The 57,671-nt window shown below is 71.4% G+C and carries 47 protein-coding genes, 1 tRNA gene and 1 pseudogene (1 of these 49 running past the window's edge); 34 read left to right on the top strand and 15 right to left on the bottom strand.

Annotated features, from left to right (window positions below; translation table 11 throughout):
• The 3 genes from ACZ4Z5_RS22610 to ACZ4Z5_RS22600 form a co-directional block, all read left to right on the top strand.
• Nucleotides 1-182, top strand: partial view of a TetR family transcriptional regulator gene (locus tag ACZ4Z5_RS22610; protein ID WP_468265491.1) — the final stretch only. 538 nt of this gene lie to the left of the window's left edge; 182 of the gene's 720 nt are visible here — the last part of the coding sequence; its start codon lies off the left edge, out of view; it ends in the stop codon at nucleotides 180-182.
• Between the two features lie 175 nt (nucleotides 183-357).
• Nucleotides 358-660 (top strand): heavy-metal-associated domain-containing protein, encoded by a 303-nt coding sequence (locus ACZ4Z5_RS22605; protein WP_468265489.1) that lies wholly within the window; start codon nucleotides 358-360, stop codon nucleotides 658-660.
• Between the two features lie 101 nt (nucleotides 661-761).
• Complete coding sequence (locus tag ACZ4Z5_RS22600; protein WP_468265487.1) at nucleotides 762-3,467, top strand: heavy metal translocating P-type ATPase; 2,706 nt, start codon at nucleotides 762-764, stop codon at nucleotides 3,465-3,467.
• A 381-nt stretch (nucleotides 3,468-3,848) separates the two neighbouring features.
• Here ACZ4Z5_RS22600 and ACZ4Z5_RS22595 read toward each other — a convergent pair whose 3' ends face one another.
• Together ACZ4Z5_RS22595 and recD2 are read right to left on the bottom strand one after the other, a co-directional pair.
• Complete coding sequence (locus tag ACZ4Z5_RS22595; protein WP_468265485.1) at nucleotides 3,849-5,138, bottom strand: citrate synthase; 1,290 nt, start codon at nucleotides 5,136-5,138, stop codon at nucleotides 3,849-3,851.
• A 166-nt stretch (nucleotides 5,139-5,304) separates the two neighbouring features.
• Complete coding sequence (gene recD2 / locus ACZ4Z5_RS22590) at nucleotides 5,305-7,545, bottom strand: SF1B family DNA helicase RecD2 (protein WP_468265483.1); 2,241 nt, start codon at nucleotides 7,543-7,545, stop codon at nucleotides 5,305-5,307.
• Nucleotides 7,546-7,984: 439 nt separating this feature from the next.
• On the opposite strand from recD2, the gene ACZ4Z5_RS22585 reads away from it, so the two are divergent.
• Both ACZ4Z5_RS22585 and ACZ4Z5_RS22580 read left to right on the top strand, forming a co-directional pair.
• A complete protein-coding gene (locus ACZ4Z5_RS22585) occupies nucleotides 7,985-9,058 on the top strand; it encodes a LacI family DNA-binding transcriptional regulator (RefSeq protein WP_468265481.1) in 1,074 nt (357 codons plus the stop codon).
• A gap of 60 nt (nucleotides 9,059-9,118) precedes the next feature.
• Nucleotides 9,119-9,901: pseudogene (locus tag ACZ4Z5_RS22580) on the top strand (sugar phosphate isomerase/epimerase family protein); the annotation flags it as partial.
• Here ACZ4Z5_RS22580 and ACZ4Z5_RS22575 read toward each other — a convergent pair.
• Complete coding sequence (locus ACZ4Z5_RS22575) at nucleotides 9,795-10,751, bottom strand: EamA family transporter (protein ID WP_468265479.1); 957 nt, start codon at nucleotides 10,749-10,751, stop codon at nucleotides 9,795-9,797. The pseudogene ACZ4Z5_RS22580 and the gene ACZ4Z5_RS22575 overlap by 107 nt on opposite strands.
• 173 nt (nucleotides 10,752-10,924) lie before the next feature.
• Between ACZ4Z5_RS22575 and ACZ4Z5_RS22570 the strand changes: the two genes are divergently transcribed.
• Nucleotides 10,925-11,830, top strand: a complete 906-nt coding sequence (locus ACZ4Z5_RS22570; RefSeq protein ID WP_468265477.1) for a LysR family transcriptional regulator — start codon at nucleotides 10,925-10,927, stop codon at nucleotides 11,828-11,830.
• Between the two features lie 497 nt (nucleotides 11,831-12,327).
• A complete protein-coding gene (locus tag ACZ4Z5_RS22565; protein WP_468265662.1) occupies nucleotides 12,328-14,079 on the top strand; it encodes a glycoside hydrolase family 3 protein in 1,752 nt (583 codons plus the stop codon).
• Between the two features lie 190 nt (nucleotides 14,080-14,269).
• Here the strand turns inward: ACZ4Z5_RS22565 and ACZ4Z5_RS22560 are convergent, their stop codons facing one another.
• From ACZ4Z5_RS22560 to speB, 7 genes are all read right to left on the bottom strand, one after another.
• On the bottom strand, nucleotides 14,270-15,703 hold the full coding sequence (locus ACZ4Z5_RS22560; protein WP_468265475.1) for a S28 family serine protease: 1,434 nt from the start codon (nucleotides 15,701-15,703) through the stop codon (nucleotides 14,270-14,272).
• 83 nt (nucleotides 15,704-15,786) lie between these two features.
• Nucleotides 15,787-16,179 (bottom strand): hypothetical protein, encoded by a 393-nt coding sequence (locus ACZ4Z5_RS22555; protein ID WP_468265473.1) that lies wholly within the window; start codon nucleotides 16,177-16,179, stop codon nucleotides 15,787-15,789.
• Nucleotides 16,180-16,252: 73 nt separating this feature from the next.
• Nucleotides 16,253-16,621 carry a hypothetical protein gene (locus ACZ4Z5_RS22550; RefSeq protein ID WP_468265471.1) on the bottom strand — a complete coding sequence of 123 codons (369 nt, stop codon included), beginning with the start codon at nucleotides 16,619-16,621 and terminating at the stop codon, nucleotides 16,253-16,255.
• Nucleotides 16,622-16,738: 117 nt separating this feature from the next.
• Entirely contained in the window at nucleotides 16,739-20,518 is a 3,780-nt protein-coding gene (locus tag ACZ4Z5_RS22545) for an ABC transporter ATP-binding protein (protein WP_468265469.1), read from the bottom strand.
• 121 nt (nucleotides 20,519-20,639) lie between these two features.
• Nucleotides 20,640-21,752, bottom strand: a complete 1,113-nt coding sequence (locus tag ACZ4Z5_RS22540) for a serine hydrolase (RefSeq protein WP_468265467.1) — start codon at nucleotides 21,750-21,752, stop codon at nucleotides 20,640-20,642.
• Nucleotides 21,753-22,049: 297 nt separating this feature from the next.
• Entirely contained in the window at nucleotides 22,050-23,732 is a 1,683-nt protein-coding gene (locus tag ACZ4Z5_RS22535) for a thiamine pyrophosphate-binding protein (protein WP_468265465.1), read from the bottom strand.
• A gap of 315 nt (nucleotides 23,733-24,047) precedes the next feature.
• A complete protein-coding gene (gene speB, locus ACZ4Z5_RS22530) occupies nucleotides 24,048-25,061 on the bottom strand; it encodes an agmatinase (RefSeq protein WP_468265463.1) in 1,014 nt (337 codons plus the stop codon).
• A gap of 319 nt (nucleotides 25,062-25,380) precedes the next feature.
• On the opposite strand from speB, the gene ACZ4Z5_RS22525 reads away from it, so the two are divergent.
• The gene (locus tag ACZ4Z5_RS22525) at nucleotides 25,381-26,925 is read left to right on the top strand and encodes a PucR family transcriptional regulator ligand-binding domain-containing protein (RefSeq protein WP_468265461.1); all 1,545 of its coding nucleotides are present in this window, start codon (nucleotides 25,381-25,383) and stop codon (nucleotides 26,923-26,925) included.
• A gap of 97 nt (nucleotides 26,926-27,022) precedes the next feature.
• Here the strand turns inward: ACZ4Z5_RS22525 and bla are convergent, their stop codons facing one another.
• A complete protein-coding gene (bla, locus tag ACZ4Z5_RS22520) occupies nucleotides 27,023-27,934 on the bottom strand; it encodes a class A beta-lactamase (RefSeq protein ID WP_468265459.1) in 912 nt (303 codons plus the stop codon).
• Nucleotides 27,935-28,269: 335 nt separating this feature from the next.
• Between bla and ACZ4Z5_RS22515 the strand changes: the two genes are divergently transcribed.
• The 3 genes from ACZ4Z5_RS22515 (at nucleotide 28,270) to ACZ4Z5_RS22505 (ending at nucleotide 31,647) form a co-directional block, all read left to right on the top strand.
• A complete protein-coding gene (locus ACZ4Z5_RS22515; protein ID WP_468265457.1) occupies nucleotides 28,270-29,427 on the top strand; it encodes an acyl-CoA dehydrogenase family protein in 1,158 nt (385 codons plus the stop codon).
• Between the two features lie 24 nt (nucleotides 29,428-29,451).
• Nucleotides 29,452-30,342 carry an acyl-CoA thioesterase II gene (gene tesB, locus ACZ4Z5_RS22510; protein WP_468265455.1) on the top strand — a complete coding sequence of 297 codons (891 nt, stop codon included), beginning with the start codon at nucleotides 29,452-29,454 and terminating at the stop codon, nucleotides 30,340-30,342.
• Nucleotides 30,343-30,471: 129 nt separating this feature from the next.
• Nucleotides 30,472-31,647, top strand: coding sequence for a carboxylate-amine ligase (locus ACZ4Z5_RS22505; protein ID WP_468265453.1), 1,176 nt, complete (start codon nucleotides 30,472-30,474; stop codon nucleotides 31,645-31,647).
• 186 nt (nucleotides 31,648-31,833) lie between these two features.
• Here the strand turns inward: ACZ4Z5_RS22505 and ACZ4Z5_RS22500 are convergent, their stop codons facing one another.
• Together ACZ4Z5_RS22500 and ACZ4Z5_RS22495 are read right to left on the bottom strand one after the other, a co-directional pair.
• Nucleotides 31,834-32,616 (bottom strand): phosphatase, encoded by a 783-nt coding sequence (locus tag ACZ4Z5_RS22500; protein ID WP_468265451.1) that lies wholly within the window; start codon nucleotides 32,614-32,616, stop codon nucleotides 31,834-31,836.
• Between the two features lie 91 nt (nucleotides 32,617-32,707).
• Entirely contained in the window at nucleotides 32,708-33,334 is a 627-nt protein-coding gene (locus tag ACZ4Z5_RS22495; RefSeq protein WP_468265449.1) for an SACE_7040 family transcriptional regulator, read from the bottom strand.
• Between the two features lie 97 nt (nucleotides 33,335-33,431).
• On the opposite strand from ACZ4Z5_RS22495, the gene ACZ4Z5_RS22490 reads away from it, so the two are divergent.
• The 13 genes from ACZ4Z5_RS22490 (at nucleotide 33,432) to glmS (ending at nucleotide 49,633) form a co-directional block, all read left to right on the top strand.
• The gene (locus ACZ4Z5_RS22490; protein WP_468265447.1) at nucleotides 33,432-35,063 is read left to right on the top strand and encodes a carboxyl transferase domain-containing protein; all 1,632 of its coding nucleotides are present in this window, start codon (nucleotides 33,432-33,434) and stop codon (nucleotides 35,061-35,063) included.
• A 29-nt stretch (nucleotides 35,064-35,092) separates the two neighbouring features.
• The gene (locus tag ACZ4Z5_RS22485; protein ID WP_468265660.1) at nucleotides 35,093-37,108 is read left to right on the top strand and encodes an acetyl/propionyl/methylcrotonyl-CoA carboxylase subunit alpha; all 2,016 of its coding nucleotides are present in this window, start codon (nucleotides 35,093-35,095) and stop codon (nucleotides 37,106-37,108) included.
• A complete protein-coding gene (locus ACZ4Z5_RS22480; protein WP_468265445.1) occupies nucleotides 37,105-38,043 on the top strand; it encodes a hydroxymethylglutaryl-CoA lyase in 939 nt (312 codons plus the stop codon). The genes ACZ4Z5_RS22485 and ACZ4Z5_RS22480 overlap by 4 nt, the downstream gene beginning before the upstream one ends.
• Before the next feature lie 3 nt (nucleotides 38,044-38,046).
• Complete coding sequence (locus ACZ4Z5_RS22475; protein WP_468265443.1) at nucleotides 38,047-39,207, top strand: acyl-CoA dehydrogenase family protein; 1,161 nt, start codon at nucleotides 38,047-38,049, stop codon at nucleotides 39,205-39,207.
• 111 nt (nucleotides 39,208-39,318) lie between these two features.
• Nucleotides 39,319-40,356: an ABC transporter substrate-binding protein gene (locus tag ACZ4Z5_RS22470; RefSeq protein ID WP_468265441.1), complete on the top strand. Its 1,038-nt coding sequence runs from the start codon at nucleotides 39,319-39,321 to the stop codon at nucleotides 40,354-40,356.
• A 2-nt stretch (nucleotides 40,357-40,358) separates the two neighbouring features.
• Nucleotides 40,359-41,195 (top strand): siderophore-interacting protein, encoded by an 837-nt coding sequence (locus tag ACZ4Z5_RS22465; protein ID WP_468265439.1) that lies wholly within the window; start codon nucleotides 40,359-40,361, stop codon nucleotides 41,193-41,195.
• Between the two features lie 101 nt (nucleotides 41,196-41,296).
• On the top strand, nucleotides 41,297-42,739 hold the full coding sequence (locus ACZ4Z5_RS22460) for a pyridoxal phosphate-dependent decarboxylase family protein (protein ID WP_468265437.1): 1,443 nt from the start codon (nucleotides 41,297-41,299) through the stop codon (nucleotides 42,737-42,739).
• Nucleotides 42,696-44,015: a lysine N(6)-hydroxylase/L-ornithine N(5)-oxygenase family protein gene (locus ACZ4Z5_RS22455; protein ID WP_468265435.1), complete on the top strand. Its 1,320-nt coding sequence runs from the start codon at nucleotides 42,696-42,698 to the stop codon at nucleotides 44,013-44,015. The genes ACZ4Z5_RS22460 and ACZ4Z5_RS22455 overlap by 44 nt, the downstream gene beginning before the upstream one ends.
• Entirely contained in the window at nucleotides 44,012-44,590 is a 579-nt protein-coding gene (locus ACZ4Z5_RS22450) for a GNAT family N-acetyltransferase (RefSeq protein WP_468265433.1), read from the top strand. Before ACZ4Z5_RS22455 ends, ACZ4Z5_RS22450 begins: the two co-directional genes overlap by 4 nt.
• Nucleotides 44,587-46,386 (top strand): IucA/IucC family protein, encoded by a 1,800-nt coding sequence (locus ACZ4Z5_RS22445; RefSeq protein WP_468265431.1) that lies wholly within the window; start codon nucleotides 44,587-44,589, stop codon nucleotides 46,384-46,386. Before ACZ4Z5_RS22450 ends, ACZ4Z5_RS22445 begins: the two co-directional genes overlap by 4 nt.
• Before the next feature lie 166 nt (nucleotides 46,387-46,552).
• Complete coding sequence (locus tag ACZ4Z5_RS22440; RefSeq protein WP_468265429.1) at nucleotides 46,553-47,419, top strand: DUF4429 domain-containing protein; 867 nt, start codon at nucleotides 46,553-46,555, stop codon at nucleotides 47,417-47,419.
• A gap of 70 nt (nucleotides 47,420-47,489) precedes the next feature.
• Nucleotides 47,490-47,768, top strand: a complete 279-nt coding sequence (locus ACZ4Z5_RS22435) for a hypothetical protein (RefSeq protein WP_468265427.1) — start codon at nucleotides 47,490-47,492, stop codon at nucleotides 47,766-47,768.
• Between the two features lie 47 nt (nucleotides 47,769-47,815).
• Nucleotides 47,816-49,633, top strand: a complete 1,818-nt coding sequence (glmS, locus tag ACZ4Z5_RS22430) for a glutamine--fructose-6-phosphate transaminase (isomerizing) (RefSeq protein WP_468265425.1) — start codon at nucleotides 47,816-47,818, stop codon at nucleotides 49,631-49,633.
• A gap of 135 nt (nucleotides 49,634-49,768) precedes the next feature.
• Here the strand turns inward: glmS and ACZ4Z5_RS22425 are convergent, their stop codons facing one another.
• A complete protein-coding gene (locus ACZ4Z5_RS22425) occupies nucleotides 49,769-50,341 on the bottom strand; it encodes a GPR1/FUN34/YaaH family transporter (RefSeq protein WP_468265423.1) in 573 nt (190 codons plus the stop codon).
• Between the two features lie 170 nt (nucleotides 50,342-50,511).
• Nucleotides 50,512-51,033 carry a universal stress protein gene (locus ACZ4Z5_RS22420; RefSeq protein ID WP_468265421.1) on the bottom strand — a complete coding sequence of 174 codons (522 nt, stop codon included), beginning with the start codon at nucleotides 51,031-51,033 and terminating at the stop codon, nucleotides 50,512-50,514.
• 829 nt (nucleotides 51,034-51,862) lie between these two features.
• Between ACZ4Z5_RS22420 and ACZ4Z5_RS22415 the strand changes: the two genes are divergently transcribed.
• From ACZ4Z5_RS22415 to ACZ4Z5_RS22370, 10 genes are all read left to right on the top strand, one after another.
• Entirely contained in the window at nucleotides 51,863-53,071 is a 1,209-nt protein-coding gene (locus ACZ4Z5_RS22415; RefSeq protein ID WP_468265419.1) for a helix-turn-helix domain-containing protein, read from the top strand.
• An 85-nt stretch (nucleotides 53,072-53,156) separates the two neighbouring features.
• On the top strand, nucleotides 53,157-53,759 hold the full coding sequence (orn, locus tag ACZ4Z5_RS22410; RefSeq protein WP_468265417.1) for an oligoribonuclease: 603 nt from the start codon (nucleotides 53,157-53,159) through the stop codon (nucleotides 53,757-53,759).
• A gap of 105 nt (nucleotides 53,760-53,864) precedes the next feature.
• Nucleotides 53,865-53,937 (top strand) — tRNA-His (locus ACZ4Z5_RS22405).
• A 239-nt stretch (nucleotides 53,938-54,176) separates the two neighbouring features.
• The gene (locus tag ACZ4Z5_RS22400; protein WP_468265658.1) at nucleotides 54,177-54,485 is read left to right on the top strand and encodes a holin; all 309 of its coding nucleotides are present in this window, start codon (nucleotides 54,177-54,179) and stop codon (nucleotides 54,483-54,485) included.
• 136 nt (nucleotides 54,486-54,621) lie between these two features.
• Entirely contained in the window at nucleotides 54,622-54,831 is a 210-nt protein-coding gene (locus ACZ4Z5_RS22395) for a hypothetical protein (RefSeq protein WP_468265415.1), read from the top strand.
• A 1-nt stretch (nucleotide 54,832) separates the two neighbouring features.
• On the top strand, nucleotides 54,833-55,363 hold the full coding sequence (locus ACZ4Z5_RS22390) for a DUF6879 family protein (protein ID WP_468265413.1): 531 nt from the start codon (nucleotides 54,833-54,835) through the stop codon (nucleotides 55,361-55,363).
• The gene (locus tag ACZ4Z5_RS22385) at nucleotides 55,360-56,199 is read left to right on the top strand and encodes a helix-turn-helix domain-containing protein (protein WP_468265411.1); all 840 of its coding nucleotides are present in this window, start codon (nucleotides 55,360-55,362) and stop codon (nucleotides 56,197-56,199) included. Before ACZ4Z5_RS22390 ends, ACZ4Z5_RS22385 begins: the two co-directional genes overlap by 4 nt.
• Nucleotides 56,200-56,286: 87 nt before the next feature.
• The gene (locus ACZ4Z5_RS22380) at nucleotides 56,287-56,730 is read left to right on the top strand and encodes a hypothetical protein (protein WP_468265409.1); all 444 of its coding nucleotides are present in this window, start codon (nucleotides 56,287-56,289) and stop codon (nucleotides 56,728-56,730) included.
• 187 nt (nucleotides 56,731-56,917) lie between these two features.
• Entirely contained in the window at nucleotides 56,918-57,079 is a 162-nt protein-coding gene (locus ACZ4Z5_RS22375) for a hypothetical protein (RefSeq protein ID WP_468265407.1), read from the top strand.
• Nucleotides 57,080-57,244: 165 nt separating this feature from the next.
• Nucleotides 57,245-57,671 (top strand): glycine-rich domain-containing protein (locus ACZ4Z5_RS22370; RefSeq protein WP_468265405.1); only part of this gene is annotated, 427 nt, incomplete at its 3' end.

Here is a 57,671-nt window from a genome sequence, read left to right as displayed (position 1 = left end):
GGCTGCCCGAGGCCACGACCGAGGAGCGCGGCCGCATCGCGAATATGACGTTCGCCCTTTTCAAGGCGGGCCTGGACCTCATCGTCGGCCACGAGGGCGCGGAGCGGGAGGCCTACATCGCCGAACTGAAGGCGGCCATGTGCCGGTACCTCGACCCCCTCATCGGAGCCCGGCACGGCTGACGCGCACCGGGCGCCGAGTCACCCTCACTCCCACGGGATACCCCTAGGGGGTACAGTGGCATGTGCCGGGGGAACTCCCGGCACCCCGGGGAGCCCCCGGCGCCCGGAGAACGCTGCGGCACGCCAGACGCCAGGCCCGTGCCAGACCGCCAGGCTCGTGAACGAGGAGATACACATGACCGCCGAGACCGAGACCGTCACGACCGGCTCCTGCTGCTCGCCCGCCGGCTCCTGCCACGGCGGGGCGACGGACGTGCAGCTGGGCGCCGTCACCACCGTCTACCAGGTCACCGGCATGACCTGCGGCCACTGCGAGGGCGCCATCACCGCCGAGCTCTCCGGGCTGTCCGGGGTCACCTCGGTGCAGGCCGTGGCCGCGACCGGCCGGGTGACCGTCGTCTCGGACTCCCCGCTGGACGAGGACGCGGTGCGCGCCGCGGTGGACGAGGCCGGCTACGAGCTCGTCGGCACTGTCTGACCGGCGCGGGGAACCGACACCTCCGCAGTACCCCGCCACCGGGCCGTACCGCCGGCCGATACCGGTCCGTACGGCCCGGCTCCCCCTTCTGGAGCCGGAACATGACCACCAGCACAGCGCCCGGTCCCGCGACGGAACCGACCAGCCGGGTCGAGTTCGCCATCGGTGGAATGACCTGTGCCGCCTGCGCGGCACGCGTCGAGAAGAAGCTCAACCGCATGGACGGCGTGACCGCCACGGTGAACTTCGCCACCGAGAAGGCACGGATCGACTTCGCCGACGGCACCTCCGTGGCCGACCTCGTCACGACCGTGGAGAAGACGGGATACACCGCCCGGCTCCTGACCGCCCCGGCGCCCCCTCCGGCCGCGCCCGAGCCGCGTGTGCACGCCACCGGGGCCCCCGCCGGCCTGCCGGCCGCCACGGCTGCGACTCCGGCCGCCGGCTCGGCCCCGTCCACGGAACGATCGGCCTCGCTGCCTGCAGGACGACCCACGGCGACGCCCGCTCCCTCCGCCACGGTCACGGCGGCGGCAGTCGGGGCCGCCACCCCGGCCCCGGACACCCCGGCGACACCCGCGACCCCGGGCCCCGGGACCGCGAACGCGTACCACCCCGCCACCCCCTCGACACCACCGCCGCCGTCCGACGCCCCGGTATCGCCCGCCGCCATCCCGGACCCCGCGACCGACGACCCGCACCCCGGCGCACCCTCCATCGCGTCCGCGCACCCCTCCGCCTCGGCAGCGACCGCACCACCACCCATCCCCCGCGGCGACGTCGCAGCAAGCCCCACCGGGACCGCGACCACCGGCCCCGAGTCCGGCACGGGCGTCGTCGACCCGCTGGTCGCGCTCCGGCAGCGGCTCGTCATATCGGCCGCCCTCGCGCTGCCCGTGATCGCCATGGCGATGGTCCCCACGTTCCAGTTCGACAACTGGCAGTGGCTCTCGCTGACCCTCGCCGCACCGGTCGCCGTCTGGGGCGCCCTGCCCTTCCACCGGGCCGCCTGGACCAATCTGCGCCACGGTGCGGCCACCATGGACACCCTGGTGTCGATCGGCACGCTCGCCGCCTTCGGCTGGTCGCTGTGGGCGCTGTTCCTCGGGCACGCCGGGATGCCCGGCATGCGCCACGGCTTCTCCCTGACCGTCTCCCGTGCCGACAGCGCCTCGGCGATCTATCTCGAAGTGGCCGCCGGCGTGGTGACGTTCCTCCTGCTCGGCCGCTACCTGGAGACCCGTTCCCGGCGGCGGGCGGGAGCCGCGTTGCGAGCCCTGATGGAACTCGGCGCCAAGGACGTCGCCGTTCTGCGCGACGGCGCCGAGGTCCGCGTCCCGGTCGCCGAACTGGCCGTCGGCGACCGGTTCGTCGTCAGGCCCGGCGAGAAGATCGCCACGGACGGCAAGGTCGTCGAGGGGACCTCGGCGGTGGACGCGTCCATGCTGACCGGCGAGTCGGTGCCCGTGGACGTGACCACGGGCGACCCGGTCACCGGGGCTACCGTGAACACCTCCGGGCGGCTCGTCGTCGAGGCCACCCGGGTGGGCTCCGACACCCAGCTCGCCCGGATGGCACGGCTGGTCGAGGAGGCGCAGAACGGAAAGGCGGCCGCGCAGCGGCTCGCCGACCGGACGGCGGCCGTGTTCGTGCCCGTCGTCCTGCTCATCGCATTCGGCACGCTCGTCACCTGGCTGCTGCTCACCGGTGACACGAGCGCCGCGTTCACCGCCGCCGTGGCCGTGCTGATCATCGCCTGCCCGTGCGCTCTCGGGCTGGCCACCCCCACCGCGCTGATGGTGGGCACCGGGCGCGGCGCCCAGCTCGGCATCCTGATCAAGGGCCCCGAGGTGCTGGAGACCACCCGCCGCGTGGACACGATCGTCCTCGACAAAACCGGAACGGTCACCACCGGCCGCATGGCCCTGCACACGGTCCACGCGGCCGACGGGGAGGACACCGGGCGCGTCCTGCGCCTCGCGGGTGCCCTGGAGCACGCCTCGGAGCACCCGGTCGCCCGGGCGGTCGCCACCGCTGCCGAAGAGGCGGTGGGGGCCCTGCCGGCGCCCGGCGCGTTCACGAACGTGCCGGGGCTCGGCGTTCGCGGCACGGTCGACGGCCACGCCGTGCTGGTCGGCCGGCGCCGGCTGCTGGACGACGCGGGGGTGGCACTCCCGGACCGCCTGTCCGCCGCGCTGTCGGACGCGGAGGTCCGGGGCCGTACGGCGGTCGTCGTGGCCTGGGACGACGCCGCACGGGCCGTGCTGGAGGTGGGCGACGCGGTCAAGGAGACCAGCCCGGAGGCGGTCCGGCGGCTGCGTGCCCTGGGACTGTCACCGGTGCTGCTGACCGGTGACAACCGTGCGGTGGCCGAGTCGGTCGCCCGCGAGGTCGGCATCGACGAGGTGCGGGCGGAGGTGCTGCCGGAGGACAAGGTCGCCGTGATCGAGGAGCTCCAGGCGGCGGGCCGCACGGTCGCCATGGTCGGCGACGGGGTCAACGACGCCGCCGCCCTGGCCCGGGCCGACCTCGGCCTCGCCATGGGCACCGGCACGGACGCCGCGATCGAGGCGGGCGACCTGACACTCGTGCGGGGCGACCTGCGGGTCGCGGCCGACGCCATCCGGCTGTCGCGCCGCACACTGGCGGTCATCAGGGGCAACCTGTTCTGGGCCTTCGGATACAACGTGGCCGCCCTGCCGCTCGCCGCCGCCGGATTCCTCAATCCGATGATCGCCGGATTCGCCATGGCTTTTTCGTCGGTTCTTGTGGTGTCCAACAGCCTTCGGCTGCGATCCTTCACATAGCCCTCACAAAGAGAGCTAGATCACAGCGATTCCGGGGTAACCATCGCGGGGTCCTGGGAGTCTTAGAGGGCGATGCCACGGACGTCTTGGGGGACGTCCACGGAATGTCTTGGGGGACGTTCCAGGCAAGCGTTGGCCGGGGCACGTGCACCGGGGAGCTTTGAGCGGCCCTCCCGTCCCGTACGTACCCCGGCAGACCGCACGGAGCATGCGCTCAGCAGACGCCCGGCCCGGATCCCGTGGGGGGAATCCGCGCTCGGGGTATGGGAAGCGCCCCGTCCGTCGACCCGTGGGGGGATCGGCGGCGGGGCGCTTTCGCTTCCTGGGACCGCACGGCCCCCGAGCCGGGGGGCTCGGGGGCCGTGCGGTCGGAGACGTGTCTCAGCGGGCCTCGACCGGCACGAAGTCGCGCTCGACGACACCGGTGTAGATCTGGCGCGGGCGGCCGATGCGGGAACCCGGCTCCTTGATCATCTCGTGCCACTGGGCGATCCAGCCGGGCAGCCGGCCGAGCGCGAACAGCACGGTGAACATCTCGGTCGGGAAGCCCATCGCCCGGTAGATGAGACCGGTGTAGAAGTCCACGTTGGGGTAGAGCTTGCGCTCGACGAAGTAGTCGTCGGAGAGCGCGTGCTCCTCCAGCTTCAGGGCGATGTCCAGCAGCTCGTCGGACTTGCCGAGCGCCGAGAGGACGTCGTGCGCAGCCGCCTTGATGATCTTCGCCCGCGGGTCGAAGTTCTTGTAGACGCGGTGGCCGAAGCCCATCAGGCGGACGCCGTCCTCCTTGTTCTTCACCTTGCGGATGAAGGTGTCGACGTCGCCGCCGCTCGCCGCGATGCCCTCGAGCATCTCCAGCACCGACTGGTTGGCACCGCCGTGCAGGGGGCCCCACAGAGCGCTGATGCCGGCGGAGATCGAGGCGAACATGTTCGCCTGGGAGGAACCCACCAGGCGGACCGTGGAGGTGGAACAGTTCTGCTCGTGGTCCGCGTGCAGGATCAGCAGCTTGTCGAGCGCGGCGACCACGACCGGGTCCGGCTCGTACTCCTGCGCCGGCACGGAGAAGGTCATCCGCAGGAAGTTCTCGACGTAGCCGAGGTCGTTCCGCGGGTACACGAACGGGTGGCCGATCGACTTCTTGTAGGCGTACGAAGCGATCGTCGGCAGCTTGGCGAGCAGACGGATCGTGGAAAGGTGCCGCTGATTGTCGTCGAACGGGTTGTGGCTGTCCTGGTAGAACGTCGACAGCGCGCTCACCACAGACGACAGCATCGCCATCGGGTGGGCGTCACGCGGGAAGCCGTCGAAGAACCGCTTGACGTCCTCGTGCAGCAGGGTGTGCTGGGTGACCTCGTTCTTGAACGCGGCCAGCTCGTCGACGGTGGGCAGCTCGCCGTTGATGAGCAGGAAGGCCACCTCGAGGAAGGTGGAGCGCTCGGCCAGCTGCTCGATCGGGTATCCGCGGTAGCGCAGGATGCCCTGCTCGCCGTCGAGGTAGGTGATCGCGGATTTGTAGGCGGCGGTGTTGCCGTACCCACTGTCCAGGGTCACCAGACCGGTCTGGGATCGGAGCTTCCCGATGTCGAAGCCCTTGTCACCGACGGTGCTGTCGATCACCGGGTAGGTGTACTCGCCGTCGCCGTACCGCAGTACTACAGAGTTGTCGCTCACGTCTTCCCTCACCGACGTAGTGCCTCATCTTCGAGGTGCCCTGACTGTCTCTACCATCCCCCATTTGGCTCAGGAGAGTGCACTCGGGGTCGGCCATTAGACCTATTGACGGCACTCAGTGCCGTCAACCTGCACATCCTGCCCCCCTTCGCCCTGATTCCGGAAGTCAGCCGGTGTTCACCGGGATGTTTCCCCCCGATACGTCCCCCGACAACCGATATGCGAGGGCGGTGCAGCGCCGGCCCGCCGAGACCGTCCGCACGGCCTGCCCGATGGCCTTCCGTGATCCGACGAGCACTACGAGCTTTTTTGCGCGCGTCACCGCGGTGTACAGGAGATTCCGCTGGAGCATCATCCAGGCGCCGGTAGTGACAGGGATCACCACCGCGGGATACTCGCTGCCCTGCGAGCGGTGGATGGTCACCGCGTAGGCATGGGCCAGTTCGTCCAGTTCGTCGAAGTCGTACGGCACTTCCTCGTCCTCGTCGGTGAGGACCGTCAGCCGCTGCTCGTCGAGGTCGAGCGAGGTGACGACGCCGACGGTGCCGTTGAAGACGCCGTTCTCGCCCTTGTCGTAGTTGTTGCGGATCTGGGTGACCTTGTCGCCCACCCGGAAGACCCTGCCGCCGACGCGTTTCTCGGGCCGGTCGGGCCGGGCCGGCGTGACGGCCTGCTGCAACAGCCCGTTGAGATTGCCCGCTCCGGCCGGTCCGCGATGCATGGGAACGAGCACCTGGACGTCCCGGCGCGGGTCGAGCCCGAACCGCGCCGGCAGCCTCCGCGCGGCGACGTCCACGGCCAGCCGGCCCGCCTCCTCGGTGTCGTCCTCGACGAACAGGAAGAAGTCGTCCAGCCCCTGGGTGACGGGCGGCACACCGGAGTTGATGCGGTGCGCGTTGGTGACCACACCGGATTGCTGGGCCTGCCGGAAGATCCTCGTGAGCCGCACGGACGGCACGGGCCCGCCCTCCGCCAGCAGATCCCGCAGCACCTCCCCGGCACCGACCGACGGCAACTGGTCCACGTCCCCCACCAGCAGCAGATGCGCACCGGGCGCCACGGCCTTCACCAGTTTGTTGGCCAGCAGCAGGTCCAGCATCGACGCCTCGTCCACCACCACCAGATCGGCGTCCAGCGGCCGGTCCCGGTCGTACGCGGCGTCGCCGCCCGGCTTGAGCTCCAGCAGCCGGTGCACCGTGGACGCCTCGGCGCCCGTCAGCTCCGCCAGCCGCTTCGCGGCCCGGCCGGTGGGCGCGGCCAGCACCACCTTCGCCTTCTTGGCGCGGGCGAGCTCCACGACGGACCGCACGGTGAAGGACTTGCCGCAGCCGGGCCCGCCGGTCAGCACGGCCACCTTGGCGGTCAGCGCGAGCCTGACCGCCGCCTCCTGCTCGGGCGCCAGCTGCGCGCCCGTACGGTCGGCCAGCCAGGCCAGCGCCTTGTCCCAGGGCACGTCCCGGAAGGCCGGCATCCGGTCCTCGTCGGTCCGCAGCAGACGGCGAAGCTGCGCGGCGAGCGAGATCTCCGCGCGGTGGAACGGCACCAGGTAGACCGCGGTGACGGACTCCCCAGCGCCCTCCGGGCCGGGGACGCGCTCCCGCACCACCCCTTCGTCGGCGGCGAGTTCGGCCAGGCAGTCGATGACCAGACCGGTATCGACCTGGAGCAGCTTCACCGAGTCGGCGATCAGCCGCTCCTCGGGGAGGAAGCAGTGTCCCTGGTCGGTGGACTGCGACAGCGCGTACTGGAGCCCGGCCTTGACCCGGTCCGGGCTGTCGTGCGGGATGCCGACGGCGCGGGCGATCCGGTCCGCGGTGAGGAAGCCGATGCCCCATACGTCGGCGGCCAGCCGGTACGGCTCGTTCTTCACGACGGAGATCGAGGCGTCGCCGTACTGCTTGTAGATGCGCACGGCGATGGACGTGGACACCCCCACGCCCTGGAGGAAGACCATCACTTCCTTGATGGCCTTCTGTTCCTCCCATGCGGCGCCGATGAGCCTGGTCCTCTTGGGGCCGAGCCCCGGCACTTCGACGAGCCTCTTCGGCTCCCGCTCGATGATGTCCAGCGTGTCCAGGCCGAAGTGGCCGACGATCCGCTCGGCTATCCGCGGGCCGATGCCCTTGATCAGCCCGGAGCCCAGATAGCGGCGGATGCCCTGGATGGTGGCGGGCAGCAGCGTCGTGTAGTTCTCCACCGTGAACTGCTTGCCGTACTGAGGATGGGAACCCCAGCGGCCCTCCATCCGCAGCGACTCCCCCGGCTGGGCGCCCAGCAGCGATCCGACCACGGTGAGGAGGTCGCCACCGCCCCGGCCCGTGTCGACGCGGGCGACGGTGTATCCGTTCTCCTCGTTGGCGTAGGTGATCCGCTCCAGGACCCCTTCGACCACTGCCAGATTCGACATGGTCCGACGCTACCGCCCGGCTCGGACACCGGGACGGGCCTGTGGACGAACGGGCGGGCGCACCGGAGATGCGGCTGCGGGGACGAGATCAGTGGACGCATCAAGGGGGCCCGGTCCTCGACCGAGCCCCCTGGATTGGGTCCCCACCCCGCCAGAGCTTCCCGATCCCCCCAGATCCCCTCCCGGAAGCTCCGACGTCAAGTACGACTCGCTTCGGCCCCGGAGGGTTGCACGACATCGGAAGGATTTTTTTCCGGGCCCGCCGGGCGCATCCGTCCGGGCCCGCCCGGCCCTGCTCGCGGAGCGTGAGATCGCCTTGTTATACGCACGGCAAGCGTTTTCCGCGATATGTGCCGCTAGCCTGCGCTCAAACCATCCGGTCGGGAACGGGACCGGAAATAGCTCCGGACGACGCCGGAAGAAAGCTGCCGGAGGAAAGATGACAGTGACGCTGGCCGACGTGGCGGCTCGCGCCCGGGTGTCGCCCGCCACGGTGTCGCGGGTACTGAACGGCAACTATCCGGTGGCCGCGGCGACCCGGGAGCGGGTGCTCCGGGCGGTCGACGAGCTGGACTACGTGCTCAACGGCCCGGCGAGCTCCCTCGCGGCAGCGACCTCCGATCTGGTCGGCATCGTTGTCGACGACGTCGCCGACCCCTTCTTCGGGATACTCACCGGGGCCGCGCAGTCCGAGATCGGCGGCCAGGAGGGCACCGGCCGGGCGGGCGGCGAGAAGCTGTCCGTCGTCTGCGCCACCGGCGGTTCCCCGGAGCGCGAGCTGACGTACCTCACACTCCTCCAGCGCCAGCGCGCCGCCGCCGTGGTCCTCGTCGGCGGTACCACCGAGGAACCGGCGCACACCGAGGCGATGAGCGCCAAGCTGGTGAAGCTGGCGGCGGCCGGCACCCGTGTGGTGCTGTGCGGACGGCCGCCCCTGCCGGACGGACCGCCGGACGCGGCGGTGCTCACGTTCGACAACCGGGGCGGCGCCCGGCGGCTGACGGAACACCTGGTGGCCCTCGGCCACCGCACGATCGGGTACATCGCCGGCCCGGCCGGTCACACCACCACCCGGGACCGGCTGGCGGGCCATCTGTCCGCGCTCGAAACCGCGGGCACGGGCGGGGGTCCGGGCGCCGCCGCCCGTCTCGTGGTGCACAGCCCGTACGACCGGCGGTCCGGCTACGACGCAACGCTCGAACTGCTGCGCCGCGCGCCCGAGCTGACGGCGGTGATCGCCGCGAACGACTCCCTCGCCCTGGGGGCGAGCGCGGCGCTGCGCGACCGGGGGCTGCGGATACCGGACGACGTGTCCGTGGCCGGTTTCGACGACCTGCCGTTCAGCGTGGACGCGTCCCCCGCCCTCACCACCGTGCGGCTGCCGCTGGCCGAGGCGGGGGCACGGGCCGGGCGGCTGGCCATGGGGCGGGAGGCAGTTCCTCCGGGAGGCATCGCCACCGTGCACGGCGAGCTGGTGGTCCGCGCTTCGACGGCCCCGCGGCGGGGCAGGTAGAACGGGGCGTACGGCGACGCCGGATGAACGGCGACGCGGCAGAAGGAGAGGCCCCGCACGATGAGGTTCGCGTTCTCGACCCTGGGCGTGCCCGGGATGCCCGTACCGGAAGTGGCCCGGCTCGCCGCCGAGACGGGGTACCAGGGTGTGGAGCTGCGGGCGGCACCCGAGGAGCCGGTCCACCGGCTGATCGGGATACGGGAACGGGCCGCCGTCGTGGAGGAGTTCCGCCGGGCGGGCGTGGAGATCCTCGCCGTGGCCGGCTATGTGCGGGTGGCCGCGCCCCAGGGGGACGAGGACGAGGAGGAGGAACTCCGGCAGGAGTTCGAGGAGACCCTGTGGCTCGCCCGGGACCTCCGTGCCCCCTACGTCAGGGTGTTCCCCGGCGCGGGCGACCAGGACACGGAGACCGCGGAGGCGATCGCGCGGCGCAGGCTCGGCGCGGTGGCGCCGCTGGCCGCACAGCTCGGGGTGCGGATCCTGCTGGAGACGCACGACTCGCACCGCAGCGGCGCCGAGGCGGCGCGGATCGTGGGGCCGGTGGGCCACGGCCATGTGGGGGTGGTGTGGGACGTCGTGAATCCGTGGCTGCGGGGAGAGGCGCCGGAGGCGACGCACGCCGTGCTCGCCCCGCATCTCGGCTATGTACAGGTGAAGGACGTCGCCTCGGCCGAGGATCTGGCGCCGCTGCCGCTCGGTGAGGGCGTGGTGCCGCTCGGCGCGTGTCTGACGACGCTCAGCCCGGGGAGCTGGCTGAGCTGGGAGTACGAGAAGCACTGGTATCCCGGGGCGCCGGAACTGCCGGATCTGCTGGTACCGGGCCGGGAGCACCTGGAGCGGCTGCTCGCGCGAGGGAGGTGAGCGCGACTCCGCCGACGAGCAGGGCGGCGGCGCACCAGCGCAGCGGGCTCACCGGTTCGCCGAGCAGCAGCGCGGCCGAGGACATCCCGAACACCGGGACGAGCAGGGTGAAGGGCGCGACCGAGGAAGCCTGGTGGTGGCGCAGCAGGAAGCCCCAGGCACCGAATCCGAAGACGGTGGATATCCAGGCGACGTAGACGACGGCTCCGGCGCCGCTCCAGTCGAGGGCGGCGAGGGCCCGGAGGTCCCGTTCCGGTCCTTCGAGGACCAGGGACAGGGCGAGGAGCGGCAGGATCGGTACGACGCTGACCCAGACCATGAAGTTGAGGGCGTCGGGCGGGGCGGCCCTGCGGGTGAGGACGTTGGAGACGCCCCAGCAGGCCGCGGCGGCGACCACGAGTCCGAAGCCGAGGACGGGGCCGTCGAGTCCCTTGTCGACCGCTGCGACGCCGACGCCCGCCAGTGCGACCGCCATGCCCAGGGTGCGTATGCGCCCGGGCCGTTCGCCGAGGGCGACGAAGGCGACCACGGCGGTGAAGACGGCCTGGACCTGCAGGACGAGGGAGGACAGCCCGGCCGGCATCCCGGCGTCCATGCCGATGAAGAGGAGTCCGAACTTGGCCACTCCGAGGGCGAGCCCGACACCGACGATCCACTTCCAGGCGACCTTCGGCCGGCCGACGAGGAACACGGCGGGGAGCGCCGCGACCAGGAAGCGCAGTGCGGAGAAGAGCAGTGGCGGGAAGTGCCCGAGGCCGACCTCGACCACGACGAAGTTGACGCCCCAGACGGCGGCGACGACCACGGCGAGTGCGATGTGTGGGAGACGCATGCCGTGATGATCCTCGGCGCCGAGTGTGTAGCACCAGCACCGATTTCTGTAGGGTGCGCTTAAGCATTGCTCACGTATCGCGTGGCATTGCATCGCATTGCATCGCATCGCGCAGCGCACAGGTGTCGCTCGCGCACGACGCACGCATGGTTCGTGGACAGGGGGTTGGTCGGGTGCTCGATCTGGGTCGGCTGCGCGCCCTGCACGCGGTGTCCGTGCACGGTTCGATCGCGGGTGCCGCGGCGGCACTGGGCTATACGCCGTCCGCCGTGTCTCAGCAGATCTCCAAGCTGGAACGGGAGACCCGGACGACGCTCCTGGAGCGGCGCGGACGGGGTGTCGCGCTGACCGAGGAGGCGGAGCATCTGGCCGCCACGGCCCAGCAGTTGCTGGCGATCGTGGAGCGTGCGGAGACCGCGCTGGAGGAGTCCCGGGGAATGCCGTCGGGGCGGCTGTCGATCGCGGTGTTCGCGTCCGCGGCCCGCGGACTGCTGCCCGGTGTGCTCGCGGAACTGGCGGAGCTGCACCCCGGACTGGACACCCGCCTGTCGGAGGTCGATCCGCACCTGTCGGTCGATCTGGTGGCCAAGGGGGTCGTCGACCTCGCGGTGGCGCACGACTGGGACATCGCGCCGCTTCCCGTGCCGGAAGGCGTGGACCAGGCGGTGATAGGTGACGATCCGTGCGACGTCCTGGTGCCGGCCGGTCATCCGCTGGCCGCACGGGAGGTCGTACGGCGGGAGGACCTGTCCCGTGAGCGGTGGATCAGCCAGCCGCCGGGAACGGTGTGCCACGACTGGCTGACGCGGACGCTGCGCTCCGCCGGGTACGAGCCGCGGATCGCACACCAGGCCGCGGAGAACCACACGCAGGTCGCCCTGGTGGCGGCCGGGCTCGGTGTGGCGCTGGTGCCGCGGCTGGGGCGCGGCCCCCTGCCCGCCGGGGTCGCAGCGGTCCGGCTGGACACCGTACCGGTGCGGCGGCTGTACGCCCTGTGGCGCCACGGGGCCGCGCGCAGGCCCGCGATCACGGAGACCGTCCGGGTCCTGCGCTCGCACTGGCCACCGACGTCGCACTGATCGGGGACGGTCCGCCGTCGGCCCTCGGGCTGCCGTCCCTTCGGCCCTTCCGGCTCCGTCGGCTTCCCGCATCCTCCGGTGACAACTCCCCCGTCTGCACCCACGCGGGCGGCCCGGTCGCCCGCAGACGCCGCACCCGCCCTGCGGGTACCGGACCCTCTACGCCCCGGCACACCGCACCCCGACCGCACCCTCGCCTCCGCCTGCCGCCCCAGACCTCCAGGCGCCCGCCCCCGCCACCCCGCCGCACGGCAGCCGGCCACGCACCCACGCGGGCGGCGCGGGCCGTCCCCGCCGTCCTTCGGCGCGGCGGCCCTTGACCGGTAATTACTTTCCGGATATCCGTGGCTTCTTGGAAGTTTTCTTCAGCTCCCCCTCTACGCAGCGTGCCGCACGGCAGCACGACGGAAGGAGCTCACGTGCGTCATCTCCACGCCTCCAGACGGGCCGTCCTGGCCACGGCCGCCGCCGCGGCGGCCGGTGCGGCGACGACCGCGATGGCCGGGCCGGACGCCCGCGCCGCCTCCCAGCCCTGGGAACCCGCACGGCTCATGGACCGGATGAGCCTGGAGGAGAAGGTCGGCCAGCTCTTCGTGATGCGGGTCTACGGGCATTCCGCGACCGACCCCGACCAGGCCGACGTCGATGCCAACCTCAAGGAGATCGGTGTCCGCAACGCCGCCGAGCTGGTCGCGAAGTACCACGTAGGCGGCATCATCTACTTCGCGTGGACGCACAACACCCGTGATCCGCACCAGATCGCCGCGCTCTCCAACGGCATCCAGCAGGCGGGCCTGGCGCAGTCCACACCGCTCCCGCTGCTGATCTCCGTAGACCAGGAGCACGGGGCGGTGGCCCGGATCGGTGCCCCTGCCACGCTGCTGCCCGGAGCGATGGCCCTCGGGGCCTGCGGCTCGCGGCCGTACGCCCGCTCGGCGGCCCGGATCGCGGCACGGGAGCTGGCCGCGACGGGCATCCGGCAGAACTACGCCCCGGTCGCCGACGTCAACGTCAACCCGGCCAATCCCGTGATCGGTGTGCGTTCCTTCGGCGCCGATCCCGTGGCCGTGGCCGGACTGGTGGCCGCGCAGGTGACGGGCTACCGGCGGGGCGGCGTCGCCGCGACCGCCAAGCACTTCCCCGGCCACGGCGACACCGCGGTCGACAGCCACTACGGGCTTCCCCTGATCACCCATACGGCCGAGGAATGGGAGAGACTCGACGCACCGCCGTTCCGGGCCGCCGTGGCCGCCGGCGTCGACTCGATCATGACCGCGCACATCGTGGTCCCGTCCCTCGACCCGAGCGAGGACCCTGCGACCCTGTCGCGGCCGATCCTCACCGGCATCCTGCGCGAGAAGCTCGGCTACGACGGCGTGGTGGTGACGGACTCGCTGACCATGGCGGGCGTGCGGCAGAAGTACGGCGACGACCGGGTCCCGGTCCTCGCCCTGCTGGCCGGCTGCGACCAGCTGCTCAACCCGCCCGAGCTGGACGTCGCGTGGAACGCGGTGCTGCGGGCCGTCAGGACGGGCGAGATCCCCGAGGAGCGGATCGACGAATCCATTCTGCGGATCCTGCGGCTCAAGGCGCGGCTCGGCCTCTTCCACGACCCCTACGTCACGGACGAGGACGTGGACGGCACGGTCGGCGTCCCGCACCATCGCGCCGCGGCCGACCGGATCGCCGGAGCCACCACGACCCTCCTCCTCAACGAGGACGGCTTCCTCCCCCTCAGCCGCAGGAAGCAGCCGAACCTGCTGGTCGTCGGCGCGGAGCCGTCCTCCCCGACCGGCACCACGGGCCCGCCCGTCGCCGTCCTGGCCCGGGCGCTCGCCGAACTGGGCTTCACCACCACCGCCCTGCCCACCGGCACCACGCCCACCCCCCAGCGGATCGACGCCGCGGTGGCGGCCGCACCGGGCAAGGACGCGGTGGTCGTGGCCACGTACAACGTGACGGCGGCCAGTGCGCAGCGCACCCTGGTGTCCCGGCTCGTCGCGACGGGCGTGCCCGTCGTCACCGTGGTCGTCCGCAACCCGTACGACATCGCGCACCTCACCGGCCACCGCGCCTCCCTCGCCACCTACTGCTGGACGGACGTGGAGCTCCGCGCCGCCGCACGGGTGATCGCGGGCCGGACCGCCCCGCGCGGACGCCTGCCGGTCCCGGTGCAGCGTGCCGACGACCCGTCGCAGGTGCTGTATCCGCTGGGGTTCGGGCTGGGATACGGGCTGAGCCACGCCTAGGGGGGTATCGCCGGGACACCCGGTCGGCGGCCTCCGCGACGCCGCGGTCACTCCGTCCCGGCCGGCGTCGGGACGCTGACGACGGCGCCGCGGAGTCCCGGACAGCGGCGCGCCCGAAAGCCGATACGCCCGAAAAGCCGTGCGCCCGCCGTCCTGGGACGGCGGGCGCACGGGAGGGACCGGGCGGGGCCTACGGCCGCAGGGTCGGTTCGCGCTCGATGTCGAACCGGTCGAGTTTGCGGTCGTACCTTGCCAGCGGCTTGGCCTTGGCCGGGTCCTGCTGGACGGCGGCCGGGGCGACGCCCGCCCACTCCAGGATGCGGGCGGTGGCCTTCGTCTTCTCGGCCTCCACGAGCCCGGAGACGCGAGCGCCGTGGTTGGCGCCGGGGGCGGTGAAGACGTAGCTGTCGCGAGCGGCCTTGCCGAGGCGGAACGGCTCGGCGCCCCACGGGTCGTTCTGCCCGTACACGAAGAGCATCCGGTGCGCGTTGTGGCGCACCCAGGTGTCGACGTCCCGCATGACGTACGGCTTGAACTTCATCGCGATGTCGCGGGGCACGAAGTTCCGGGGCGGCTGGTAGCCGTACCGGGTCAGGCCGTTCAGGTGGGGCAGGCGGATGGTGGGCGCGCCCAGCTCCGTGCCGGCCTGGTAGTAGTACGGGGTGTACGGCTCAAGGCCCTGGTCGGTGTAGAAGGACCAGCCGGAGATCTTCTCGATCGTGTCGAAGAGCTCCTGGTCGGAGGCGGTGGCCGCGTCCGGGATGTCCGCGCAGTCGGCTTCCAGGCTGTACTGCCAGAAGCCCCAGACGAAGTCCAGGACGACGGCTTCGAAGGCGTGGTCGAGACTGCCGATGGTGTGGAAGGTGTGGCTGCCGTCGGCGGCGTACTGCTGGTACTTCGCGGACAGCGCCTCACGGCGGACCAGGGCCTCGCGCTGGACGGCGTTCAGCCGGTCGCGGCACTCCTTGGTGCCGACCTTCTCGAAGAACGCGTCGTAGGCCGAGTCCTCCTTGTTCACCACGTCGTTGGGCGCGACGTAGGCGACGACACCGTCCATGTCCCGGGGGTAGAAGCGCTCGTAGTACGTGGCGGTCATGCCGCCCTTGGAGCCGCCGGTGGAGATCCACTTCTTGTCGTAGATCTTCTTCAGGGCCGTGAAGATCCGGTGCTGGTCACTGGCGGCCTGCCAGATGTCCAGCTTGGACCAGTCGGCCGGGGCCGGCCGGGACGGGGTGAAGAATCGGTACTCCATGGAGACCTGGTTGCCGTCGACGATCTGGGTCGGCTCGCGGCGGCTGGGGGTGGTGGAGACGTGGTAGCCACCGGTGTAGAAGACCGTGGGCCGGCTGATGTCCTTGTGCAGCAGGGTGATCCGCTGCTGGAAGGTGCCCTTCCACGGACGCCGGTGGTCGACCGGCTGGGTGTACTCGAGCACGAAGAAGCGGTAGCCGGTGTACGGCTTCTCCTCGACGAGGTTCATCCCCGGGATCGCGAGGATGCGTTCCTTGATGTCGGTTTCGGCGGTCCGGTCCGCGGCCGTTGCCGCTCCGGCCGATGCTCCGGCGGCTGACACCGTGCCTATGAGCACGACGAGCGACAGCAGCCATCTGAGCGTCCTGCGCATTCACCCTCCCCTGTGGTCACAGCGAACGCCGTGAACCTAGCGGGGGCAACACCCGTGCCGCCAGAGGCTGTTGGTAAATGGGATCAGCAGAGGATCCAGCCGGTGGTCGCCCGCCGGGCGCCGATCGCCCCTTCGGCACGCACGCACCGGTTGACCGCGTGGACGGTCACCGGGCCCGCCTGCCGGGCGAACCGGCCGCTGTCCACGGCGGGCAGACCGCCGCGCGCCTGGAGGGACACCAGCATGTGCTGGCGGACACCCGGGAGTTTGGACACGGTGACGGCGCACGCATAGCGGCGGGTCTTGTAGACCCGGACCTCACCGGCCCTGAACGACACCGTCTTCACGTTCCGGCCCGAACACGTCGAAGCGGCCGCGGCGCTGTGCGTACCCGGCCCCGCCACGGTCAGGGCCGCCGTCGTCGTCAGCAGGGCCAGCCCCAGCGCCAGCCGTCGGCCCCATGCGCGGTCGAACATGCGTACCTCCTCACGCCCCATGAGCGTACGTGCGTACGGACGCGGTATCGGGGCCGGGTGGTTGCGCCGTACGTCAGCCGAAGCTCAGCACCACGAACACGAGCAGGGCCTCGGCGAAGAGCTGCACCGCAAGAGCGCAGGTTCGGATCCGGTGGGCGGTCCGGCCCACTCCGGGGACGGCCAGCGCGACCGCACAGGCCAGGAAGGCGAGCGCCGCGCCACTGGGGAACAGCCAGCCGGGCAGTGAGGCGCAGCTGTCGTCGGCATACGTGATGCACCGGCTGCCGCGGGCGGACGCCAGGACCACGACCATGGAGACGATCAGCGCGGGAAAGGCCAGCAGCCCGTAGAGCACCGCCCGCAGACGCATCCGGGTGACACGGTCGACGGCCTCCGCGTCCCCCCGTGCGTGCGGCGTCGGGACGGGCCGGGTCTTCTTCATCCCCCCATCCCACCCGACCGGGCGGGCGCCCCGGATCCGCGCGGGTACTCAGATCCGGCCGCGCGCGTACTCAGTCGCCGGGGCATCGCAGTCCGCCGAAGCGGCCGGCGTCGGCGCTCAGTTCGCCCGCGCCGGCTCCGGCTCGCCGATGAAGGAGCGCCACAGTCCGGCGTAGCGGCCGTCCAGGGCGAGGAGTTCCTCGTGGGTGCCGTCCTCGGCGACACGGCCGTCGGCCATGACGATCACCCGGTCGGCGCGGGCCGCGGTGGTCAGACGGTGGGCGACGACGAGGGTGGTGCGACGGCCCGCCAGGCGGTCGGTGGCCTGGTTGACCTGGGCCTCGGTGGCGAGGTCCAGGGCGGCCGTCGCCTCGTCGAGGAGCAGCACGTCCGGGTCGACCAGCTCGGCGCGGGCGAGCGCGATCAGCTGGCGCTGGCCGGCGGACAGGTTCCGGCCGCGTTCGGCGACCTCGTGGAGGTAGCCGCCGTCGAGCGTGGCGATCATGTCGTGGGCGCCGACCGCCCTGGCCGCGGCCTCGACCTCCGCATCGGTGGCGTCGGGGCGGCCGTAGGCGATCGCGTCCCGGACCGTGCCGGCGAAGAGGTATGCCTCCTGCGGCACGACGCCGAGCCGGTGCCGGTAGCCCGCGAGGTCGAGGTCTCGCAGGTCGATGCCGTCGGCCGTGACCCGGCCCTCGGTGGGGTCGTAGAAGCGGGCGACCAGTTTGACCAGGGTGGACTTTCCGGCACCGGTCTCGCCGACGAAGGCCACCGTCTGGCCGGCGGGGATGCGCAGGTCGATGCCGGTCAGCGCGGCGCCGCCCGCGGTGTCGTCCGCGGCGCCATTCGCGGTGTCGTCCGCGGCGCCGCCCGCGGTGTCCGAGCCGCCGTAGTGGAAGCCGACGTTCTCGAAGGCGATCTCGCCCCGCAGCGCGGGAACGTCCAGCGGCCGTTCCGGCTGCGCCGTGGAGGTGGGCTCCCGGAGCAGCTCCTGCACCCGCTTCAGCGATACCGTCGCCTGCTGGTAGCCGTCGAAGACCTGCGACAGCTGCTGCACGGGGGCGAAGAACAGGTCGATGTAGAGCAGGTAGGCGACCAGCGCACCGGTGGTCAGGGTGCCGGCCTCCACCCGGCCGGCGCCGACGACCAGGACCGCGGCCGTGGCCACCGAGGCCAGCAGCTGCACGAACGGGAAGTACACCGAGATCAGCCACTGTCCGCGGACCCGGGCGGCCCGGTACTCGGCGCTGCGTTCGGTGAACCGCTCGCCGCCGTCCCGCTCCCGGCCGAACGCCTGGAGGATCCGCAGCCCGGAGACCGACTCCTGGAGGTCGGCGTTGACGACACTGATCCGCTCACGGGCCAGCTCGTAGGCCTTCACCGACTGCTTGCGGAAGAAGTACGTGCCGACGATCAGCACGGGCAGTGTCGAGAAGACGAGCAGCGCGAGTTCGACGTCGATGACGACGAGCGCCACCATGATCCCGAAGAAGGTGACGACCGACACGAACGCCGTGACCAGACCGGTCTGGAGGAAGGTCGACAGCGCGTCCACATCGGTGGTCATCCGGGTCATGATCCGGCCGGTGAGCTCGCGCTCGTAGTAGTCGAGGCCGAGCCGCTGGAGCTGGGCGAAGATCTTCAGCCGCAGCGCGTACAGCACCCGCTCGCCCGTGCGCCCGGTCATCCGGGTCTCGCCGGTCTGCGCCGCCCACTGCACCAGCACCGTCAGCAGGGCCACCCCGGACGCCGCCCAGACGGCCCCGAGCGCCATCCGCTCCACGCCGTCGTCGATGCCGTGCCGGATCAGGACCGGCAGCAGCAGGCCCATTCCGGCGTCCACGGCGACCAGCAGCAGGCTGATCAGCAGCGGCAGGCGGAAGCCGCGCAGCAGCCGGCGCAGACCGTACGAGTCCTCGGGGGTGACCGCCCGCGCCTCGTCGACCTGCGGCGTGTCGGTGGCCGGGGGCAGGGCCTCCACCTGGGCGAGCAGTTCCGGGGTGGCGGGCATGCCGGCCAGATCGGTGCGCAGGGGCTCGTCGTCGCGCACCCACAGCTGGGGGGTGATGCCGCGCTCGGCGTCGAACTCGGCGTCCAGCTCCTCCTTGACCGTACGGTCCTCCTCGGGCCCGGCCTGCGGGAGGAGATGGCCGGGCGAGACGCCGCCGAGCTCGTCGGGGTCGGTGAGCAGGCGCCGGTAGAGCGCGGAGCGGCGCTCCAGCTCCTCGTGGGTGCCGATGTCGGAGAGCCGGCCGTCGTCGAGGACGGCGATCCGGTCGGCGAGGCCCAAGGTGGAGCGGCGGTGCGCGATGAGCAGGGTGGTGCGGCCCGCCATCACACCCCGGAGCGCTTCGTGGATCTCGTGCTCGACCCGCGCGTCGACGGCGGAGGTGGCGTCGTCCAGGAGCAGCAGCCGGGGGTCGGTGAGGATGGCCCGGGCCAGCGCGATGCGCTGGCGCTGGCCCCCGGAGAGGGTGAGGCCGTGCTCGCCGACCTTGGTGTCGTAGCCGTCGGGCAGCTCGGCGATGAAACGATCCGCCTGGGCGGCCCGGGCGGCGGTCTCGGTCTCCTCCTGGGTGGCGTCCGGTTTGCCGAAGGCGATGTTGGCGCGGACGGTGTCGGAGAACAGGAAGCTGTCCTCCGGGACGAGGCCGATGGCGCCGCGCAGGGATGCCAGGGTCAGTTCGCGTACGTCGTGGCCGCCGACGAGCACGGCGCCGTGGGTGACGTCGTAGAACCGGGGCAGCAGCAGGGACACGGTCGACTTGCCGCTGCCGGAGGCGCCCACGACGGCGACGGTCTCGCCGGGGCGGATCTCCAGGGAGAAGCCGTCCAGGACGGGGCGGCCGTCCTCGTAGGCGAAGGAGACGTCGTCGAACTCGACGGTGGCGGGGGCGTCGGCGGGCAGCTCCTTGGTGCCGTCCTCGATGTACGGCTCGGTGTCGATGAGCTCCAGGACGCGCTCCACGCCGGCCCGGGCCTGCTGGCCGACGGTGAGGACCATGGCGAGCATGCGGACCGGGCCGACCAGCTGTGCCAGGTAGGTGGAGAAGGCGACGAAGGTGCCGAGGGTGATCTGGCCACGGGTCGCGAGCCAGCCGCCGAGGGCCAGCATGGCGACCTGTCCGAGTGCGGGCACGGCCTGCAGGGCGGGCGTGTAGCGGGCGTTCAGCCGGACGGCGCGCAACCGGCCGGCGAACAGGCGGCGGCCGACGTCCCGGAGTTTGGCGGTCTCCTGCTCCTCCTGCCCGAATCCCTTGACGACCCGCACGCCGGACACGGCTCCGTCGACGACGCCCGCGACTGCGGCGGCCTGGCCCTGGGCGTACCAGGTGGCCGGGAAGAGCCGTTTCCTGCTGTGCCGTGCGATGTACCAGAGGGCCGGGGCGACGGCGAGGGCGACGACGGTCAGCAGCGGCGAGAGCCACGCCATGATCACGAGCGAGATCAGGAAGAGCAGGATGTTGCCGATGGTCATCGGCAACATGAAGAGCAGGCTCTGGATGAGCTGGAGGTCGCTGGTGGCGCGTCCCACGACCTGGCCGGTGGAGAGCTCGTCCTGGCGGCGCCCGTCGAGCCGGGAGACGGTCCCGTACATCTCGGTACGGAGGTCGTGCTGGACGTCGAGGGCGAGGCGTCCGCCGTAGTAGCGGCGTATGTACGTCAGGACGTACACGGCGACCGCGGCGGCTATCAGCAGGCCTGTCCATGTGGCGAGCGACCGTGTGGGGTCGGAGATCGCATCGTCGATGATCACTTTGACGATCAGGGGGGCGACGGCCATCACGGCCATGCCCGCGAGGGACGAGCCGAGTGCGAGGACGACCTCGCGCCGGTACCGCCAGGCGTACCCGGTCAGCCTCCGCGCCCATCCGTGCTGCACTGTGTCCGCCGCCACCGGTGCCTCCCCGTCGTCCTGCTCTACCGGAAGGCACCAACGCGGCCACGGGCGGATTTCATCCCGCCGCGACAAATACCGGGCTCCGGTCGGAGCCCGGTACTGCGCTGGTCCTAGGCCCTTACGGAGCCGGGGACCCGACGGGCTCGGACGGGGTGGACGCCATGACCGAAGGGGTCGCGGACGCCGGGGCCGACGGCGTCGTGGCCGCGGGGGCCGAAGGGGCGGTCGACGCGGCCGCCGGGCCGGTCGGAGCCGTCCCCGGCACGGTGGACGCCGGGACCGGGCCGGTCGCCGGACGCTCCGGCGTGGCCGGGATGACCTCGTGCGGGACGGTCGGCGGCTGGAACGGCGCCTGCATGCCGGACGCGGAACCGTTGAGCGCCTTGTGGACGGCCCGGGCGACGAGCTGGATGGTGTCCACGCCGTACTGCATCGTCTTGTTGTTCTGGGTCAGCACGGAGATCGAGTACTGGTGCCCGTTACCGGTGAAGGCGGCGATGCTGTGGACGCGCCAGTCCAGCGACACGGACCGCTGCAGCCAGCCGTTCTTGACGTGGATCCGGGCGGTCGACGGGGCTCCGGCCGGGGCACCCCAGCGCTGGTTGCTCACGACCTTGTTCATCAGGTCGAGGGCGTAGGCGCGGGAGGCGTCCGTCAGCACCGCATTGGGCTTCATCAGCAGGTTGAGCAGGTTCTTCTGGTCACGGGCGCTGATCTGGGTGAGGCCCCACAGACCGCCGCTGCCCGGGATGGTGCGGGTCAGCCTCCCCGCGGTGAGGAACGCCTGGACCTTGGTCACGCCGAGCTGGTTCCACAGCGCGGTGGTGGACGCGTTGTCCGACTGGGTGATCATCGCGTAGGCGCGCTGCTTCTCGGTGGTGGTGAGCGCGCGGCGGTTCTTCTGGGCGTCGTACAGCAGCGCGCCGAGCACGCTCACCTTGACCACGCTCGCGGAGTCGAAGCGCCGGTCCGCCTGGAGCTCGCAGCTGGTGCCGGTGGTGTGGTCCTGGACCAGGAAGGCTATGTGCGAGGTCCGGCCCTTCATCGCGGCGTTGATGTCCGCGGTCAGCTTGGTGGCCAGTCCCGCCTTCGCGGACGTGCAGAGCACCTCCGGCCCGCGGGCCTGTGCCGTGAAGGCGCCCATGGCCAGGGGCACGGCCACTCCCGTGGCCAGCCCCGCCCCGAGTATCACGCGTACGGCACGCTTGCGGGACCTGCGGTGTTGCGTCATGGAGGCTTCCCCATCCCTGAAAGTCTGCGTGCGCCCTCGGCGCACGCAGAGCTTGACTCTTGAGCGGCCGAAAGGTTGCTCGGAAAACGAACATTTCTCTGTGGTATCCGCCACACAGGGCGCTGCCCGCCGTCGGCGACCGGCGACGAGGACCGACGACGGGCAGTGGGCAGCAGGTCGGCCAGGGACGGAAGGCGGGAGGCAGCGGCGCGGGCGGATTCAGAGGTGGGGCGGCGTCAGAGGTGCCCGCCTCGGTGTCTGAGGTCCGGCGCGGTGTCAGAGATGCCCGTCGCGGCGTCAGAGGTGCGTCGGGGCGAACATCCTCAGCAGGGCCGGCAGCACGACCACGGACGGACCGGGCGTGGTGAGGGCCTTCCGCAGGTCCTCCCGCAGCGACTCGGGGCTGGTACGGACCGCCGGCACGCCGAAGGACCCGGCGAGGGCCACGAAGTCCGGCCGGTGCAGCTCGGTGGCCGTGGCCTCGCCGAACGCGTCCGTCATGTACTCGCGCAGGATGCCGTAGCCGCCGTCGTCCACGATGAGCCAGGTGACGTCGAGGCCGTACTGGCGGGCCGTCGCGAGCTCGGCGATCGAGTACATCGCGCCGCCGTCGCCGGACACGGCCAGGACCGGGCGGGACGGGTCGGCCACGGCGGCGCCCAGCGCGGCCGGGAAGGCGTAGCCGAGACCGCCGGCGCCCTGCGCCGAGTGCATGGTGTTGGGCCGGCGGGCGTCGAACGCCGACCAGGCCCAGTAGCCGAGGATCGTCATGTCCCAGAAGCTGGGCGAGGCGTCCGGGAGGGCCGCGCGCACCGAGGCGAGCACCTGCTGTTCCAGCGTCAGGCCCTGGGCGCCGATCCGTTCCCGGACCTTCGCCAGCACGGTGCGGACGCGTTCGGCGGCACCGGGGTCGCGGCGCTCGGGCACGGTCTCCAGCAGCGCCGACAGGGCGAGCCGGGCGTCCGCGTGGATGCCGAGGGCCGGATGGTTGGACTCCAGCTTGCCGAGGTCGGCCTCGATCTGGACGATCCGGCCGCGCGGCGCGAACGTGTGGTAGTTCGAGGAGAGCTCACCGAGCCCGGAGCCGACCACCAGCAGGACGTCGGCGTCCTCCAGGAAATCGGTGGTGTGCCGGTCCTCCAGCCAGGACTGCAGGGACAGCGGGTGCTCCCAGGGGAACGCGCCCTTGCCGCCGAAGGTGGTGACGACCGGCAGGTCGAGCCTCTCGGCCAGGGCGAGCAGCTTGCCCGAGGCGTCGGAGCGGACGACACCGCCGCCCGCGACGACCGCGGGCCGCTCGGCGTTCGCCAGCAGGTGCACCGCCAGGGCCGTCAGTTCGGGGCGCGGCAGGAGGTCGTGCGGGGTGGTGTCCGGGGCGGTCACCTCGGGCAGGCAGGTCTCGGCGAGCAGGACGTCCTGCGGGATCTCCACCCAGACGGGTCCGTGCGGGGCGGTCAGTGCGGACTCCCACGCCTCGGCGATCGCGGAGGGGATCTGCGAGGCACTGCGGACGGTGTGCACGGATTTCACCACGCCGCGGAACGATGCCTGCTGGTCGCGGAGCTCGTGGAGATAGCCGTGCCGTCCGCCGCCGAGCCCCGCGGTCGGGATCTGGCTGGAGACGGCCAGTACGGGCGCGGACGCGGCGGCCGCCTCCTGGAGTGCGGCGAGCGAGGTGAGCGCGCCGGGTCCGGTGGAGACGAGCAGCGGCGCGGCCTCTCCGGTGATCCGGCCGTAGGCGTCGGCGGCGAAGCCGGCGTTGTTCTCGACGCGCAGGCCGACGTACGTCAGGTCCGACCGCCGCAGGGCGTCGAACATGCCGAGGGCGTGCTGACCCGGGAGGCCGAAGACCGTGGTGGCGCCGAGGCCCCGCAGCGTCTCGACGACGAGGTCACCGCCGTTCCGGCCCGCCGGGGGGTTCAGCGCGGCGGCGGTCTGCGCCGCGGTGGGGCGCAGCACCAGGTCGTGGTCGTGGGTCACGTACTGTCCTCTCGGTCGTATCCCGGTCCGGTCGTATCACGGCCCTCGCCGCCGTTGCGGGGTGTCTCACGAGAGGCGTCCCACCGTGGGGCGTTCCGCCGAGTGGCGTCCCACCGTGGGGCGTCCCACCGTGGGGCGTTCCGCCGAGTGGCGTCCGCCGGGAAGTCCCCCTCCGACGCCCGAGCGAGTCCCGGCCGACGTCCGTACGAGCCCCCGCCGACGTCCGTGAAGGGGCGTCTCATGGGCGCCCCTTCACGGACGTCCCACGCGGGTGTCCGCCGCCGGGCTACCGGACCGGCAGCCCGGCGGCACGGATCACTTGGCGTCCTGGCCGGTGCCGGTGGCGCGTCCGGCCGCGATCTGACGGGACATGATCGTGGTCAGCTCGTAGGCGGTGTGGGAGGCCGCGACGGAGGTGATCTCCGCGTGGTCGTAGGCCGGGGCGACCTCGACGACGTCCGCCGACACCAGGTTGCAGGAGGACAGGCCGCGGATGATCTCCAGCAGCTCGCGGGAGGTCATGCCGCCGGCCTCCGGGGTGCCGGTGCCGGGCGCGTGAGCGGGGTCGAGCACGTCGATGTCGATCGAGATGTACAGCGGCCGGTCGCCGATGCGCTGGCGCAGCTGGTCGGCGATCTCGTCGGCGCCGCGGCGGTAGACGTCGGCGGAGGTGACGATGCCGAAGCCCATCTTGGCGTCGTCGTCCAGGTCCTGCTTGCCGTACAGCGGGCCGCGGGTGCCCACGTGGGACAGCGCCTCGGTGTCGAGGATGCCCTCCTCGACGGCCCGGCGGAACGGGGTGCCGTGGGTGTACTCGGCGCCGAAGTAGGTGTCCCAGGTGTCGAGGTGCGCGTCGAAGTGGAGGAGCGCGACGGGGCCGTGCTTCTTGGCGACGGAGCGGAGCAGCGGCAGCGCGATGGTGTGGTCACCGCCGAGGGTCATCAGGCGGGCGCCGGTGCCGAGCAGGTCGTCGGCCGCGGCCTCGACGCTCTCGACCGCCTCGTTGATGTTGAAGGGGTTGACGGCGATGTCGCCGGCGTCCGCGACCTGCGCGAGGGCGAACGGGGAGGCGTCCTGCGCGGGGTTGTACGGACGCAGCAGGCGGGACGCCTCGCGGATGGCGTTGCCGCCGAAGCGGGCGCCGGGGCGGTAGGAGACGCCGGAGTCGAAGGGCACGCCGACCACTGCGACATCGGCAGCGCCGACCTCGTCGAGGCGCGGCAGCCGGGCGAAGGTGGCCGGTCCCGCGTACCGGGGGATCCGGGAGGAGTCGACGGGGCCGCGGGGCTGCCGGTCGCCGCCGTTCGCGAAGGTGCTGTTGCTGCTCATGCCGATTCCTCCGGGGAGACGTGTTGCTCGTGCTGCCCGCTCGGTCGTGACGAGCAGCTGTGGTGCTGGGCGGTGCGGTGCGGTCCGTCGGCCAGGGTCACGTCCCGGGTCACGGTCCCGGGTCACGTCCCGGTGGCGCGGTCCCGGGCTCACGGTCGCCCGGTCGCCCGGTCGGGCGGTGGTGGCGGCCCGGCTCCGATGCCACGAGGACACCGGTCCTGCCCGCAGCCGTCGAAATCCGACGATAGGTCGCGGGAAGCCGATCCTGAAGTGTACTTTTCCTACATTCCTCATCCCGAGAATGGATGGATCGTCCACCATGCAGGACCCCACGGTCCCACCGACACCGCCGATCCCGCTGAGCGCCCTGATCGCCCGTGAGGACCTCGGGCTGCGCAGGATCGCCGGCCCCGACGAGCCGGACACCGCGGTGCACTGGGTGCACACCTCCGAGATGGCGGATCCCTATCCCTATCTGCTGGGCGGGGAGCTGCTGCTCTCCGCCGGCGTGCAGCTGAAGGACACGGACCCGGACACCTATGTGCGCCGGGTCGTCGAGGCCGGCGCGGCGGCTCTCGGTTTCGGCCTGGCGCCGGTGTACGAGGCGGTGCCGTCCGGACTGGTCGAGGCGTGCGACCGGCACGGGCTGCCGCTGATCGAGGTCGCTCCGAGGACTCCGTTCACAGCGATCGCCCGTGCCGTGTGGGGACTGATGTCCGAGGCGCGGCACCACGAACTGCGCCGGGTCACCCAGGCCCAGCAAGCCCTGGCGTCCGCGGCGGCCCGGCCGGACCCGGTGCCCGCGGTGCTGCGCGCGCTCGCGTCCCGGCTCGGCGGACGGGCCGCCCTGTACGCGCCCGACGGCCGGGAGGTCGCCGCCGCGGGCACCGCCGCCGCACCGGCCGTGGAAACGGCGCTCGCCGCGCTCGTCCGGGTCGTCCGGCCGGAACCGCCCGGGCCGCCGGGCCCGGCCGGATCCCCCGCGGGCGGTGAGCCCGGCGTCCGGGACACCACCGGAGGGTCCGCGGGCACGCGCTCGGCCCCGGTGCCGTCCTCCGCGACCGACACCGCGGCCGGTTCCCAGCTGGCCGTGTACGGCCTGGGCGGCGGCGACGGCCTGGTCCTCGGCGTGGCGACGCCTGCCCGTGGCCCCGGCGACCACACCATCGCCGGTGTGGCGGTCGTCCTGCTGTCCCTGCTGACCGCCCCGCACCAGGGCGCCGCAGACAGTACGGGCCGCTCCGCGCTGGTGCGGCTGCTGCTGGGGGCCTCCCCGGACGACGTCGCGCCGATGCTGGCCGCCGGGCCCTGGACCGTGGTGCACGCCCGGCGCCGGCCGGGTCCAGAAGCGGACCGGTTCGCCGCGCCGACGCTCGGCGCGGCACTGGGCAGCACGCTCGTCGACGCGACGGAGGACACCGTCCGGGTCCTGGTCACGGGCGACCGGGCGATCACGGCGCAGCCGGGATGGTGGCTGGGGGTCTCCCCGCCGGTCCCGTCGGCCGACCTGGCCTCGGCGGACGCACGGGCCGCCCGGGCGGTGCGCCACGCGGAGGCGACGCGCACCCCCCTGGTACGGCACGAGGACGCGGGCCTCGGCGGTCTCGTCTCCCCCGGGGACGCCCGCGCCCACGCCCGCACCCGCCTCGCCCCGCTGACCGGCACCCCCGCACTCGTCGAGACCCTGCGGACCTGGCTGTCCCTGCACGGCAGCTGGGACCGCACCGCCGCGGCCCTGGGCGTCCACCGCAACACGGTCCGCCAGCGCATCACCCGCTGTGCGGCACTGCTGGACGCGGACCTCGACGACCCGGACGTACGGATGGAACTGTGGTTCGCGCTGCGCTGGCTGGACGCGGGGTGACCTTCCGGGGCGTGGCCGCGAGGCGGGCGTCGGCCGCGCGACCCCGGCCGTACCCGCACCCGCACGAGTGGCGCTGGTACGGCCGGGTGACGCTGTCTCAGCCGAGTGCCGACGCCAGGATCTCGGCGGTCCTCGCGACCAGGGAGTTGTCGGCCGCGGCGTCGGGGGTGTGCTTGGTCGTCAGGACGGCCATGACGATCGGGGGCCGCCCCGGGGGCCAGGTGATGCCCACGTCGTTGTTGGTCCCGTAGTCGCCGCCGCCCGTCTTGTCGGCGAGTGTCCACTCCGGGGGCAGGCCCTTGCGGAAGCGTTCGACGCTGGTGGTGTTGCCCAGCAGCCAGCCCGTGAGGCGTTCCCGGTCCCGGGGTTCGAGGACATGGCCGAGCACGAGTCGCGCATAGGTCTTCCCGATGGCACCGGGAGTGGTCGTGTCGGTCTCGCGCCACGGTTCGGCCGTGTTCAGCTGGGGCTCCCAGCGGTCGAGCCGGGTGGTGCGGTCACCGATCGAGCGGCAGAAGCGGGTGACGGCGGTGGGGCCGCCCAGCTCGCGGAGCAGCAGGTTGGCGGCCGCGTTGTCGCTGTAGCGGATGGTGGCGTCGCACAGCTCCTCGACGGTCATGCCCGTGGCCAGGTTCTTCTTCGTGATCGGAGCGTGGCCCACGTCCTTGACGTCCGCCTCGGTGTAGTGGATGCGCCGGGCGAGGAACTCGCCGTTCCGGTCGAGGTCCCGCAGGACGGCCGCCGCGGCGAGCGTCTTGAACACCGAGCACATCGGGAAGCTCTCGTCGGCCCGGTGCCGGACCGTCCTGCCCGTCGCGAGGTCGAGCGCGAACACGCCGAGGCGCGCGGAGTGCTCCTTCTCCAGTTCGGCCAGCCGCGCGGAGAGCGCGTCCCGGCCGGGTGCCTTCGCGTATGCGGTCCCTCCGGCCGCCGCCGAGGCGGCCAGCGCCGTTCCGGCACCGAGGGCCAGTACGGCGCGGCGGGACGGGCGCGCCCTTAACGTCTCCACGATCGTCGTTCCTCTCTTCTTCTCTCTGCGGTCAGGACCCTGTCCTGCGACCAGGACTCCTGCTGCCGGCACTCCTACGATCAGGACTCCGCGACCAGTACCCCGGCGATCGGGACTCCTGCGGTCAGGAATCCCGCGCTGAGGACGCCTGTGATCGGGGCTCCTGCGACGTTGATCAACACGCCATCGCCCGGGCGTTCGGTTCCATCTGCAACGAGTGGGGGTGTGCGACGTGCTCATCCTCACTCTGGACAGCCGTCCCAACCGCCGGGTAACTTCTGCCTGAGCAAGCGCTTAGCCAGTTCATGCCCAAGCACTCACGAAGGAGGCGTCCGGTGCGCCGTACCGTTTACAACGAGGACCACGAGGCGTTCCGGGAGACCATCCGCGCCTTCATCGAGGCCGAGGTCGTGCCCGTCTACGACGAGTGGTTCGCGGCCGGCCAGGCGCCGCGCGACTTCTACTACAAGCTCGGCGAGCTGGGCGTCTTCGGCATCAACGTCCCCGAGGAGTTCGGCGGCGCCGGCCTGGACACCCACAAGTTCGAGGCCGTGCTCTACGAGGAGACCTCGCGCGCGGGCGTGAACTTCGGCGGCTCCGGCGTGCACGTGCTGCTCGCCCTGCCGTACCTCAAGATGCTCGCCACCGACGAGCAGAAGAAGCGCTACCTGCCGAAGTTCGTCTCCGGCGAGGAGATGTGGGCGCTCGCGATGACCGAGCCGGGCACCGGCTCCGACGTCGCCGGCATGAAGACCACGGCCAGGCTCTCCGAGGACGGCACCCACTACGTCCTCAACGGCGCCAAGACCTTCATCACCGGTGGTGTGCACGCCGACCGCGTGATCGTGTGCGCCCGCACGTCCGCCCCGCGCGAGGACGACCGCCGCTTCGGCATCTCCCTGTTCGCGGTGGACACCAAGTCCGAGGGCTACTCCATCGGCCGCAAGCTGGACAAGCTCGGCCTGCGCACCTCCGACACCGCCGAACTGGCCTTCGTCGACGTCAAGGTCCCCGTCGAGGACCTGCTCGGCGAGGAGAACAAGGGCTTCTTCTACCTCGGCCGCAACCTTCCCTCCGAGCGCTGGGGCATCGCGTTCGGCGCGTACGCCCAGGCCAAGGCCGCCGTCCGGTTCGCCCAGCAGTACGTGCAGGAGCGCACGATCTTCGGCAAGACGGTCGCGTCCTTCCAGAACACCAAGTTCGAGCTGGCCGCCTGCCAGGCCGAGGTGGACGCCGCCGAGGCCGTCGCCGACCGCGCCCTGGAGGCCCTCGACGCGGGTGAGCTCACCCCCGCCGAGGCCGCGTCCGCGAAGCTGTTCTGCACCGAGGTCGCGCACCGCGTCATCGACCGCTGCCTCCAGCTGCACGGCGGCTACGGCTACATGAACGAGTACCCGATCGCCCGCCTCTACGCCGACAACCGGGTCAACCGGATCTACGGCGGCACCAGCGAGGTCATGAAGTCCATCATCGCCAAGGACATGGGTCTGTAAGGCCGAGATCCGCCAAGGTTCCCCGTGAATCCCGCACTTCGGTCCCTGCTCGATCTGCTCGACCTGGAGCAGATCGAGCAGGACATCTTCCGCGGCCAGAGCCGCTCCGCCATCGTGCCCCGCGTCTTCGGCGGCCAGGTCGCCGCCCAGGCCCTGGTCGCCGCGGGGCGCACCGTGCCCGACGGCCGCGTCGCGCACTCCCTGCACGCGTACTTCCTGCGCATGGGCGACCCCGGCTCGCCCATCGTCTACTCGGTCGACCGCATCCGTGACGGCCGTTCCTTCACCACCCGCCGGGTGGTCGCCGTCCAGTACGGCCAGCCGATCTTCCATCTCTCGGCGTCGTTCCAGACGTACGAGGAGGGCTTGGACCACCAGGCGGACATGCCGCCCGCCCCGGACCCGGAATCCCTCCCGACCACGGCCGAGCTGCTCCCCCGGCACGCCCACGCCTTCTACGACCAGGAGGTCGCGGACCGGCTGCTGCAGTCGCGCGAGGCGGTGGACCTGCGCTACGTCGACGACCCGCCGTACGCCACGGCCGGGCAGCTCCGCGAGCCCCGCTCCCAGGTGTGGTTCCGCACCAACGGCAAGCTCGCCGACGACCCGATGCTGCACATCTGCCTGGCCACCTACGTCTCCGACATGACGCTCCTGGACTCGGTGCTGCTGGCACACGGCCGCGGAGGCTGGACGACCGGCGACGTGGTCGGCGCGAGCCTCGACCACGCCATGTGGTTCCACCGGCCGTTCCGGGCCGACGAGTGGCTGCTCTACGACCAGGAGTCGCCCTCCGCCTCCGGCGGCCGGGGCCTCGGGCAGGCCCGTATCTACACCCAGGACGGGCAGCTGGCGATCTCCGTCATCCAGGAGGGCGTGGTCCGCGTCCCGCACGGCGGCCGCACCGGCTCCTGACGGCGCACCTCCGGCGACGCGCCGGCGGGCTCCGGAAATGCCTCATTAGCGCCTGCCGGTGCCGCCCGGCCCCTCCCTATCGTCGGATCCGCACGGGCAGGTGCGGGGTGTGCGGACGCTGGAGGCGGCATGCGCGGATCTCACGTCGGTACGGGCGGCACCGCGGCCTGGACGGGGCTGCGGGAGCTCACCATGGGCGTGGAGGAGGAGTTCCTCCTCGCGGACCCGGTGAGCCGCGAGCCCCTGCTGGTCGCCGAGGCGGTCCTGAGGGACGCCGGCCGGCTGACCGGCACCGGGCACGTGACGGCCGAACTGACCCAGGCTCAGATGGAATCGGTCAGCGCGGTGTGCTCCGACGCCGGACAGCTGCGCGCGGAGGTCGTCCGGCTGAGAACCGGCCTCGCGCGCGCCGCGCAGGACCGCGGCTGCCTGCTGGTGGCCTGCGGGACGGCACCGCTCGGCAACCCCGGACCGCCCCCCGTCCTCGACAAACCCCGCTACCACCGGATCGCCGCCCGGTACGGACCGCTGCTGGACCAGCTGTGCGCGAACGCCTGCCATGTGCACATCGGCGTGGCCGATCCCGACGAGGCCGTGCAGGTCGTCAACCACCTCCGGCCGTGGACACCGCTGCTGCTCGCCCTGACCGCCAACTCGCCGTACTGCAACGGCCGTGACACCGCGCACGCCAGCTGGCGGACCGTCCTCTGGGGCCGATGGCCGGCCGCCGGCCCGCCGCCGTACCTCCGCTCGGCCGGGCACTACGAGAACCTGGTCGCGGCCCTCGTGGACAGCGGCGCCGCGCTGGACCCGGGGATGGTGTTCTGGTCCGTCCGCCCCTCCCGGCACGTCCCCACCGTGGAGATCCGGGTCGCGGACGTCATGCCGAGCGTCGACGACACCGTCGCCTACGCCCTGCTGGTCCGGGCCCTCGTCGCGCACGCGCTGCTCCAGGTGCGCCAGGGGCGTCCGGCCCCGCAGGTCGAGGACGCCGTCCTGCGCGCGGCCGTCTGGCGCTCCGCCCGTGACGGGCTGTCGGGCAGCGGCCTGGACCTGCCCCCGTCCGGCCCGCCCCGGCTCGTCCCCGCCAGGTTCCTGGTCACGTCCCTGCTGCGGCGCGTCAGTCCGTTCCTCGCGGCCACGGGCGACGACGAGACGGTACGCCGCTGGCTGACCCGCCTGCGTCTGCACGGCAACGGCGCGGCCCGCCAGCGCACCGCCTACCGCCGCACCAAGCGCCTCCAGGACACCGTGGACGCCCTGACGGTCGGGCCGGGCGCGGTGCCCTCGCCGACGCACGGGTGAACTCCCGGCCCGTCGGCCCCTACCGGTGGGCCGTCCGGCCCGTCGCACCGCCGCACCGTCCTTCGGACGGTGCGGCAGTCGGACGGTTCGGCGCGTCAGGCCGACCGGCTCGTCAGCCTGCCTGAGGCCGTCAGACGCTACGGGCAGTCAGCCCCGTACGGGCCGCCGGCTCGCCCCGCCCCCGCGCTACCCCAGCAGTCCCGCCGCGTCCAGCAGATAGGCCGTCATCGGGTCGTAGTACCGCGGGTCCACGACATGGTCGTCGAGCGGCACCGTCACCTGGATGGTGCCCTCGGCCTCGCCGATGAAGAGGGCCGGGTCGTTGCAGTCGGCGTAGCCCACCGCGTCCAGGCCGCGCTGGCCGGCGCAGCCCGCCCAGCCGTGGTCGGCCACGACGAGACCGGGCTGGGGGTGGCCCTCCCGCTCCAGGCCGTCGAGGATGGCGGCCATCGGCGCGGGCGAGTGGGTGTGCCAGAGGGTCGCGCCGCGCTCGAGCACCGCCACGTCGGCGAACTGGAAGACCATGCCCTCGTCGGCCGTCAGCCCGGACGGGATGCGGACGATCTCGCAGCCGGCGGCGCGCAGCGCCTCGGCGGTCTGCCGGTGCACATCGAGCAGGCCGCCCGGGTGCCCGGTGGCGAACAGCACGCGCTCCTTGCCCGCGGCGGCCTTCCTCAGCCGGGCCGCCATCCGGTCGAGGGCGTCCACCGTGAGCTCCGGGTCGATGGTGTCCTGGCCGTGCCGGTGCCCGGGGTCGTCGTTGACGCCGCAGCGCTCCGCCATGACGGCCAGCACATCCTGCTCGTCGGTCCAGCGGTCGCCGAGCTCCAGCCCCAGCCAGTAGTGGCGGTCGCCGTTGGCGAGCCGACGGTAGTGGGAGAGGTTGTTGTCGCGGGGTGTGGCGACGTCTCCGGCGATGCGGGTGCGGACGAGATGGTCGACGAGCTGGGCGCGGCTGGGTATCGGCATGGTGCCCATTGTGCCGTCCGTCACCCCTCGGGGTCGTACCGTTTCCCCCTGTGGACGTGTCGCGCGGCTGCCGGAGCGCGCGGCCCGTGGCTCAGTCCTCGGCCCGGGGGACCGCTTCGCCGTCGCCGAGGGCGGCGAACGCGCCGTGGGCCAGACGGCGGAGCAGCTCCTCGGTGGCGGCCCGGCCGGGCAGGCCGCTGCCGTAGGAGCCGAGGTGCGGGGTGGAGTTGAGCAGGCCGAACACGGCGTGCACGGCGGCCCGCGCCTGGGACTCCGGCACGTCGGGGTGGAGCGCGCGGACGGTGTCCACCCACAGTTCCACGTACTGGCGCTGGAGCTGCCGGACGAGTTTGCGGTCGCTGTCCCGCAACCGGTCCAGTTCCCGGTCGTGGAGGGTGATCAGCGGCCGGTCGTCGAGGGCGAAGTCGATGTGGCCGTCGATCAGGGAGGAGAGCACCGCCCGGGGGTCCCCCTGCCCGCCCGCCTCGGCGGTGCGGCGCCTGCCGCCGGCGAGCAGCCGGTCGCTGATGCCCACCAGCAGCTCGGCGAGCATCGCGTCCTTGCCGGGGAAGTGCCGGTAGAGGCCGGGGCCGCTGATGCCGACCGCCGCTCCTATCTCGTCCACGCCGACACCGTGGAAGCCGCGCTCGGCGAAGAGGCGGGCGGCCTCTTTGAGGATCTGCTCGCGGCGGGTCGGAGCGTCGGTTCTGGTGCTCATGGCAGCCAATTCTAGACAGCACGGTTAGCGGTCGTTAACCTGAGACACGTTAACGCTCATTAACAAGCGCGATGCTCTGAACAGGGGGCTCGACACGATGCAGCAGGCACCCGTGCTGGGGACGACGGCGGATCCCGCGTCCGAGGCATGGCGGACCAACGAGGCGGCACACCAGGAGCTCGCCGAAGAACTCCGCTCCCGTCTCGACGCGGCCCGTCTGGGCGGTGGCGAACGGGCCCGCGAGAAGCACGTCGCGCGCGGCAAGCTGCTGCCGCGCGACCGGGTCGACACGCTCCTGGACCCGGGGTCCCCGTTCCTGGAGCTGGCCCCGCTCGCGGCCGAGGGGATGTACGGCGGGCAGGCCCCGGCCGCCGGTGTGATCGCCGGTATCGGCCGGGTCGGGGGCCGCGAGGTGGTCGTCGTCGCCAACGACGCCACCGTCAAGGGCGGCACCTACTACCCGATGACCGTGAAGAAGCACCTCCGCGCGCAGGAGGTGGCCCTGGAGAACCGGCTGCCCTGCGTCTACCTGGTGGACTCCGGCGGCGCCTTCCTGCCGATGCAGGACGAGGTCTTCCCCGACCGCGAGCACTTCGGGCGGATCTTCTACAACCAGGCGCGGATGTCCGGCGCGGGCATCCCGCAGATCGCCGCGGTCCTCGGCTCGTGCACGGCGGGCGGCGCGTACGTCCCGGCGATGAGCGACGAGGCCGTGATCGTCCGCAACCAGGGCACGATCTTCCTGGGCGGCCCTCCGCTGGTGAAGGCCGCGACCGGCGAAGTGGTGACGGCCGAGGAGCTGGGCGGCGGCGAGGTCCACTCGCGGGTGTCCGGTGTCACCGACCACCTCGCGGAGGACGACGCACACGCGCTGCGCATCGTGCGGAACATCGTGTCGACCCTCCCGGAACGCGGACCGCTGCCCTGGTCCGTGGAACCGGTCGAGGAGCCCAAGACCGACCCGTACGGGCTGTACGGCGCGGTGCCGGTGGACTCCCGCACGCCCTACGACGTGCGCGAGGTGATCGCCCGCATCGTCGACGGCTCGCGGTTCGCCGAGTTCAAGTCGGAGTTCGGCACGACCCTGGTCACCGGCTTCGCCCGGATCCACGGCCACCCGGTGGGCATCGTCGCCAACAACGGCATCCTGTTCTCCGAATCCGCCCAGAAGGGCGCCCACTTCATCGAGCTGTGCGACCAGCGGGGCATCCCGCTGCTGTTCCTGCAGAACATCTCCGGATTCATGGTGGGCCGCGACTACGAGGCGGGCGGCATCGCCAAGCACGGCGCCAAGATGGTGACGGCGGTGGCGTGCACCCGCGTGCCGAAGCTGACGGTGGTGATCGGCGGCTCGTACGGCGCGGGCAACTACTCGATGTGCGGCCGGGCGTACAGCCCCCGATTCCTGTGGATGTGGCCCAACGCCAAGATCTCGGTGATGGGCGGCGAGCAGGCCGCCTCGGTGCTGGCGACCGTCAAGCGCGACCAGATGGAGGCGCGCGGCGAGACCTGGCCGGCCGAGGACGAGGAGGCCTTCCGCGCCCCGATCCGCGCCCAGTACGAGCAGCAGGGCAACGCCTACTACGCGACCGCCCGGCTCTGGGACGACGGCGTGATCGACCCGCTGGAGACCCGGCAGGTGCTGGGTCTGGCCCTGACCGCCTGTGCGAACGCCCCGCTGGCCCAGAAGGACCGGACCCAGCCCGGCTTCGGCGTCTTCCGGATGTGAGGACTGTGACTGTGACCTTGAAGAGCTCGATGTTCGACACCGTCCTGGTCGCCAACCGCGGCGAGATCGCGGTCCGCGTCATCCGTACGCTGCGCGCCCTCGGAGTCCGTTCGGTCGCCGTCTTCAGCGACGCCGACGCCGACGCCCTGCACGTCCGGGAGGCCGACACGGCCGTCCGGATCGGTCCGGCGCCCGCCGCGCAGAGCTATCTGTCCGTCGAGCGGCTGCTGGACGCGGCCCGGCGCAGCGGCGCCCAGGCGGTCCACCCCGGCTACGGCTTCCTCGCGGAGAACGCGGAGTTCGCGAAGGCCTGCGCGGAGGCCGGGCTGGTCTTCATCGGCCCGTCCGCGGACGCCATCGCGCTGATGGGCGACAAGATCCGGGCGAAGGAGACCGTGAAGGCGGCCGGCGTCCCCGTGGTGCCGGGTTCCTCCGGCAGCGGTCTGTCCGACGCCGAGCTGGCCGCCGCCGCCCGCGGGATCGGCATGCCGGTGCTGCTGAAGCCCTCCGCCGGCGGTGGCGGCAAGGGCATGCGGCTGGTGCGGGACGAGGCCCGGCTCGACGACGAGATCGCCGCGGCCCGCCGGGAGGCCCGCGCCTCCTTCGGCGACGACACCCTGCTGGTGGAGCGGTGGATCGACCGGCCGCGCCACATCGAGATCCAGGTGCTCGCGGACGGACACGGGAACGTCGTCCACCTCGGCGAGCGCGAGTGCTCCCTCCAGCGCCGCCACCAGAAGATCATCGAGGAGGCGCCGTCCGTCCTGCTGGACGAGGCCACCCGTGCGGCGATGGGCGAGGCGGCCGTGCAGGCCGCGCGCGCCTGTGCCTACCAGGGCGCGGGCACGGTCGAGTTCATCGTCCCGGGCGGGGATCCTTCCTCCTACTACTTCATGGAGATGAACACCCGTCTCCAGGTCGAGCACCCGGTCACCGAGATGATCACGGGTCTGGATCTGGTGGAGTGGCAGCTGCGGGTCGCCGCCGGCGAGGCGCTCCCCTTCGGCCAGGACGGGATCACCCTGACGGGACACGCCGTCGAGGCCCGGATCTGCGCGGAGGACCCCTCCCGGGGCTTCCTGCCGTCGGGCGGCACGGTCCTGGCGCTGCACGAGCCGCACGGCGACGGCGTGCGGACCGACTCGGGCCTCAGCGAGGGCACGGAGGTCGGCAGCCTGTACGACCCGATGCTGTCGAAGGTCGTCGTGCACGGCCCGGACCGTGCGACCGCCCTGCGCAGACTGCGGGCGGCCCTCGCAGAAACGGTCACCCTGGGCGTCCAGACCAACGCGGGCTTCCTGCGCCGTCTGCTGGCGCACCCCGCGGTGGTGGCCGGCGACCTGGACACCGGCCTGGTCGAGCGGGAGGCCGAGGGACTGGTGGAGCGGGACGTCCCGGACACGGTCCTCGCGGCCGCGGCGCTGCTCCGGCAGGCCGGCCTCACCCCGCGCGAGCGGTCCGGCTGGGTGGACCCCTTCTCCGTACCGACCGGCTGGCGCCTCGGCGGGACCCCGGCCTGGACGAGCCACCACGTCCGTGTCCCGGGCAACGACCCGGTCCCGGTCCGGATGCGCGGCACCGCCCCGGACACGGAACTGCTCCTGTCCGGCGAAGCCGGTACGGCGGTCCGCGCCCGGCTCGTCGCGCTCGACGCGGCCACCCTCACCATGGAGGCGGACGGGGTCACCCACACCTTCACCCACGCCCGTTCCCCGGAGGGCACCTGGCTCGGCCGGGACGGGGACGCCTGGCACGTCACCGACCACGACCCGGTCGAGGCGTCGCTGTCCGGCGCCGGCCGGCACGGCGGGGCCGACACGCTCGCCGCGCCCATGCCGGGCACGGTCACCGTCGTGAAGGTGGCCGTCGGCGACGAGGTCGCCGCCGGCCAGAGCCTGCTTGTGGTGGAGGCGATGAAGATGGAGCACGTCATCTCCGCGCCGCACGCCGGCATCGTCACCGAGCTCGACGTGAAGCCCGGCGCGACCGTCGCCATGGACCAGGTGCTCGCCGTGGTCGCACCGCACGAGGAGGACGAGGGATGACCGAGGGACTGCCCATGGCGGTACCCGCCGCGGGACTTCCGGCCCGGGTGCGGATCCACGAGGTCGGTGCCCGCGACGGCCTGCAGAACGAGAAGGCGGTCGTACCGACCGAGGTCAAGGCGGAGTTCATCCGCCGGCTCGCCGCGGCGGGCCTCGGCACCGTCGAGGCGACCAGCCTCGTCCACCCCAAGTGGGTGCCCCAGCTGGCCGACGCCGAGCAGCTGTTCCCGCTGGTGCAGGACACCGGCGTCCGGCTGCCCGTCCTGGTGCCGAACGAGCGCGGCCTCGATCGCGCCCTGGCGCTCGGCGTCCGCGAGATCGCCGTGTTCGCCAGTGCCACCGAGTCCTTCGCCAAGGCCAATCTCAACCGCACGGTGGACGAGGCGCTCGCCATGTTCCAGCCGGTCGTCACCCGGGCCATAGAGCACGGGGTGTCGGTGCGCGGCTATCTGTCCATGTGCTTCGGCGACCCCTGGGAGGGCCCGGTCCCGGTCGCCCGGGTCGTCGAGGTCACCAAGCGGCTCGCCGACATGGGCTGCGACGAGCTGAGCCTCGGCGACACCATCGGTGTCGCCACCCCGGGCCATGTGGCTTCGCTCCTCACGGCGCTGGGCGAGGCCGGGGTCCCCGTGTCACGGCTCGCCGTGCACTTCCACGACACCTACGGCCAGGCCCTCGCCAACACCCTCGCCGCCCTCCAGCACGGTGTGACCACCGTGGACGCGTCGGCGGGCGGTCTCGGCGGCTGCCCGTACGCGAAGAGCGCCACCGGGAACCTCGCCACCGAGGACCTCGTGTGGATGCTCCACGGCCTCGGCATCGAGACCGGGGTCGACCTCGGCCGGCTCACCGCCACAAGCGTGTGGATGGCCGAACAGCTGGGGCGTCCCAGCCCCTCCCGTACCGTCCGCGCCCTCTCCCACAAGGAGTCCTGAACCATGTCTCTCGACCACCGGCTCTCCCCCGAGCACGAGGAACTGCGCCGCACCGTCGAGGAGTTCGCGCACGACGTCGTCGCGCCGAAGATCGGCGACTTCTACGAGCGCCACGAGTTCCCCTATGAAATCGTCCGCGAGATGGGGCAGATGGGCCTGTTCGGCCTGCCCTTCCCCGAGGAGTACGGCGGCATGGGCGGCGACTACCTCGCCCTGGGCATCGCCCTCGAGGAACTCGCCCGGGTGGACTCCTCGGTGGCGATCACCCTGGAGGCGGGTGTCTCGCTGGGCGCCATGCCGGTCTACCGGTTCGGCACCGAGGAGCAGAAGCGCGAGTGGCTGCCCCGGCTGTGCTCCGGCGAGATGCTGGGCGCGTTCGGCCTGACCGAGCCGGAGGCCGGCTCGGACGCGGGCGGCACGAAGACGACCGCCGTGCGGGACGGCGACGAGTGGGTGATCAACGGCTCGAAGTGCTTCATCACCAACTCCGGTACGGACATCACGGGTCTGGTCACCGTCACCGCGGTCACCGGCCGCACCCCCGAGGGCAAGCCCCTGATCTCCTCGATCATCGTGCCGTCCGGCACCCCCGGCTTCACGGTCGCCGCGCCGTACTCCAAGGTCGGCTGGAACGCCTCGGACACCCGTGAGCTGTCGCTCTCGGACGTGCGGGTACCGGTCTCGAACCTGCTGGGCGAGGAGGGCCGCGGGTACGCCCAGTTCCTGCGCATCCTCGACGAGGGCCGGATCGCGATCGCGGCGCTCGCCACGGGCCTGGCGCAGGGCTGCGTGGACGAGTCGGTGGCGTACGCGAAGACCCGCAAGGCGTTCGGCCGGCCGATCGGCGACAACCAGGCCATCCAGTTCAAGCTGGCGGACATGGAGATGCGTGCCCATATGTCCCGTATCGCCTGGCGGGACGCCGCGTCCCGGCTGGTGCTCGGCGAGCCGTTCAAGAAGGAGGCCGCGCTGGCGAAGCTGTACACCTCCACGGTCGCGGTGGACAACGCCCGGGACGCCACCCAGATCCACGGGGGCTACGGCTTCATGAACGAGTACCCGGTGGCCCGCATGTGGCGCGACTCCAAGATCCTGGAGATCGGCGAGGGCACCAGCGAGGTCCAGCGCATGCTCATCGCGAGGGAGTTGGGCCTGACGGGCTGACGCACGGCCGCTTTCCGGGACCGGCCACTGTCACATCTCCTGAGGTTAGGCTAACCTACCTTCCGAAATGGACAGTGGCCGAACCCGGCACCCGAGAAAGCGGACTTCGTCATGCCCAACGCCAGAGCCTCTCACTACTCCCGTCGCGGCATCCTCGCCGCGGGTGGCGCCGTCGGTCTCGGCGCCCTGCTCGCAGCCTGCGGTGACAGCGACGCGAAAAAGAGCGGAGCGGCCGAGGGCAAGCCGGTGAAGTCCGGCCCCTGGTCCTTCAAGGACGACCTGGGCAAGACCGCCGACGCCAAGGCCACCCCGAAGAACATCGTCGCGTTCACCGGCGCCGCCGCCGCGCTCCACGACTACGGCATCGCCGTCAAGGGCGTCTTCGGCCCGACCAAGGGCACCGACGGAAAGCCGGACGTACAGGCCGGCGACCTGGACGTCAGCAAGGTCGAGATCCTCGGCAACGTCTACGGCGAGTTCAACGTCGAGAAGTACGCCGCCCTGGCGCCCGAGGTCCTCATCACCCACACCTGGGACGGCACCCTCTGGTACGTGCCCGCGGAGTCCCAGGACAAGGTCCTCAAGGTCGGTGCCCCGCCCGTGGCCATCGCCACCGGTGGAACCGTCTCGATGACCAAGCCGCTGGAGCGCATGGCCGAGCTCGCCAAGTCCCTGGGCGCGGACCTTAACGCCAAGACCGCCACCGAGGCCAAGGCCCGCTTCGAGAAGGCCGCCGGCGAACTGCGTGCCGCCGCCAAGTCCAACCCCGGCATCAAGGTCCTGGTGGGCTCCGGCTCCCCCGACCTCTTCTACGTCTCCACCCCGAAGACCTCCGCCGACCTGAAGTACTTCGAGGAGCTGGGCGTCCAGTTCGTCATCCCCGAGAAGCTCGACGCGGGCGGCTTCTTCGAGAGCCTCAGCTGGGAGAACGCGGGCAAGTACAAGGCCGACGTGATCCTGCTCGACAACCGCACCGGCACCCTGCAGCCGGACGCCCTGAAGTCGAAGCCGACCTGGGCCGCCCTGCCCGCCGTCAAGGCCGGCCAGATCACCCCGCGCGTCACCGAGCCGATCTACTCGTACGCCAAGTGCGCCCCGATCCTGGAGGACCTGGCGAAGGCCATCAAGAGCGCCAAGAAGGTCTCCTGACGATGACCGATGCCGCCGTGACCGCACCTTTCGATTTCTTCGACCTCCACGTCGTGCGGGCACGGCGGCTCGGTGCTTCCCTGGCGAGGATCACCTTCGGCGGGGAGGCCCTGCGCCACTTCGTCTCCGGCGGCTGCGACCAGAGCCTGTCGCTGTTCCTGCCGCACCCCGGCCAGCCCGAGCCGGTCGTCCCGACCGGGAAGGACTGGTTCGCCGAGTACCGGGCGCTGCCCGAGGACGTGCGGGCCGTGTGCCGTTCGTACACGGTCCGCGAGCAGCGCCGGGCCGCGGACGGCACCGACGAGGTGGACGTCGACTTCGTGCTGCACGACCTGGACGGCGACCCCGGTCCGGCCTGCCGCTGGGCGGCCTCGGCCGCGCCCGGGGACAAGGTCGTGGTGATGGGGCCGACGGTCGCGGACAACGCCGGCGTCAGGTTCCGCCGGCCGGAGGGCACCGACGCGGTCCTGGTGTTCGCCGACGAGACGGCCCTGCCGGCCGCCTCCGCGATCCTGGAGTCGCTGCCCGCGGGCATCGAGGCCAGGGCCTGGCTGGAAGTGCCGCACAGCGCGGACCGGCTGGCCCCGGAGAGCAAGGCCGATGTCACGATCACCTGGCTGGTCCGCGAGGAGGGCGCGCCCTCGATGGTGGACTCGGTGCGCGAGACCGTGCTGCCGGGCTCCGCGCCCTACGCCTGGATCGCCGGCGAGTCCGGCACGGTCAAGGCGCTGCGCCGCCATCTGGTCGGCGAACGCGGCATGGACAAGGGTCGTGTGACGTTCATCGGTTACTGGCGCCGCGGTGTGACGGAGGATCAGATGCGCGCGGAAGCAACGTAGATCACATCGTCCGTGGTGCCCGTGGGGGTGCGATGGAATTTAGGTTAGGCTAACCTAAGTTCCACGCACCCCCACTTTGCTGTCCCAGGGAGGACACGGACATGCGTTCGCACCTGCTCAATGACACGACCGCGGAGCGCTACCGGCGCTCCGTGACCGAAGGAGTAGAGCGGGTCGCGGCCAAACTCGCCTCGACCTCAAGGCCGTTCACCGGCGTCACCGCGGAGGACCTCGCCCCGTCCATCGCGGCCGTGGACCTGGACGCCCCGCTCGGTGACACCACCGCGGTCCTCGACGAGCTGGAGGACCTCTACCTCCGCGACGCCGTCTACTTCCACCACCCCCGCTACCTCGGGCACCTCAACTGCCCCGTGGTCATTCCGGCGGTGCTCGGAGAGGCCGTCCTCTCCGCGGTCAACTCCTCGCTGGACACCTGGGACCAGAGTGCGGGCGGCACCCTGATCGAGCGCCGGCTCATCGACTGGACCGCGTCCCGGATCGGCCTCGGCCCCGCCGCCGACGGCGTGTTCACCAGCGGCGGCACCCAGTCCAACTTCCAGGCCCTGCTGCTCGCCCGCGAGGAGGCCAAAACCGACGACCTGCCGAAACTGCGCGTCTTCGCCTCCCAGTGCAGCCACTTCAGCGTCCAGAAATCGGCGCATCTCCTGGGCCTCGGCTACGACGCGGTCGTCGCGATCCCCTGCGACCACGACAAGCGCATGCAGACCGTCGCCCTCGCCCACGAGCTCGAACGCTGCAAGCGCGAGGGCCTGGTGCCCATGGCCGTCGTCGCCACCGCCGGCACCACCGACTTCGGCTCCATCGACCCGCTCCCCGAGATCGCCGCGCTCTGCGAGCAGTACGGCGCCTGGATGCACGTCGACGCCGCCTACGGCTGCGGGCTGCTGGTCTCCCCGACCCGCCGGCACCTGCTGGACGGCATCGAGCGCGCCGACTCGGTGACCGTCGACTACCACAAGTCCTTCTTCCAGCCGGTGAGCTCGTCGGCCGTCCTGGTCCGCGACCGGGCCACGCTGCGCCACGCCACCTACCACGCCGACTACCTCAACCCGCGCCGCATGGCCGAGGAGAGGATCCCCAACCAGGTCGACAAGTCCCTGCAGACCACGCGCCGTTTCGACGCGCTGAAACTGTGGATGACCCTTCGGACCATGGGCGCCGACGGCATCGGCGGGCTCTTCGACGAGGTGTGCGACCTCGCGGCCGCCGGCTGGCAGCTGCTCGCCGCCGACCCGCGCTACGACGTGGTCGTCGAGCCCCGGCTGTCGACCCTGGTCTTCCGATACATCCCGCGGACCGTCACCTCGCCCGCCGACATCGACCGGGCCAACCTCTACGCCCGCAAGGCGCTCTTCGCGTCGGGCGAGGCCGTGGTCGCCGGCACCAGGGTCGACGGCCGCCAGTACCTCAAGTTCACCCTGCTCAACCCCGAGACCACGGCGCAGGACATCGCGGCCGTACTCGACCTGATCGCCGGCCATGCCGAGCAGTACCTGGGAGACAATCTTGTCCACGCCTCGTGAGCCCCGTGACTTCGTCGCCATCGGGCTCGGCCCCTTCAACCTCGGCCTCGCCTGCCTGACAGAGCCCATCGCCGAGCTCGACGGGGTCTTCCTCGAGTCCAAGCCGCACTTCGAGTGGCACTCCGGCATGTTCCTGGACGGCGCCCACCTCCAGACCCCGTTCATGTCGGACCTGGTCACGATGGCCGACCCGACCTCCCCGTACTCCTTCCTGAACTACCTGAAGGAGTCCGGCCGGCTGTACTCGTTCTACATCCGCGAGAACTTCTATCCGCTGCGGACCGAGTACAACGACTACTGCCAGTGGGCCGCCGGGAAGCTCTCCAACGTCCGCTTCAACCAGACCGTGCAGTCGGTGGAGTACGACGAGGCGGACGGGCTCTACACGATCCGCACCCAGGACGAGACCCACCGGGCCCGCCGGCTCGTCCTCGGCACCGGCACCCCGCCGTACGTGCCGGAGCAGGTCCGCGGCCTGGGCGGGGACTTCATCCACAACTCGACGTACATGCAGCACCGCGACGAGCTGGTGAAGAAGGAGTCCATCACCCTGGTCGGCAGCGGCCAGAGCGCCGCGGAGATCTACTACGACCTGCTGTCGGAGATCGACGTCCACGGCTACCGGCTGAACTGGATCACCCGCTCGCCGCGCTTCTTCCCGCTGGAGTACACCAAGCTCACGCTGGAGATGACCTCGCCGGAGTACGTGGACTACTTCCACGCGCTGCCGGAGGCCACCCGCTACCGCCTGGAGACCGCGCAGAAGGGCCTCTTCAAGGGCATCGACGGGGAACTGATCAACGAGATCTTCGACCTGCTCTACCAGAAGCACCTCAAGGGCCCGGTCCCCACCCTCCTGCTGACCAACACCGCGCTGCACGCGGCCTCCCACGACCCCGCCACCGGCACCTACACGCTGGGGCTGCGCCAGGAGGAGCAGGAGCGGGACTTCTCGCTGACCACCCACGGGCTGGTCCTCGCCACCGGCTACAAGTACGTCACCCCCGAGTTCCTGGAGCCGGTCCGCGACCGCATCCGCTGGGACGGCCAGGGCCGCTTCGACGTGGCCCGGAACTACAGCATCGACGTCACGGGCCGCGGCGTCTTCCTCCAGAACGCCGGCGTCCACGCGCACAGTGTCACCTCGCCGGACCTGGGCATGGGCCCCTACCGCAACGCGTACATCATCAGCGAGATGTTGGGCCGCGAGTACTACACGGTCGAGAAGACCATCGCGTTCCAGGAGTTCTCCGCCCCGGAAGGCACCCTCGCATGACCGCCACCCTCTTCTCCCGGACGGACCAGGTCCTGGGCGAGTTCGCCGTCCGCCCCCTGGATCCGTTCGCCGACGCCGAGCTGCTGCACCGCTGGGTCACCCACCCCAAGGCCGCGTTCTGGCTGATGCAGGACGCGGAACTGCAGGACGTCGAGCGCGAGTACATGGCGATCACCGCCGCCGAGCACCACGACGCCTTCATCGGACTGCACGAGGGCCGCCCGGCCTTCCTCATGGAGCGCTACGACCCCTCCAAGCGGGAGCTCGTCGGCCTGTACGACGCCGAGCCCGGCGACGTCGGCATGCACTTCCTCGTCGCACCGACCGAGCAGCCGCTGCACGGCTTCACCCGGGCCGTGATCACCACGGTGATGGCGATGCTGTTCGACGACCCGGCCACCCGGCGCGTCGTCGTCGAGCCCGACCTCGGCAACAAGGCCGTTCACGCCCTGAACGAGGCCGTCGGATTCGTCCCCGCCCGCGAGATCAGCAAGCCCGAGAAGGACGCCCTGCTCAGCTTCTGCACCCGCGAGCAGTTCACCCGCAGCCAGGCGTCGCAGGGAGCGTCGATATGAACCCGAACGACGCCGTGAACCCGAACGACGCCGTCGCCCATCTGACGCCCGGGCTGTGGGCGCGGGCCACCCGGCAGCTCCTGCGGAAGGCCCTCTCCGAGTTCTCCCACGAGCGGCTGCTGACCCCCGAGCCGGCCGGGGACGACCGCTACGCCGTCCACAGCGACGACGGCACGGTCACGTACCGCTTCACGGCCCGGATGCAGTCCCTCGACCACTGGCAGATCGCCGCCGAGTCGATCACCCGCCACCGTGGCGACGAGGAACTCCCGCTGTCCGCACTCGACTTCTTCGTCGAGCTGCGCACCTCCCTCGGCCTGAGCGACGAGATCCTCCCCGTCTACCTGGAGGAGATCTCCTCCACGCTCTCCGGCACGGCCTACAAACTGGCCAAGGAGCCGGTCTCCGCCGCCGTCCTCGCCAAGTCCGGCTTCCAGGAGATCGAGACGGGGATGACCGAGGGCCACCCCTGCTTCGTCGCCAACAACGGTCGGCTCGGCTTCGGTGTGCACGAGTACCACCAGTACGCCCCGGAGACCGCGCACCCCGTACGGATGCTCTGGCTGGCCGCCCGCCGCGACCGCTCCGCCTTCACCGCCGGCGCCGGACTGGACTACGACTCCTTCGTGCGCGCCGAGCTGGGCGAGGCGACCGTCACCCGGTTCGCCGACGTGCTGGCCGGTCTCGGCCTTGACACCGCCGACTACCTCCTGATGCCCGTCCACCCCTGGCAGTGGTGGAACAAACTGTCCGTCACCTTCGCCGCCGAGATCGCCCAGCAGCGCCTGGTGTTCCTCGGCGAGGGCGAGGACGAGTACCTCGCCCAGCAGTCGATCCGGACGTTCTTCAACACCAGCGACCCGGCCAAGCACTACGTCAAAACGGCCCTGTCGGTCATCAACATGGGCTTCATGCGCGGCCTCTCCGCCGCCTACATGGAGGCGACGCCGGCCATCAACGACTGGCTGGCGAACCTGATCGACAACGACGACGTGCTGAAGGCGGCACGGTTCTCGATCATCCGGGAGCGGGCGGCCGTCGGCTACCGCCACCTGGAATACGAAGCCGCGACCGACCGGTACTCCCCGTACCGCAAGATGCTCGCCGCGCTGTGGCGGGAGAGCCCGGTCCCGACGCTCGCCCCGGGCCAGCGCCTGGCCACCATGGCGTCGCTGCTGCACACCGACGGCGAGGGGACGTCCTTCGCGGGCGCGCTGATCGCCGAGTCGGGCCTCGCCCCGGCGGAGTGGCTGCGCCGCTACCTGGACGCGTACCTGACACCGGTGCTGCACACCTTCTACCAGTACGACCTGGTGTTCATGCCGCACGGCGAGAACGTCATCCTGGTCGTCGAGGACGGTGTGGTCCAGCGGGCGATCTTCAAGGACATCGCCGAGGAGATCGTGGTCATGGACCCGGCGGCGGTGCTTCCGCCGGCCGTCGAGCGGATCCGCGCGGACGTCCCCGAGGACATGAAACTGCTGTCCGTCTTCACGGACGTCTTCGACTGCTTCTTCCGGTTCCTGGCCTCGGCCCTGGCCACCGAGGGAGTCCTCGACGAGGACACCTTCTGGCGGACGGTCGCCGAGTGCGTCACTGCGTACCAGGAGTCGATGCCGCAGCTCGCGGAGAGGTTCCGGCAGTACGACATGTTCGAGGAGGAGTTCGCGCTGTCCTGCCTGAACCGTCTCCAGCTGCGCAACAACAAGCAGATGGTCGACCTGGCGGACCCGTCGGCAGCCCTCCAGCTCGTCGGCACGCTGAAGAACCCGATCGCGCGGTACGCGCGGTCGTAGCGGACGGGCGGGCGCTGGTGACTACGGTCCCTCACCAGCGCCCGTCGTCTTCTCTCCCACCCGTCGCCCCTCCCCATCGCCCTTCCTTCCACAACCACGGGCCCGCCCGCCCCTGGTCCAGGGGTACGGGCCACTCGGCGCGCCTGCCGGTGGAACAATCGCGGGCATGGCGGAGATCATCCAGAAGGACGGGACCTGGTCGTTCGACGGTGACACGGTGCGGATCGTCCCGGGGGCGGACAAGGGCGTCTCGCTGCTGCGCAGGACGCTCGGCGAGATCACGGTGCCGCTGGAGGCGGTCGCGGGCATCGCCTTCGAACCGGGCCGCAAGGCGGGCCGGCTGCGGCTGAGGCTCCGCGACGGCGCCGATCCGCTGGTCCAGACGACCGGCGGCCGGCTGGACGACTCCTCGGACCCGTACCGGCTCGCGGTGGAGCCGGCCAGGGCCGGGGTGGCCGAGTACCTGGTCGACGAGGTGCGCACCGCCCTGCTGCTGGAACAGGTGCCCTCCGGTCCGGTGGACCGCTATCTGATGCCCGGCCCCCCGGTGCCCGTGACCGCGAGCGCCGGCGACGGCACGGCGTCCTTCGACGGCACCCGGATCCTGCTGGAGTGGAACTGGAAGACCGAGGAGTCCAAGGCGTCCGGGGGCAGCCGGACGATCCCGATGGCGGATCTGGAATCCGTGGCATGGGTGCCGTCGACCGGCCTGGAGAACGGCTTTCTGCGGTTCGTCGTCCCTCCGGGCCCGGCCGGCACCCCGCCGAAGTACGATCCGCACGCGGTGGAGCTGTGGGGCTTCCGCAAGGACCCGCTGATGGCGCTGGTCGCCGCCGCCGTCACGGCCCGGATGCCGCACCCGCACGCTGCCTCGCCGGAGCCGGAGCCCGTGGCGCTCGCGGCCGCCCCCGCCGCCGAGGACCACGACGCCCTGCTGCGCAGGCTGCGGGAGCTGGGCGAGCTGCACCGATCGGGGATACTGACCGACGAGGAGTTCAGCCTCGCCAAGCAAGCGGTACTCAAGCGCCTGTGATCTTGTGACTTCTGCCCGAAAGCGGGCAGGATTCTTGCGTTCACCGCCCGGTGCACCTCAATATCTACGGGTGCTCGAACGCCGCCCGTCGTCCCACGAGGACCTGCTCGACCACCTGGTGCGCAGCACCGCGCTCCAGCGCGGTGAGGCGGCCCGGGTGGTGCTCGACGTGCTGGCGTACTTCGACGAGACGACCGAGGAATTCGTCCGCCGCCGACACCGCGAACTGCAGGCCGGCGGTCACACGAACCCGGAGATCTTCGCGCGCATCGCGGCCGAGCTGCCGCACCGGGCGGTCGCACCGCCCGAGCTGTCCCTGCGGCAGCTGCGCCGGATGGTCTACGGCTGAATCGTTTCGCGGGCACACCACCGAGAACCCTGGAGGGGCAACACTTCATGTGCGGAATCGTCGGATACATCGGGAAGCGTGACGTCGCCCCGCTGCTGCTGGAAGGCCTGCAGCGGCTGGAGTACCGCGGCTACGACTCTGCGGGCATCGTCGTCAACAGCCCCAAGACGCCGGCCCTGAAGGTCGTCAAGGCCAAGGGCCGCGTCCGTGACCTGGAGGCCCGCGTCCCCAAGCGCTTCGCGGGCACCACCGGCATCGCGCACACCCGCTGGGCCACCCACGGCGCCCCGAGCGACGTCAACTCGCACCCGCACCTCGACCCCGAGAACAAGGTCGCCGTCGTCCACAACGGCATCGTCGACAACGCCGCCGAGCTCCGCGCGAAGCTGGAGGCCGACGGCGTGGTGTTCGCCTCCGAGACCGACACCGAGGTCATCACCCACCTCGTGGCCCGCTCCCAGGCCGAGTCCCTGGAGGAGAAGGTCCGCGAGGCGCTCAAGGTCATCGAGGGCACGTACGGCATCGCCGTCATGCACTCCGACTTCCCCGACCGCATCGTCGCGGCCCGCAACGGCTCGCCGGTGGTCCTCGGCATCGGCGAGAAGGAGATGTTCGTCGCCTCCGACGTCGCCGCGCTGATCTCCCACACCCGCCAGGTCGTCACCCTCGACGACGGTGAGATGGCCACCCTGAAGGCCGACGACTTCCGCACGTACACGACCTCGGGCACCCGCACCACCGCCACCCCCGAGACCGTGGAGTGGGAGGCCGCCTCCTACGACATGGGCGGCCACGACACGTACATGCACAAGGAGATCTGCGAGCAGCCCGACGCGGTCGACCGCGTGCTGCGCGGCCGGATCGACGAGAAGTTCTCCACCGTGCACCTGGGCGGCCTGAACCTCGACGCCCGTGAGGCCCGCGGCATCCGCCGTGTGAAGATCCTCGGCTGCGGCACCTCGTACCACGCCGGCATGATCGGTGCCTCGCTGATCGAGGGCCTCGCCCGCATCCCGGCCGACTCGGAGCCCGCCTCCGAGTTCCGCTACCGCAACCCGGTCGTGGACCCCGACACCCTCTACATCGCCGTCTCGCAGTCCGGTGAGACGTACGACGTGCTGGCGGCGGTCCAGGAGCTCAAGCGCAAGGGCGCCCGCGTCCTCGGCGTGGTCAACGTGGTCGGTTCCGCGATCGCCCGCGAGGCCGACGGCGGCGTGTACGTGCACGCGGGCCCGGAGGTCTGCGTCGTCTCCACCAAGTGCTTCACCAACACCGTCGTCGCCTTCGCGCTGCTCGCCCTGCACCTGGGCCGCATACGCGACCTGTCGGTGGCGGACGGCAAGCGGATCATCGAGGGCCTGCGCAAGCTGCCCGCGCAGATCCAGGAGATCCTCGCCCAGGAGGAGGACATCAAGAAGCTGGCGGCCGAGTACGCGGACGCCAAGTCGATGATGTTCATCGGCCGGGTGCGCGGCTACCCGGTCGCCCTGGAGGCCTCCCTGAAGCTCAAGGAGATCTCCTACATCCACGCCGAGGCGTACCCGGCCTCCGAGCTCAAGCACGGCCCGCTGGCCCTGATCGAGCCCGCGATGCCGACCGTCGCGATCGTGCCGAGCGACTCGCTGCTGGAGAAGAACCGCGCCGCGCTGGAGGAGATCAAGGCCCGCAGCGGCCGGATCCTCGCCGTCGCGCACCAGGAGCAGGAGAAGGCCGACCACACGATCGTCGTCCCGAAGAACGAGGACGAGCTCGACCCGATCCTGATGGGCATCCCGCTGCAGCTGCTGGCGTACCACACGGCGCTGACGCTGGGCCGCGACATCGACAAGCCGCGGAACCTCGCGAAGTCCGTGACGGTCGAGTAGTCGTCGCACGACGGCCGAGCAGTCCCGTCACACGACGGCCGAGCAGTCCCGTCACACGAGAAAGGGCGTCCCGCTCATGCGGGGCGCCCTCTTCCGTCGGCCGGCGCGCTGCCCGGGACGCCGGCCTCCGCTGCCTCAGCCGGTGGCCGTCACACCTCGGCCGGCAGCGCGCCGGGGCAGTGCGGTCGGCCACTTGGCGAGTGCCGCGGTCGCTCCGTACCAGGTCAGGGCTCCCGCCAGGACGGCCGCCCAGCCGCCGATCCGCCCGAGGGTGCCGTTGTCCGCGAGGGTCCCGATGCCGGAGACCAGCAGCGAAAGGCACAGCAGCCCGTAGACGGCCCTGTCGCCGAACAGTCCGCCGCTTCCCGCACCGGCGGCCAGGCTGAGCGCCAGGAGCGCCCAGAGCAGCAGGAAGAGGCCGGCGGCGTTGGCTGCGGTCTTGACGTCGGCGGCGTTGGCCCAGGTGAACCAGAAGGCGCCGAGCCCGGCGAACGCCGTGCCGTTGAACGAGTCGTTGCCCCGGAAGGCGAGCATTCCCGCCAGGAACAGGGCGATTCCGCCGACGAAGGTCGCGAGGGACACGGCGTCGGAAGCGGACACTCCGTCGATCACATCGGCCGTGCCGATGCCGAACGCGAGGAGGGTGAGTCCGAGTGCGAGGTGGCCGAAGGTGGAGGTGCTGCTTCCCGCAGAGACGTCACTGTCCACGGCGGGCTCCCTTCATGCATGTTCTGTTGTGCTGCTTCCCAGCCACTTCTATGTACCCTTCACAAGGGCACAATCCACCTCTGCCGGGCTTCGACTTGCCTGAGTGCCAAGTGATGTGACGCGACCTCGGATACCGCGACGGCCTGAACGGCGGCGCCGGCCTGGGAGGTTCAGGGAATCACGACGACGGGGCGCTGTGCGCGCTTCGCGAGACGGCCGGCGACCGAGCCGAAGATCCGTCCGACGATGCCGTGCGTGGAGCCGACGACGATCGCGTCGGCGGCGTACTCCTTGCCGACCTCTTCGAGTTCGTGACAGATGTCACCGCCGCGCTCGACGAGGATCCAGGGCACTTCGGCGAGATGGTCGGCGCAGGCGAGCTCGAGGCCGAGCACCTCGGTGCGGTGGTCGGGCACGTCGACGAAGACCGGGGGCTCACAGCCGGCCCACACCGTGGTGGGCAGCCGGTTGGCGACGTGGACGATGATCAGGCCGGAACCGGAGCGGCGTGCCATGCCGATGGCGTAGGCGAGGGCCCGCTCACTGGAGGTGGAGCCGTCGAAGCCGACGACGACGCCGTGCCGGAACGCGGGATCGCAGGAAGGGCGTGACTCTTCCGCCGCCAGGGGCTCCGACGCGGGGTCGGCGAGCCGCTTGCGGTCGGCGGGTTCGGGGAATTCGTGACCGGCCATCGGTGTCTCGGCGAAGGAAATCCTCTATGGGAGGGTCGACAGTGATCGGCGGAGCTGTGTCCGGGAAACATCTTCCCAACCCCATACCCCCAAGGGTACGGCGACACTCCTCTCATGGACAGGCCCGCCGACGGCTTCGGGGGTTCCCCGGAGCATGCATGAGGCCGACCTGTATGGCAATGGCGCCTGTCCCATACAGCCTTGTGGGGCCGTGACCCCCGAAGAGACTGGTTCATCACTTGACCACCGGAGCACGGGGTGGGGCACCGGGAGTGCCCCCAAGGCTACACAACGTGACCGCCCGTTCGCGACCCCTTCCGGCACTTCACCGTCCCGTGCACACCCCCGCACAAGCCCTCGGGACACCTGCCCGGCGCTCGGCCCGGACCGGCCGACGGCACCCGGAGGCGAGGGGCGTGGGCGAACAGGTGGGGATGACTGACCGGTTCGTGCGTCCGCACCCATATGTTTTCAGCCAACTTCACAAGACGGCCCCTCCCTTGCTGAAATGGCCTGACAACCCCCTTGCCACCAGGGAAGAAAGGAGCGCGAGGCGCCGCCGCACCCTACAGGTACGGGCCATGAACACGAGGCGCACTTCCCTGGGGCGCGCGCGAGTGGAACGCTTCGTGATCGAATGCTTCGCGCCAAGTTGCCATGTCGACATACCGGTGGATACCGAACTTGTCACGCCGGCGCCATGGAACGCAGTAGATTCGATCATGAGTATCGAAGGCCGGGGGACTCGTGCTGGACCGAGGGGAAACGTGCAGGAGCGAATGGCCCGACACGAACGGAGCGTCGCGCACACCGAGGGGGGCTTAGTGACATGAGCCAGGACTCCGCTGTCGCGACGGACACCGCGCGCAAGCTCTCCGGGCGCCGCCGCCGGGAAGTCGTCGCCGTACTGTTGTTCAGTGGCGGCCCCATCTTCGAGAGTTCCATCCCACTCTCCGTGTTCGGCATTGACCGGCAGGACGCGGGAGTGCCTCGATACCGGCTGCTGGTGTGCGCCGGTGAGGAAGGACCGCTGCGGACCACCGGCGGTCTCGAACTGACCGCCCCCTACGGGCTGGAGGCGATCAGCCGGGCAGGCACCGTCGTGGTGCCCGCGTGGCGGTCGATCACCTCGCCGCCGCCCGCGGAGGCTCTCGAAGCGCTGCGGCGCGCCCATGAGGAAGGAGCACGCATCGTCGGCCTGTGCACCGGCGCGTTCGTGCTCGCAGCGGCGGGACTGCTGGACGGCCGGCCCGCCACCACCCATTGGATGTACGCACCGACGCTGGCGAAGCGGTACCCGTCCGTGCACGTCGACCCACGCGAGCTCTTCGTCGACGACGGCGACGTGCTCACGTCGGCCGGCACCGCGGCGGGCATCGACCTCTGCCTGCACATCGTGCGGACCGACCACGGACCCGAGGCCGCCGGGGCACTGGCCCGCAGGCTGGTGGTCCCGCCGCGCCGCAGCGGCGGCCAGGAGCGCTATCTCGACAGGTCTTTACCGGAGGAGATCGGCTCCGACCCGCTCGCCGAGGTCGTGGCCTGGGCACTGGAGCACCTCCACGAGCAGTTCGACGTGGAGACCCTGGCCGCCCGTGCGTACATGAGCCGCCGTACCTTCGACCGCCGGTTCCGGTCGCTCACCGGAAGCGCTCCTCTGCAGTGGCTGATCACCCAGCGGGTGCTTCAGGCGCAGCGGCTCCTGGAGACGTCGGACTACTCGGTGGACGAGGTCGCGGGGCGCTGCGGCTTCCGCTCGCCGGTGGCCCTGCGCGGGCACTTCCGCCGGCAGCTGGGGTCGTCGCCCGCCGCCTACCGGGCGGCGTACCGGGCGCGTAGGCCTCAGCCCGAGGCCGCCGGGGTGATCGACGCGGTGCCGGCCCAGGGCACGCCCCTGGTCCGCCGGGCGGCCGCCGCCGGTTCCGGGCCGATGTCCGGCGCCGCGACGGCTGCGCTGGAGCGGGAGCACGGCAAGCCCGCCTCCGATGCGTACGCACCGGGGCGCCCGGCGCTCCCCGGGCAGCGCATCGCACCGTAGGAGCTCCACCCGAGGGGGTGCCCGCCCACCTGGCCGAACACAAGTCCGGCCCGGTCCGGCGGGCACCCCCCTTAAGGTAAGACGCATGAACGATCGCATGGTGTGGATCGACTGCGAGATGACCGGGCTCTCGCTTCGAGACGACGCACTCATCGAGGTGGCGGCACTGGTCACCGACTCGGAGCTGAACGTGCTCGGCGAAGGGGTCGACATCGTGATCCGCCCGCCGTCCGCGGCGCTGGAGAACATGCCGGACGTGGTGCGCCGGATGCACACCGCCTCCGGCCTGCTCGACGAGCTGGCCGGCGGCACCACCCTCGCCGAGGCCGAGGAGAGGGTCCTCGCCTACGTCCGCGAGCACGTGAAGGAGCCCGGCAAGGCCCCGCTGTGCGGAAACTCCGTCGGCACCGACCGCGGGTTCCTGTCCCGCGACATGCCGACGCTGGAGGACTACCTCCACTACCGCATCGTCGACGTCTCCTCCGTGAAGGAACTGGCCCGCCGCTGGTACCCGCGGGCCTACTTCAACAGCCCGGAGAAGTCCGGCAACCACCGGGCCCTCGCCGACATCCGCGAGTCCATCGCCGAGCTGCGCTACTACCGCGAGGCGATCTTCGTCCCCCAGCCCGGCCCCGACACCGACACCGCCCGCACCATCGCGGCACGCCACGTCCTGACCGCCGAATAACCGGCCCGTCGCCCCGCTCGCCGCCCCGCCGTGAAAGGCGGGAGCGAGCACCCTCTCGGACCCTGTACACTTTTTCTCGGCCGGTCGGAAAAACGACCGGTCATGGTGGGTGTAGCTCAGCTGGTAGAGCACCTGGTTGTGGTCCAGGATGCCGCGGGTTCGAGTCCCGTCACTCACCCTGTACGACGAGGGCTGACCTGTGGAGACAGGTCAGCCCTTCGTCATGCCCAGAGATGCTGAGCGTGTGCCTCCTTTATGCGGCCTCCGTGTCGGCGGCGCCGCGGGCGACGTACTGGCCATGCTCCCCTGCGAGCACGGCTACGTCTTCGAGGGCCGCGGTGCCCGAACGGACCGGCGCGAACGGCAACGCCACGCTGAACACGAACCACTACGCGGTGTGCGCTCTGCTCGGCCGACCTGGATGCCGACCGTGCCTTCGCGCAGACCCTCGCCGCCGTCCTCGGCGTCGACGTCACCGGTCTGCTCGCAGCCGACTGGCCGGCTGCGCTCAGCGCCGCCGGCTTTGCTGCAGTCCTCGCCGTGCTCGCCGCCGTTGCGACGTCCGGTGTCCCCTCGGCGGGCGTGGCGTTCGAGGTGTGCGTGCTGTGGAACGGCCGCCGGGGCGACACGCTGTCGGAGCGGACGCGCTCGTGGTTCCGGGTCGGTACGCCATCCGGCGGGTCGTGTTCGACGCGGCGTGGGTGTCGTCCGCTGTCCGGTACCTGATCCACATCCCGGGCTGACCGCCACCACCTTGCACCCCTCTCGCACCTCGCGCGCGGGAGGGCGCCTCTTTCGTGTTTCTAGATCACCGGACTACGGTGCCACTCCGGCCGTTTCCGGACCACGAGAAGGGACACCCATGTCGCGCAAGCTACGGGTGCTCGGCACCAACTCCAAGACCGGCGAATGCCCCACGCTCTACGAGGACGTCGACACCGGCGAAATCCTCGTACAGGGCTACACCGTGACCGACCCCGAGATCCTGGCGCAGATGAAGAACGTCCTGCCCGGCGAGTCCCTGGTGGTCGTAGACCGTGCCCTGCTCATCAACTTCGCACCCAAGGAGTGACGTGGAGGTCGTCCCTGCTCCCGGCATCCTGGATTTCTTCCGGGACGGCTTCGAGCACACCGCCTGGCGGCTGGAGACGCGCCGCGGCTACGCGGCCGACCAAGGCACCGAGGAGTACCGCCAGTTCCTGGAGGGCCGGACTCCGCCCCGGGACGTGGACGGCCCGTGGTTCGTCAACGCCCGGGCGCAGACAGCGAAGGGCAAGCGCATCGAGCGGGTTCGGCTGCTCGACGAGCCGCACACCGACAACCAGAGGTACTTGCTGGCCACGACTCCGGACAATCTTGCCGCAGGCGAGGACATCCGGTACATGCTGCGCTCGGACGCCGTGAGGCACGGGCTGCCGGACTACGACTTCTGGCTGCTCGACTCCCGCATCCTCGCCCGCTTCAACTGGGAGGACGCCAGCCGGCGGATGGAGCTGACGACCGACCCCGCTGAAGTCCTGCGGGCTTGCCAGGCCCGCGATGTCGCATGGCACTACGCAGTCCCGTACGCGGAGTTCATGGCGCAGGTACCGTCGGCCATGTGAGCACCGACTACCAGCAGGCCCGGATAGTTCTCGGTGCGCGGCTACGCGAGCTGCGCACCGAGGCCGGGCTCACCGTGCGAGCCCTGGCCGCCTCATGCGGTTGGGCGCCGTCGAAGGTGTCCAAGCTGGAGAACGGGAAGCAGACCGCGGCGCCCGCAGACCTCGACGCGTGGGCGGCGGGCGTGGGCCGGCCCGAGGCCGCTGCGGAGCTGAAAGGCCGCCTTGCCGGGCTGGAGTCGACCTACCGGTCCTGGCGCCGACAGCTTGCCGGTGGCCACCGTGCCGTGCAGGACGCCATTGGCGCGCAGCATGCCCGCACCAAGGTGCTCCACGGCTTCGCCGGCTCGGTCATCCCAGGCGTGTTCCAGACCCCGGACTACGCCCGCTCTGTGCTGTCCCGGTACGCCGAGCTGCATGGCGTGATACGGGACATCGAAGCCGGCGTGATCTCCCGCATGCGGCGTCAGGAGGGGTTGTACGACCCGCAGAAGCTGTACCACGTGCTGGTGTGGGAGTCGGCGCTGCATGTTCGCATCTGCCCGCCGATGGTCCTGGCCGACCAGTTGGACCGGCTGATGTCCGTGAACGGGCTGTCCACCGTGCGGCTCGGCATCATTCCGCTGGCCGCCGAGGTCAGGATCGCCGCAGGTGACGACTTCTGGATCCACGACGATCGGTTGGTGATCGCCGAATCGTGGCACGCCGAGATGTGGCTCGACTCGCCCGAGGACGTCGCGCTGTACCGAAAGGTGTGGGACGCCCTCGCCGACGCGGCAGTGACTGGCCGCACGGCACATCAGATAATCGCCCGCGCCCGGGTCTCGGTGGGTTCCTGAGCAACATCGGGAAACGCTGACAACGAGGTGCGAAACTCCGAGAAACACCGCCGGTTCTGAGAAACAGTCGTCCGTACCGTGCTGGTCATGGCCACATGGACATCCCGCGCGGACAACCGCTGGCTCGCGGCGGCGGGGCACGCCGGCAGCATCTGCAAGGCATGGGACCGTGACGAGCTCGCCCTCGTCCCCAGCGGCCGGGGGTGGCTCGTCGCCGAGCTGGACCTCCGCCGAACGCTGGACGCGATGCAGCGGATCGGCCCCACCCGGCTCGGCCCGGTCCTCGTCCACCCCGAGGCGGACCTCGCGTGGTGGCTCGTGTCGCCCGATGCCGCCGAGCTCCTGACGGACGTCCCGCTCGTGACCGTGCATCCGGCCGGGTGGGCGCTGCTCTGCCCGCCGGCGGACCGGTACACCGACGGCCGCGGCTGGCTGGAGAAGCCCACGAGAGCCGGGCTGCTGACTGACCCTCTGCTGCTCGGCGCCGCGCTGGGGCCGGGCGGCCGACTCCCTGTGGAGGCGTTCGGATGACGAGTACGGCTGTCGAGTTGCCCGACATCGGGGCCCTGTCTCCGCGCCAGCAGCGCGGCGCAGATTGCGTGTTCTGTGGGGTGGTGCTGACGCCGGCCACGGTGGTCGACCTCGGGCCGCAGCCGCTGGACAGGACGACGCACTGGTACCCGCGAGCCTGCCGACAGGACGCATCAAGGGGCCGGCCGTGACGGCGATGAGCGGCGCCCGCATCTGCATCCTGTGCGACCGGCCGATTCAGGGCGAGGCCGTGAAGGTGCCGCAGACCTTTTCCATGTCCGGTGCCCGGCCGGACGACTACAAGCACCGGCCCGGCGACCTGAGGTGCTACCCGCGCCAGCGTCGCTGAAAGCTCCCGCCCGCTGCCGGCCGACAGGCAGCGCGCGGGTCTCCCCGCTCCCGCCGTTTCCCTGGCAGGACCGCGGCCGGAGCGGGGCAGGGCCCTCGGGCCCACGTCGGTGCACGACGGCGCACGGGCAGGCCGCGCGCCGAGCACACACCCAAGGAGCATCGCATGACCGGTGTCGCAACAGAAGTCGCCCGCGGCCGGGACCTTGTGTCCCCAGACCTGTTCGACCGGCTCTCGGCGTTCTGCGCCGACGAGTACAAGCTCGACCGGACCGCAGCGGAGAAGGTCATGGACCAGGCCATCGCCCTGTGCTGGGTGATGGGCACCACCCGATCCGGCGACTCCATGGCACCGTCCGAGACAGTCGACCCCGGCTGGCACACATTCATCCTCCACACCCGCGAGTACGCACAGTGGTGTGACGAGCAGTTCGGATACTTCCTCCACCACGTCCCGAACAGCAAGACCCGGACCACCGGCCTGATGATCGACGTATTGCAGAAGCTCAAAGCCGCCGGCCTGGAGGTCGACGACACCATGTGGTGGCGAGCCGCCGACTGCAACCCGCCGACCTGCTGCGGCGACGGCCCCT

The organism is Streptomyces sp. NPDC030222, from assembly GCF_055573115.1.
Note: the sequence above shows the minus strand (reverse complement) of the source record. Positions and strands in the feature narration are given on the sequence as shown.

Excerpts from the sequence above, each read along its gene's own strand:
- ACZ4Z5_RS22380 (WP_468265409.1), top strand. The coding sequence starts at position 56,287 with ATGGCCACATGGACATCCCGCGCGGACAACCGCTGGCTCGCGGCGGCG.
- ACZ4Z5_RS22565 (WP_468265662.1), top strand. The coding sequence starts at position 12,328 with ATGGCCGGGCCGGACGCCCGCGCCGCCTCCCAGCCCTGGGAACCCGCA.
- ACZ4Z5_RS22440 (WP_468265429.1), top strand. The coding sequence starts at position 46,553 with ATGGCGGAGATCATCCAGAAGGACGGGACCTGGTCGTTCGACGGTGAC.
- ACZ4Z5_RS22485 (WP_468265660.1), top strand. The coding sequence starts at position 35,093 with ATGTTCGACACCGTCCTGGTCGCCAACCGCGGCGAGATCGCGGTCCGC.
- ACZ4Z5_RS22540 (WP_468265467.1), bottom strand. The coding sequence starts at position 21,752 with ATGACGCAACACCGCAGGTCCCGCAAGCGTGCCGTACGCGTGATACTC.
- ACZ4Z5_RS22555 (WP_468265473.1), bottom strand. The coding sequence starts at position 16,179 with ATGTTCGACCGCGCATGGGGCCGACGGCTGGCGCTGGGGCTGGCCCTG.
- ACZ4Z5_RS22395 (WP_468265415.1), top strand. The coding sequence starts at position 54,622 with ATGTCGCGCAAGCTACGGGTGCTCGGCACCAACTCCAAGACCGGCGAA.
- ACZ4Z5_RS22495 (WP_468265449.1), bottom strand. The coding sequence starts at position 33,334 with ATGAGCACCAGAACCGACGCTCCGACCCGCCGCGAGCAGATCCTCAAA.
- ACZ4Z5_RS22415 (WP_468265419.1), top strand. The coding sequence starts at position 51,863 with ATGAGCCAGGACTCCGCTGTCGCGACGGACACCGCGCGCAAGCTCTCC.
- ACZ4Z5_RS22500 (WP_468265451.1), bottom strand. The coding sequence starts at position 32,616 with ATGCCGATACCCAGCCGCGCCCAGCTCGTCGACCATCTCGTCCGCACC.
- ACZ4Z5_RS22455 (WP_468265435.1), top strand. The coding sequence starts at position 42,696 with ATGCCGAGCAGTACCTGGGAGACAATCTTGTCCACGCCTCGTGAGCCC.
- speB (WP_468265463.1), bottom strand. The coding sequence starts at position 25,061 with ATGAGCAGCAACAGCACCTTCGCGAACGGCGGCGACCGGCAGCCCCGC.
- glmS (WP_468265425.1), top strand. The coding sequence starts at position 47,816 with ATGTGCGGAATCGTCGGATACATCGGGAAGCGTGACGTCGCCCCGCTG.
- ACZ4Z5_RS22525 (WP_468265461.1), top strand. The coding sequence starts at position 25,381 with ATGCAGGACCCCACGGTCCCACCGACACCGCCGATCCCGCTGAGCGCC.
- ACZ4Z5_RS22575 (WP_468265479.1), bottom strand. The coding sequence starts at position 10,751 with ATGCGTCTCCCACACATCGCACTCGCCGTGGTCGTCGCCGCCGTCTGG.
- ACZ4Z5_RS22450 (WP_468265433.1), top strand. The coding sequence starts at position 44,012 with ATGACCGCCACCCTCTTCTCCCGGACGGACCAGGTCCTGGGCGAGTTC.
- orn (WP_468265417.1), top strand. The coding sequence starts at position 53,157 with ATGAACGATCGCATGGTGTGGATCGACTGCGAGATGACCGGGCTCTCG.
- ACZ4Z5_RS22505 (WP_468265453.1), top strand. The coding sequence starts at position 30,472 with ATGCGCGGATCTCACGTCGGTACGGGCGGCACCGCGGCCTGGACGGGG.
- ACZ4Z5_RS22605 (WP_468265489.1), top strand. The coding sequence starts at position 358 with ATGACCGCCGAGACCGAGACCGTCACGACCGGCTCCTGCTGCTCGCCC.
- ACZ4Z5_RS22490 (WP_468265447.1), top strand. The coding sequence starts at position 33,432 with ATGCAGCAGGCACCCGTGCTGGGGACGACGGCGGATCCCGCGTCCGAG.
- recD2 (WP_468265483.1), bottom strand. The coding sequence starts at position 7,545 with ATGTCGAATCTGGCAGTGGTCGAAGGGGTCCTGGAGCGGATCACCTAC.
- ACZ4Z5_RS22480 (WP_468265445.1), top strand. The coding sequence starts at position 37,105 with ATGACCGAGGGACTGCCCATGGCGGTACCCGCCGCGGGACTTCCGGCC.
- ACZ4Z5_RS22445 (WP_468265431.1), top strand. The coding sequence starts at position 44,587 with ATGAACCCGAACGACGCCGTGAACCCGAACGACGCCGTCGCCCATCTG.
- ACZ4Z5_RS22585 (WP_468265481.1), top strand. The coding sequence starts at position 7,985 with ATGACAGTGACGCTGGCCGACGTGGCGGCTCGCGCCCGGGTGTCGCCC.
- ACZ4Z5_RS22600 (WP_468265487.1), top strand. The coding sequence starts at position 762 with ATGACCACCAGCACAGCGCCCGGTCCCGCGACGGAACCGACCAGCCGG.
- ACZ4Z5_RS22550 (WP_468265471.1), bottom strand. The coding sequence starts at position 16,621 with ATGAAGAAGACCCGGCCCGTCCCGACGCCGCACGCACGGGGGGACGCG.
- ACZ4Z5_RS22420 (WP_468265421.1), bottom strand. The coding sequence starts at position 51,033 with ATGGCCGGTCACGAATTCCCCGAACCCGCCGACCGCAAGCGGCTCGCC.
- ACZ4Z5_RS22560 (WP_468265475.1), bottom strand. The coding sequence starts at position 15,703 with ATGCGCAGGACGCTCAGATGGCTGCTGTCGCTCGTCGTGCTCATAGGC.
- ACZ4Z5_RS22475 (WP_468265443.1), top strand. The coding sequence starts at position 38,047 with ATGTCTCTCGACCACCGGCTCTCCCCCGAGCACGAGGAACTGCGCCGC.
- ACZ4Z5_RS22460 (WP_468265437.1), top strand. The coding sequence starts at position 41,297 with ATGCGTTCGCACCTGCTCAATGACACGACCGCGGAGCGCTACCGGCGC.
- ACZ4Z5_RS22470 (WP_468265441.1), top strand. The coding sequence starts at position 39,319 with ATGCCCAACGCCAGAGCCTCTCACTACTCCCGTCGCGGCATCCTCGCC.
- ACZ4Z5_RS22465 (WP_468265439.1), top strand. The coding sequence starts at position 40,359 with ATGACCGATGCCGCCGTGACCGCACCTTTCGATTTCTTCGACCTCCAC.